The sequence below is a fragment of the Aquirufa salirivi genome, assembly GCF_045310485.1.
GTDB lineage: Bacteria > Bacteroidota > Bacteroidia > Cytophagales > Spirosomataceae > Aquirufa > Aquirufa salirivi.
Map to the genome: position 1 here is coordinate 1 of NZ_JBEWZH010000010.1, position 57,671 is coordinate 57,671.

At 40.0% G+C, this 57,671-nt stretch carries 44 protein-coding genes (1 of these 44 running past the window's edge); 26 read left to right on the forward strand and 18 right to left on the reverse strand.

Features of this window, described 5'->3' with window-relative positions:
- The 6 genes from U0R11_RS12475 to U0R11_RS12500 form a co-directional block, all read right to left on the reverse strand.
- On the reverse strand, window positions 1-3,265 hold a 3,265-nt coding region (locus tag U0R11_RS12475), incomplete at its 3' end, for an Ig-like domain-containing protein (RefSeq protein WP_406752015.1).
- A gap of 651 nt (window positions 3,266-3,916) precedes the next feature.
- Complete coding sequence (locus U0R11_RS12480; protein ID WP_406752017.1) at window positions 3,917-5,383, reverse strand: c-type cytochrome domain-containing protein; 1,467 nt, start codon at window positions 5,381-5,383, stop codon at window positions 3,917-3,919.
- A 10-nt stretch (window positions 5,384-5,393) separates the two neighbouring features.
- A complete protein-coding gene (locus U0R11_RS12485) occupies window positions 5,394-6,467 on the reverse strand; it encodes an NHL repeat-containing protein (protein WP_406752018.1) in 1,074 nt (357 codons plus the stop codon).
- 22 nt (window positions 6,468-6,489) lie between these two features.
- Window positions 6,490-9,279 (reverse strand): PSD1 and planctomycete cytochrome C domain-containing protein, encoded by a 2,790-nt coding sequence (locus U0R11_RS12490; RefSeq protein WP_406752020.1) that lies wholly within the window; start codon window positions 9,277-9,279, stop codon window positions 6,490-6,492.
- Window positions 9,276-10,745 (reverse strand): DUF1501 domain-containing protein, encoded by a 1,470-nt coding sequence (locus U0R11_RS12495; protein WP_406752022.1) that lies wholly within the window; start codon window positions 10,743-10,745, stop codon window positions 9,276-9,278. Before U0R11_RS12495 ends, U0R11_RS12490 begins: the two co-directional genes overlap by 4 nt.
- Before the next feature lie 4 nt (window positions 10,746-10,749).
- Window positions 10,750-12,120 (reverse strand): MFS transporter, encoded by a 1,371-nt coding sequence (locus tag U0R11_RS12500; protein WP_406752023.1) that lies wholly within the window; start codon window positions 12,118-12,120, stop codon window positions 10,750-10,752.
- A gap of 175 nt (window positions 12,121-12,295) precedes the next feature.
- Between U0R11_RS12500 and U0R11_RS12505 the strand changes: the two genes are divergently transcribed.
- The 6 genes from U0R11_RS12505 to U0R11_RS12530 all read left to right on the forward strand — a co-directional run bounded on the left by U0R11_RS12505 (window position 12,296) and on the right by U0R11_RS12530 (window position 22,182).
- Entirely contained in the window at window positions 12,296-13,315 is a 1,020-nt protein-coding gene (locus tag U0R11_RS12505; RefSeq protein ID WP_406752025.1) for a LacI family DNA-binding transcriptional regulator, read from the forward strand.
- Between the two features lie 283 nt (window positions 13,316-13,598).
- Window positions 13,599-16,526: a SusC/RagA family TonB-linked outer membrane protein gene (locus U0R11_RS12510; protein WP_406752196.1), complete on the forward strand. Its 2,928-nt coding sequence runs from the start codon at window positions 13,599-13,601 to the stop codon at window positions 16,524-16,526.
- Window positions 16,527-16,539: 13 nt separating this feature from the next.
- Window positions 16,540-18,207, forward strand: a complete 1,668-nt coding sequence (locus U0R11_RS12515; RefSeq protein WP_406752026.1) for a RagB/SusD family nutrient uptake outer membrane protein — start codon at window positions 16,540-16,542, stop codon at window positions 18,205-18,207.
- A 283-nt stretch (window positions 18,208-18,490) separates the two neighbouring features.
- Complete coding sequence (locus tag U0R11_RS12520) at window positions 18,491-19,093, forward strand: gluconate 2-dehydrogenase subunit 3 family protein (RefSeq protein WP_406752028.1); 603 nt, start codon at window positions 18,491-18,493, stop codon at window positions 19,091-19,093.
- A 23-nt stretch (window positions 19,094-19,116) separates the two neighbouring features.
- Window positions 19,117-20,835 carry a GMC oxidoreductase gene (locus tag U0R11_RS12525; protein ID WP_406752029.1) on the forward strand — a complete coding sequence of 573 codons (1,719 nt, stop codon included), beginning with the start codon at window positions 19,117-19,119 and terminating at the stop codon, window positions 20,833-20,835.
- A 162-nt stretch (window positions 20,836-20,997) separates the two neighbouring features.
- Entirely contained in the window at window positions 20,998-22,182 is a 1,185-nt protein-coding gene (locus U0R11_RS12530) for a glycosyltransferase (protein WP_406752031.1), read from the forward strand.
- Here U0R11_RS12530 and recF read toward each other — a convergent pair.
- Window positions 22,177-23,280, reverse strand: a complete 1,104-nt coding sequence (recF, locus tag U0R11_RS12535) for a DNA replication/repair protein RecF (RefSeq protein WP_406752033.1) — start codon at window positions 23,278-23,280, stop codon at window positions 22,177-22,179. The two genes, U0R11_RS12530 and recF, sit on opposite strands and share 6 nt — an antisense overlap.
- A 180-nt stretch (window positions 23,281-23,460) precedes the next feature.
- On the opposite strand from recF, the gene pdhA reads away from it, so the two are divergent.
- On the forward strand, window positions 23,461-24,471 hold the full coding sequence (pdhA, locus tag U0R11_RS12540; protein WP_406752035.1) for a pyruvate dehydrogenase (acetyl-transferring) E1 component subunit alpha: 1,011 nt from the start codon (window positions 23,461-23,463) through the stop codon (window positions 24,469-24,471).
- Between the two features lie 70 nt (window positions 24,472-24,541).
- On the opposite strand, the gene uvrB is transcribed toward pdhA, so the two are convergent.
- Window positions 24,542-26,566, reverse strand: a complete 2,025-nt coding sequence (uvrB, locus tag U0R11_RS12545; RefSeq protein ID WP_406752037.1) for an excinuclease ABC subunit UvrB — start codon at window positions 26,564-26,566, stop codon at window positions 24,542-24,544.
- A gap of 78 nt (window positions 26,567-26,644) precedes the next feature.
- Between uvrB and U0R11_RS12550 the strand changes: the two genes are divergently transcribed.
- From U0R11_RS12550 to mazG, 3 genes are all read left to right on the forward strand, one after another.
- Window positions 26,645-27,508: a glycoside hydrolase family 16 protein gene (locus U0R11_RS12550; protein ID WP_406752039.1), complete on the forward strand. Its 864-nt coding sequence runs from the start codon at window positions 26,645-26,647 to the stop codon at window positions 27,506-27,508.
- A gap of 295 nt (window positions 27,509-27,803) precedes the next feature.
- The gene (locus U0R11_RS12555) at window positions 27,804-28,550 is read left to right on the forward strand and encodes a glycoside hydrolase family 16 protein (RefSeq protein WP_205753126.1); all 747 of its coding nucleotides are present in this window, start codon (window positions 27,804-27,806) and stop codon (window positions 28,548-28,550) included.
- A gap of 1 nt (window position 28,551) precedes the next feature.
- Complete coding sequence (gene mazG / locus U0R11_RS12560) at window positions 28,552-29,391, forward strand: nucleoside triphosphate pyrophosphohydrolase (protein ID WP_406752041.1); 840 nt, start codon at window positions 28,552-28,554, stop codon at window positions 29,389-29,391.
- A gap of 10 nt (window positions 29,392-29,401) precedes the next feature.
- Here mazG and U0R11_RS12565 read toward each other — a convergent pair whose 3' ends face one another.
- On the reverse strand, window positions 29,402-30,463 hold the full coding sequence (locus tag U0R11_RS12565; protein ID WP_406752043.1) for an aldose epimerase family protein: 1,062 nt from the start codon (window positions 30,461-30,463) through the stop codon (window positions 29,402-29,404).
- Window positions 30,464-30,700: 237 nt separating this feature from the next.
- Between U0R11_RS12565 and rpsA the strand changes: the two genes are divergently transcribed.
- The 10 genes from rpsA to U0R11_RS12615 all read left to right on the forward strand — a co-directional run bounded on the left by rpsA (window position 30,701) and on the right by U0R11_RS12615 (window position 45,653).
- On the forward strand, window positions 30,701-32,533 hold the full coding sequence (rpsA, locus tag U0R11_RS12570) for a 30S ribosomal protein S1 (RefSeq protein WP_406752045.1): 1,833 nt from the start codon (window positions 30,701-30,703) through the stop codon (window positions 32,531-32,533).
- A gap of 235 nt (window positions 32,534-32,768) precedes the next feature.
- A complete protein-coding gene (locus U0R11_RS12575) occupies window positions 32,769-34,202 on the forward strand; it encodes a Gfo/Idh/MocA family protein (RefSeq protein WP_406752046.1) in 1,434 nt (477 codons plus the stop codon).
- 80 nt (window positions 34,203-34,282) lie between these two features.
- Window positions 34,283-34,792, forward strand: coding sequence for a cupin domain-containing protein (locus U0R11_RS12580; protein WP_406752048.1), 510 nt, complete (start codon window positions 34,283-34,285; stop codon window positions 34,790-34,792).
- A 116-nt stretch (window positions 34,793-34,908) separates the two neighbouring features.
- Entirely contained in the window at window positions 34,909-35,508 is a 600-nt protein-coding gene (locus U0R11_RS12585; RefSeq protein WP_275612634.1) for a TetR/AcrR family transcriptional regulator, read from the forward strand.
- Between the two features lies 1 nt (window position 35,509).
- Window positions 35,510-36,850: a TolC family protein gene (locus tag U0R11_RS12590; RefSeq protein ID WP_406752050.1), complete on the forward strand. Its 1,341-nt coding sequence runs from the start codon at window positions 35,510-35,512 to the stop codon at window positions 36,848-36,850.
- A 21-nt stretch (window positions 36,851-36,871) separates the two neighbouring features.
- Window positions 36,872-37,984, forward strand: a complete 1,113-nt coding sequence (locus tag U0R11_RS12595) for an efflux RND transporter periplasmic adaptor subunit (protein ID WP_406752052.1) — start codon at window positions 36,872-36,874, stop codon at window positions 37,982-37,984.
- A 75-nt stretch (window positions 37,985-38,059) separates the two neighbouring features.
- The gene (locus U0R11_RS12600) at window positions 38,060-41,428 is read left to right on the forward strand and encodes an efflux RND transporter permease subunit (protein ID WP_406752198.1); all 3,369 of its coding nucleotides are present in this window, start codon (window positions 38,060-38,062) and stop codon (window positions 41,426-41,428) included.
- Window positions 41,429-41,716: 288 nt separating this feature from the next.
- The gene (ggt, locus tag U0R11_RS12605; protein ID WP_406752054.1) at window positions 41,717-43,405 is read left to right on the forward strand and encodes a gamma-glutamyltransferase; all 1,689 of its coding nucleotides are present in this window, start codon (window positions 41,717-41,719) and stop codon (window positions 43,403-43,405) included.
- Window positions 43,406-43,414: 9 nt separating this feature from the next.
- Window positions 43,415-44,506, forward strand: coding sequence for an N-acetylglucosamine-6-phosphate deacetylase (nagA, locus tag U0R11_RS12610; protein ID WP_406752056.1), 1,092 nt, complete (start codon window positions 43,415-43,417; stop codon window positions 44,504-44,506).
- A 1-nt stretch (window position 44,507) separates the two neighbouring features.
- Window positions 44,508-45,653: a methionine aminotransferase gene (locus tag U0R11_RS12615; protein ID WP_406752058.1), complete on the forward strand. Its 1,146-nt coding sequence runs from the start codon at window positions 44,508-44,510 to the stop codon at window positions 45,651-45,653.
- Here the strand turns inward: U0R11_RS12615 and U0R11_RS12620 are convergent.
- Complete coding sequence (locus U0R11_RS12620; protein WP_406752059.1) at window positions 45,648-46,754, reverse strand: glycerate kinase; 1,107 nt, start codon at window positions 46,752-46,754, stop codon at window positions 45,648-45,650. The two genes, U0R11_RS12615 and U0R11_RS12620, sit on opposite strands and share 6 nt — an antisense overlap.
- A gap of 113 nt (window positions 46,755-46,867) precedes the next feature.
- Between U0R11_RS12620 and U0R11_RS12625 the strand changes: the two genes are divergently transcribed.
- Window positions 46,868-47,257: a hypothetical protein gene (locus tag U0R11_RS12625; RefSeq protein ID WP_406752061.1), complete on the forward strand. Its 390-nt coding sequence runs from the start codon at window positions 46,868-46,870 to the stop codon at window positions 47,255-47,257.
- Here the strand turns inward: U0R11_RS12625 and U0R11_RS12630 are convergent, their stop codons facing one another.
- From U0R11_RS12630 to hisH, 5 genes are read right to left on the reverse strand one after another with little or no spacing between them, the layout of a single operon-like run.
- Window positions 47,258-47,596: a phage holin family protein gene (locus U0R11_RS12630; RefSeq protein ID WP_406752063.1), complete on the reverse strand. Its 339-nt coding sequence runs from the start codon at window positions 47,594-47,596 to the stop codon at window positions 47,258-47,260.
- Between the two features lies 1 nt (window position 47,597).
- Entirely contained in the window at window positions 47,598-48,194 is a 597-nt protein-coding gene (gene hisIE, locus U0R11_RS12635; RefSeq protein ID WP_406752065.1) for a bifunctional phosphoribosyl-AMP cyclohydrolase/phosphoribosyl-ATP diphosphatase HisIE, read from the reverse strand.
- Between the two features lie 25 nt (window positions 48,195-48,219).
- Complete coding sequence (gene hisF, locus U0R11_RS12640) at window positions 48,220-48,975, reverse strand: imidazole glycerol phosphate synthase subunit HisF (RefSeq protein ID WP_406752067.1); 756 nt, start codon at window positions 48,973-48,975, stop codon at window positions 48,220-48,222.
- Window positions 48,969-49,703, reverse strand: coding sequence for a 1-(5-phosphoribosyl)-5-[(5-phosphoribosylamino)methylideneamino]imidazole-4-carboxamide isomerase (hisA, locus tag U0R11_RS12645; protein WP_406752200.1), 735 nt, complete (start codon window positions 49,701-49,703; stop codon window positions 48,969-48,971). The genes hisF and hisA overlap by 7 nt, the downstream gene beginning before the upstream one ends.
- A 3-nt stretch (window positions 49,704-49,706) precedes the next feature.
- Window positions 49,707-50,294 carry an imidazole glycerol phosphate synthase subunit HisH gene (gene hisH, locus U0R11_RS12650; RefSeq protein ID WP_406752068.1) on the reverse strand — a complete coding sequence of 196 codons (588 nt, stop codon included), beginning with the start codon at window positions 50,292-50,294 and terminating at the stop codon, window positions 49,707-49,709.
- 92 nt (window positions 50,295-50,386) lie between these two features.
- Between hisH and U0R11_RS12655 the strand changes: the two genes are divergently transcribed.
- Window positions 50,387-51,058, forward strand: a complete 672-nt coding sequence (locus U0R11_RS12655; RefSeq protein WP_406752070.1) for a TVP38/TMEM64 family protein — start codon at window positions 50,387-50,389, stop codon at window positions 51,056-51,058.
- Window positions 51,059-51,163: 105 nt separating this feature from the next.
- Window positions 51,164-52,399 (forward strand): DEAD/DEAH box helicase, encoded by a 1,236-nt coding sequence (locus U0R11_RS12660; RefSeq protein WP_406752072.1) that lies wholly within the window; start codon window positions 51,164-51,166, stop codon window positions 52,397-52,399.
- Between the two features lie 5 nt (window positions 52,400-52,404).
- On the opposite strand, the gene U0R11_RS12665 is transcribed toward U0R11_RS12660, so the two are convergent.
- The gene (locus U0R11_RS12665; RefSeq protein WP_406752074.1) at window positions 52,405-53,802 is read right to left on the reverse strand and encodes a Gfo/Idh/MocA family protein; all 1,398 of its coding nucleotides are present in this window, start codon (window positions 53,800-53,802) and stop codon (window positions 52,405-52,407) included.
- 23 nt (window positions 53,803-53,825) lie between these two features.
- Complete coding sequence (locus U0R11_RS12670; RefSeq protein ID WP_406752076.1) at window positions 53,826-54,221, reverse strand: Dabb family protein; 396 nt, start codon at window positions 54,219-54,221, stop codon at window positions 53,826-53,828.
- 45 nt (window positions 54,222-54,266) lie between these two features.
- On the opposite strand from U0R11_RS12670, the gene U0R11_RS12675 reads away from it, so the two are divergent.
- The 3 genes from U0R11_RS12675 to U0R11_RS12685 are packed head-to-tail and all read left to right on the forward strand — an operon-like array spanning window position 54,267 to window position 57,236.
- Entirely contained in the window at window positions 54,267-54,950 is a 684-nt protein-coding gene (locus tag U0R11_RS12675) for an NAD-dependent epimerase/dehydratase family protein (protein ID WP_406752078.1), read from the forward strand.
- 51 nt (window positions 54,951-55,001) lie between these two features.
- Complete coding sequence (gene gpmI, locus U0R11_RS12680) at window positions 55,002-56,522, forward strand: 2,3-bisphosphoglycerate-independent phosphoglycerate mutase (RefSeq protein ID WP_406752080.1); 1,521 nt, start codon at window positions 55,002-55,004, stop codon at window positions 56,520-56,522.
- Window positions 56,523-56,576: 54 nt separating this feature from the next.
- Window positions 56,577-57,236, forward strand: coding sequence for an acetyltransferase (locus U0R11_RS12685; protein ID WP_269009706.1), 660 nt, complete (start codon window positions 56,577-56,579; stop codon window positions 57,234-57,236).
- Window positions 57,237-57,396: 160 nt separating this feature from the next.
- Here U0R11_RS12685 and U0R11_RS12690 read toward each other — a convergent pair whose 3' ends face one another.
- A protein-coding gene (locus U0R11_RS12690) for an FtsB family cell division protein (protein WP_109321894.1) crosses the window boundary here: on the reverse strand, window positions 57,397-57,671 show its 3' portion. Its footprint extends 43 nt past the window's final position; only the last 275 of its 318 coding nucleotides appear in the window; its start codon lies off the right edge, out of view; the stop codon is at window positions 57,397-57,399.

Below are 57,671 nucleotides of genomic sequence, written 5' to 3' on the forward strand. Positions count from 1 at the left end.
TACCCACATTGTTGCCATTAGCATCTTTAGCAGTGACAGTTAACACCTGAGTAGAAGCCCCATTCGCTGTAATACTTGCCGATGTAGGAGTTAAGGTAGAAGCTGTAGCATCCGCAGCCCCAGCCACGGTGGTGATGGTAGAAGATGTTCCTGAAATAGCCGAAGTAGTAGCTGTCACGGTAGTGGCAGTACCTGCAACGGTATGCGAAGTGAACACAACGGTAGCAATACCACTTCCATCGGTGGTTGAAGTAGCCGAAGCAAAACTACCGTTGGCATTGGACTTGGTCCAAGTAACGGTTTGTCCTGAAGTAGCAACTGGATTGTCATTGGCATCGGCTAATTGAGCCGAGATGGTTACGGTAGCACCAGCCGCAGGAGAAGAAGATGAAGAAGTGACGATGTATTTGGCTGCAGCGCCAGCTACCACATTAAATGCCGTGCTTATTTTGGTTGTAAGTCCAGTACTAGCAGCTGATAAGGTATAACCTGTACCAGCTTTGTTAATGGATAAATCAGAAAAGGTAGCAATACCATTGACAGCATTAACCGTTGCCGTTCCAGATAAAACACCTGAACCGGGATTAGCGGAAATACTTAAGGTGATACTATTGGTTGCACTAACTACCGTATTTAATAAGGCATCATCTACACTGACAGTAATGGAAGGGCTCATGTTTGACGCTGCTGTCACACTGGCAGGAGGATTTGTTCTAAAGGTCAATTTAGAGGGCGGCCCCACAAATATTTCAAAAACATTGGTTGTTACACTTGTTAAACCAGGACTGGAAGCAACATAGGTATAATCAGTGGAAGCATCTGATATTTTAAGATCATTAAAATCGGCAATACCTGCTACGGCATTTCTAACTTTGGTTCCGGTGTAACCAGTAGTTTTCGGTACTCCATTTTGATGTAATGCAACAGTAATGGTGGCCGTAGATGAATTTATCAAGTTTCCATAAGCATCTGAAACTTGGAACTTGGTCCGAGTATTTTGACTTGCCGTGACATTACTAGTCTGTAGAAATACAGTTAGTTTAGAAGCAGCACCAGCCGTAATAACCGTGCTCGCGCCTGTGTTTGCAGTCAACGATGCTGCTTGGTCAGTGGCTGTAACTGTTTGGTTACCAGCTGTTTTTAATGTAATAGCAAACTGTTTTGTTCCGCCAACTAATGCTGCGCTACTCGGAAGGGTAGCTTGTCCATCGGATGAGGTGATTACAGCTGTCGGAGTGGCGGAGGATACGATGTTCCAATAGGCATCCACAGCGTTTACCGTAACATTTAAGGATGCGCCCGCTGCTTGATCCGTTGGTGTACCTGTTTTACCGGTGGTAGTACCTGGTGCAGCCGTTTCGCCGGGCATTAATACTTGTAATTTGTTAACAGTGCCCGCGGTAACTAGGGTTGTTGCCCCTGTATTAGCAGTTAAAGTGGCTGCTTGGTCTGTTGCAGTGACAGTTTGATTCCCTGCAGTTCTGAATGAAACAGTAAATGTCCCTGTTCCTGCTGTTAATGCGGCATTGGAAGGATGTGTATCATTGGCATCACTCGTGGTGATGACTACCGTCGGAGTCGATGAACTAACGATATTCCAATTGGCATCTACAGCATTGACAGTTACTGTCGTATTAGAGCCTGCTGTTTGGTTTGTTGGAGTACCCGTTTTACCTGTAACTGAACCTGGATCAGCTGTTTCCCCAGGCATTAATACTTGTAATTTGGTCACGGCGCCTACTACATAAGATACAGATGCATAAGCAGTTACGATGACTTCAAATCCCGAGGATGTCACTGTAGCTCGGTAATAGACGGTTTGCGGAGCAACTTTACTACTTACCGTAAATGTTGCAACACCACTAGCATTCGTCGTAGCACTACTTGGGCTGATTGTTGACTTAGTTGTTGGAATGGTTAATAATGCATCAGAAAATTGTTCTAGGACAACCGTTGCCCCTGCTAGAGCAGTATTTGCTCCATTTTTTGCAGTAACGGTTAGGGTTGCTGTAGTAGCTCCATCTGCCAAAATTCCGGTAGTGCTGGCTGGCAAAAGCGTGGAGGTACTTGCAGATGGTCCCGTTGAGCTCTGGTAAGAATTTAAATCAGTACCAACCGGGCTATTATTCATGTTGTATTGCGTACTGGCCGTAATCACCGGAGTTCCGTATATACGCATAAGGTAACCTGATAAATTATTAGCATCTGTAACGAAAAGTACAATGATGCCTGTTGCACCATTTCCTGCAGAAGTATCTATAAATCCTGGAATTACTGTTTGCACCGCTCCAACATAGTAAGAGAATGATCCCACAACTTTTGAGTTACCACCTCCTGTAGTCGTAGTAAATGTAGCGGAGGGAGGATTGGTCTGAAAGCGCATGGATGTTGCACTTAATGCTGTAGCACCGGTAGTAGGCTTTCCCTGGCCACTGATTGTTGACAGCCAAGCTTCAGCGATAGTAACTGCCGCTTCTTCTACCATAAAAGTTTTACCTTGAACAGAAATCTTATTGTAATCTTCTCTGTTTTGCATGGCAGCGAGTTCTATCGGCTCCACCTCAACATTAATTTCCTTGACTACAAAAAGCGCACCTTCATCACCGGGGGTATCTTGGTCCCCATTTAAATAAAAATCGATCGCATGGCCATATTCTTGTAATAACAATCCAATAATCTGGGGATCATGTGCTTTTGGGTATATAAATGAAGCTTTTCCTTCTAAATATTCTTTGTTGATATATATAATGGGACTACCTGCAGGACCGCGACTAGCAAATGCTGCCATAGCACTGTTTATTTCGGCCCAACTAATAATTTGAACGGGAACTTGGAAACCTTTATTTAAAACGGCATTACGTAAGCTTAGAACTTTTGCATCAAAATCGGAATCTATGGATTTGCGTTTACCTGGGAAATAAGAAAATAGCAAATCCCGGTAATTACTTCTTTGAAAGATATTAGTTAATACTTGATTGACGGACTTATGAGCTTTTGCAACTCTTTTTTCTGTAAAGTTTAAATCCTTTCCTGCTCCTCTATCAAAAAATACAACTTCATCTCTGGAGGAAGTTTGAACTTGACCCAAAGCATGTGATGACAAGGCTTGGTTAAAAGCTGGGGAAGAAAATAAACGAGTCCTTGCATTTCCAAGACCAACGGCTACCGAGGTGGAAACCAATAGCATGGTAAGCACTATCAGGGTAGATAGAAAAGTTGGGAATTGCTTCAAAACTTTGGAATAAGTAGTGCGAGTTACTTTCATATAATTTTTAAGAACACAGAATGTCTAATCAATTTTTTAAAAGAAAATTTATCCAGAGGATTAGTCTCTGAATGAATTAACAGAAGTCGAAAATTTTTGAATTAGTACAACATTCCTTACCAGATATGGTCGGTACATCACATAGCCCAAACAGCCATTAGAGTTTTTTTTCATATATAATTTAGGAACAGATTATAATCCCAAACAGATTTTCATGTCTGCCTTTGAGATTATAATTCAAACAAAAATAATAATTTAAATTTTGTTGTAGAAATAATCTGAATCTGCATTTGTTCTCAATTTAAAATTTTGAACAAATGAAATGGTTTAAAGGCTTTTTAGGTAGATTTTACAAAATGCTCAAAAAACGGACAATTGGCAAATCTTAGAAATGTTCAATTTTTGACTTAAACGATAAAATCGAATGAATTTTAAATTGGAAACAGGATTTTGTAGAAAGGTTGAGTAATTGACCGCTGACTCAACGAATTTTTAGTGGATTTTGGACCCTAAAGAGCCTGTTTATGAAGAAATTTTACTAAAATTTTAATTAGATGAATCAAGAATGGAGATATAAATCGACGTCAAATGTGCTAATTGTCGGAAAAAATGGCATATCCATAAGGCGGAAAGATGCAAATCTCAACGACTCTATTCCGGTTTTTTGATGGTAATTTGCAGGGTATCCAAGGGCCATTTACCCTTCCAGCCTTGGTCTACAACTAGTTTGGGCATTTTCTTTTGAAGTAAATGAATACCTTGATCTGATACCTTACTTTGCCAAAGGTAAATTTTTCTCAAAGCTGGCATCTTCGCTATTGCTAATACCGCATCATCACCAATATTTGTAGCAACCAAATTCAAGGTTTCTAAGTGTTTCAAGGAACTGATGTGGGAGAGTCCTTGGCGACTGATTTTGGTATGATCCATTTGTAAATGAATCAATCTTGGGTAGCTACTGATTTGTTCCAAAAGGTCATCACTAATGTTGGTACCTCCTAATTTTAAAGAAACCAATTGTTCCTTGATCCCTTCTAAATCTTGAAGCTCTTTGTCTCCAATTTGTTTGGCATTAATGGCATTAACTTCCAAGAATGATTTCTCCTTACTTACGGCAATAACTAATAGATGGTGCTTTCTTAGCTTGTCAATATCTGCCTCAGCGGCGGCAGGAATATTTTCTTTGAATACGGTTGAAACATAAACTTCCTGCTGATTTCCCCCTTGGGTATATTTAGCCAAAATGGATTTGATACGGTTATCGTAAGGAATATCAGCAATCTTTTTGTTGAAATGTGCCCCTTGCTTTACCCACCATTGCAATAACACAATCTCATCTTCTGTTAAATTGACTTTCCCTTTGGGAGGCATGTGGTCTTCATGTGATGGATCTAATAATATGCGTTTGATCAATTCACTTTCTACGGGATTTCCTGCCAATAGAATAACGCCATTAGCACCACCTTTCAAGACATACTCTGGACTATCCATGCGCAATTTGCCTTTTTGCTTTTCGGCATTATGGCAGGACCAGCATTTTTGTTTTAAAGTGGGTTGAATCAAATCTTGATAAATAAGGGCCTCTTGCAAATTTTTAATACGTATGGGCTGTACACCTTTCTCCACCATTTTTTGTTCTCTTGGCGCAATTCCCAGCCAGTGCCTCCAAGGTTGAGGTAGGTAGCTAGTTAAGTAATCAGAACCATGCGTCAAGTTTCCTCCTAAATGCCCTGTCCACATCACTAAGATAAAAGCTAGGGATAGCAAAGGTTTGAAAAAGCGAGACATCAAAGAATCTTGAGACCAAAATTGGGCCATGTAAGCCAAAGCCAATGAACTCAGGGCTAGGCTTATCCCCAACCATTGATGTAAAAACAAGGTATCCTTATCATATTCCCCTGCCAAGGATAAGCACCAACCCATGGCACATGAAATAAGTGCGGTGATTCCAGTACTCCATAAAATGGGAGCGATGGATTTTTGTCTTTCGGCGTCCTCTTTTTTGGAAAACACATATAAAATCATTCCCATGAGGAGCATCCCGATAGGGAGATGCACCAACATGGGATGAAAATGACCAAAAAATAGTATCCAATCAGGAATTACCTCCGCGTCCAAAAGAATCATATTAACCGATACGCTCTAATTTTATAGGGTAGGTTTTTTGAGAAGCCCACTGTGCTATATATATGTTATCATCTGAGTCAGCATACACATCATGCGGATGTATGAATACCTTATTCTCATCATCTTTATGCTGTCTTTGTAATACGCCATTTTTATAAATAGGTTCAGAGCCTCCTGGGGTAGAAACCACCTTCATGTCTTTATCTAAGATTTGAACATAACCAGACCCTGGCCAATTGCCATCTCCACTACGGAAACAGGCAGCTACGATATGGTCTCCATGTAGATTAGGCCGACAAACAAATGAGCCAGGCAAATGATACCGTGTGATGAATTTACCATCTAAGGTGAATCGTTTAAAACTATTATTTACACGGTCTGTCACTAGGAGCGTCCAATTTTTTGGATCGCGCGTGTCAACTAATACACCGTGACAACAATTGAATAAGTTATCATCATAATCATTCGTCTTACCTCCAAAATGACGGATGTATTTACCTTTCGCATCATATTGAATGATATAATTGGCTCCATATCCATCGGCGACATATATATCTCCATTTTTAGGATTCACGGCAGTCTCCGTAGGAACGAATTGATGCGGATGATCATACACTCCTGTTTCTTTCGGATATTCAATTTTGAAAATTTCTTTTCCTTTTAAATCCGTTTTGATGACTTGATGGCGGGTATTATCACAAATCAATAAAAACTGCTCTCCACCTTCATTTAGGATAGTCAAGCCATGAGCGCCCGGATAGGTATGTCCCCAGGAATCTAATAATTTGCCCGATTTATCATAAATCAAGACATTGTTTTTGGTTTCGTTGGTTAATAAAAACAAACGACCTTTGGCATCTTCTACCATTTCATGGCAGTCGTTAACTGGGTTTTTACCAGCATCCAAGATGCCCCAGTTTGGGATTACCTTAAATTTGTAATTGTTGTGACCTACAACAATCTCGCCTGGTTTTGGGGCAATTTTTTTCATAGTGTTTGAGGTTGATAAGAGGCTTCCGCCAACTAAAACGGAGCTAGTTTTTAAAAAATCTCTTCGTTGAATGGGCTTGTTCATATGGATTTTAAGAGGTTGAGCATTATGGTTTATTGATACTTTCATCTAGGTTAAATATAACATTACTAACGAGGGTTTTAGCTATTAAGGCGGGAGCCTCTTTGGGCATGGAATTATCTGGACAAAGATGTAAAAATTCTCGGCACTTCATCATGTCCTTTTGATACATAGGAAGGACTTGCTGGTAAAAACGCATGAGATGTTTCTTTTTTGCCGAGCTAATCTCTTTGCCAAAAAGCTGATAAAATGCCTTTTCTATAAACCTTTCTTCCTTTTCTTGCGGAAACTTTCGGGCAAAAAATAAGGCACATTCCATAAAAACAGGATCATTTAAGGTGTTGAGTGCTTGCATGGGAGTGTTTGTTCGGATTCGTCTCGACAAACAAATATCACGAGTTCCGGCATCAAAAGTAACCTGTGTGGGATAAGGACTGCTACGTCGCCAATAGGTATACAGAGAACGTCGCCATTGATCTTCCCCATCACTTTTTGTCCATTTCATGCCACTATAAGGAGCATTCCAAATTCCTTCTGGTTGCTCAGGCATCACACTTGGACCTCCTATTTTTGTAGATAATAATCCAGACCAAAGCAATGCTTGATCACGCATTTGTTCAGGACTTAAGCGAATTCTTGGGCCATGACTTAAATACCGATTGCTTGGATCTTTTTCCTTGGATTCTTGTGTGAATTCGGAACGTTGTTGATAGGTAGCCGACATCACGATGTATTTCAAAAACTCCTTAGGCTTATATTGATAAGTAAACTGGAATTGGTAAGCCAAAAAATCCAATAATTCCTGATGGCTAGGTGTAAGTCCCTGACTTCCTAAATCTTCTAAGGTTTCTACCAAACCTGTCCCAAAAAGTTGTTCCCAAAATCGATTAACTGCCACCCGAGCAGTCAGTGGATTTTGAGGACTGCTCATCCACTGGGCTAATTCCAACCTGTTTCTTACCGGTTTTGAGTATTTTTTGGCAAATAATTGAGGAATGGATCGCTCTACATATTTACCTGGTACAAGCCAACTTCCCCTTTCGAATACGGGTGTATTTCTTTTATAATCAGCAGAATTTTCCAACAATACAGGGGTTGTTCCTTCTGGCTGAGTGCTGATTAATTGTTTAGCCAAATTCAGAAAGGACGTGTTTTTTAATGCTTCTGGAGTTTTCGGTAAAAGCATCCAATAGCCGATAACAGCCGTATTTTGGTCGGGCTTACATGTTTTATTGCTAAATGTCCAATAGAGATCTTGTTTCCCTGCCAAAGCAGGAATGGAATAAAAGGCATAGGTCCAGCCATGTGCCCAATTCCCTTTTTTGAGGCCTTCTTTTTCTGATAAAGTAGTATCTAGTTTTATCTGAGTAATGATCTTTCCTTGTAAAGAGCCTTGTCGAATCACCAATTGGGTAGGCGCATCATTGTTATTTTTATAAGCAATCAGCATCTCCGTTTTTTCCTGCATGGGAACTGCCTTAAATCGGACTGATCCCCCTGGACGGACGGCCAAGTACTTATTGTCTTGCAATGCCCCATGGATGAATTCATCTGCCCAATGCGGATGTATTTTAGGTTCCACAAATTGGATGGTTTGCTTCCAAGTTTGATGCTCTTTGGGATATTTACTTTTGATAAAATGAAGGAGGGAGTCGACGCGCTTTTGATCCGACGATTTAAAATGTCGGTAATAAGGTGATTCATCTGGTACATCTTCATCACGAGTATTATTGAAATAAGCCATGTATTGGTAATATTCTTCATGGCGAATGGGGTCATAAGGATGAGAATGACATTGGACACAGGAAAAACTAGTTCCTTGTAATGTTTCCCATGTTGTATTAACCCGATCTAAAATAGCCGCTACCCTAAATTCTTCATCCTCTGTTCCTCCTTCATCATTATTGGCAGTATTCCGATGAAAGGCTGTGGCGATGTATTGACTTTCCTTAGGATTGGGCAATAAATCACCAGCTAATTGTTCGGTGATAAATTGATCAAAAGTTTTATTTTGGTTAAAGGATTCAATGACATAATCGCGGTATCGCCAAATACTCCGTTTATCATCTTTTTCATATCCTTTTGTATCTGCGTATCTAGCCAAGTCCATCCACATGCTGGCCCATTTTTCTCCAAATCGGGGAGACTTTAACAACTCATCTACTTTTTTCTCGTAGGCATCTTTTGAATCATCCGTTTCAAATGCCCGAAATTCTGCTTCCGTTGGACTAAGGCCCGTTAAATCAAGACTTAATCGCCTTAATAAGTCGGCCTTCTCCGCTTTAGTTTGATGGCCAAGGCCCATCTCAGCTTGTTTAGTAGCCACAAAATGGTCGATCTCGTTCTCTTCCCAACCAGCTTGTATCCCTACCCAAGAAAGAGCCTGTTTCCACCAAGAGCTATAAGGAACTTGAGGTTTCTTCAAAGGTTGATAGGCCCAATGTTCGCCCCATTCGGCTCCTTCTTTGACCCATTGACTTAAAATGTCGATTTCGTTTTGGGACAATGGAGGTCTCTTATAGGGCATTTTTCCTTCAGGATCCTCCAGGCTTAGCCGTTGAATGAAGCTCGATTTTTCTGGATGCCCTGGGACTATAGCTGCGGCATTAAATTTGGTTTTTCCTAAAGCCTCTTCCCGGAATAAAAGACTAAATCCGCCTTGTTTTTTAACGCCCCCATGACAACTGATACAGTTTTTATTTAGAATGGGTTTTACCTGAGTATTGTAGTCGATGCGCGGATTATTCGACCATATCTGCTTCCCTACAAAAAAGCCAGCCAAACCTAAAATAGCGATGGTGATTAGGTTTTTCATGCCAAAATAGGGTCAATTACCTTGCCAAATACGTCCGTCAGTCGGAAGTTTCTACCTTGAAAAGGATAGGTGAATTCTTCATGATTGAATCCCAAACATTGAAGAATAGTAGCCTGCAGGTCATACACGGATGTTTTACCCGATATGGTGGAATAACCTAAATCATCTGTTTCTCCATAAGATACCCCAGGTTTGATTCCGCCACCGGCTAACCACATAGTAAATGCTTCTGTATGGTGGTCTCTACCAAAATAGGCCAGTTTTTTACCTTCTCTATTTTCTTGCATCGGTGTTCTGCCAAACTCTCCTCCCCAAACCACCAAGGTCTCATCCAATAAGCCACGTTGTTCCAAATCCAGTAAAAGTGCCGTTGAGGCTTTATCGACTTGCCTACATTTTTGATGTAAACCATAATCCACCGAACCATCTAATCCTGTACCATGGGTATCCCAACCCCAGTCGAACAGTTGTACAAAACGCACACCTTGCTCCACTAGTTTTCTGGCCAACAGGCAATTATTGGCGAAAGACTCTTTTCCTGGTTCTGTTCCATACATCTCATGGATGTAGGCAGGTTCTTTCTTGATATCCATGACCTCGGGAACTGAACTTTGCATTTTATAGGCCATTTCGTATTGGGCTATTCGGGCTACTGTTTCTGGGTCACCAAATTCCTGGTAAGTTTCTTGATTGATCTGGTTGATGGTTTCAATACTAGCTTTTCGAATATCGGAATTGACACCCGCAGGGTTTTGTATAAATAAAATGGGTTCTCCTTCAGAACGACATTGCACACCTTGATAGATGGAAGGTAGAAATCCGCTACCCCAGGCCGACTTTCCTGCATCTGGATTTTTTCCACCTGAAGCAAGTACCACGAAACCCGGTAAATTTTGATTTTCAGAGCCTAGACCATAGCTCACCCAAGAACCCATGCTGGGTCTACCTAAGCGGGCAGAGCCGGTATGCATCAAAAGCTGAGCAGGAGCATGGTTAAACTGATCGGTATGCATGCCTTTCAAAAAGCTCACTCGGTCAGCTTGGCTGGCTAAATGAGGTAGGTAATCAGATATCCAATGGCCAGCTTGTCCTCTTTGTTCAAAATGGGCTTTGGGACCTAATAAATTGGGGACACCTCGTATGAAGGCGAATTTCTTACCTGCCAATAATTCTGGGGGACATTCTTTTCCATCGAATTTGGCTAAACTTGGTTTATAATCGAATAGTTCGAGTTGGGATGGTGCACCCGCCATGTGTAAAAATATGACGGACTTTGCCTTACCTAGTTTAGGGGAGCTTTTGGCTGCCAAGGGAGAGGCAAAAGATGTGCCAGCATCAGAACTGCAATTACTCAAAAAACTACCTAAAGCCAATGAGCCCAGTCCTGTACCCAGACTACTTAAAAAGTGTCTTCTGGTAGCTAATTGGGCTTCTCGTTGGATGGTTTCTTGAATGATTTTATTCATAACTTTAATCCATTATAGCTCTACCTTTTGTTTCTGGTAAATAGATGATTCCAATAATCACGGTCAATGCTGCCAAGGTGATGGGATAAAAAATACCAGCGAAATTGGAATGAGTAACCGCTCCCAACCAAGTGGCCACAAAGGGAGCACATCCACCAAATACCCCGTTCGCAAAATGATATGGAATAGATAAGGAGGTGTAGCGAATTTTAGTTGGGAATAACTCTACTAAAAATGCTGCGATTGGACCATAGGCCATGGCCGCAAAAGTGACCAAGAGAATACAAATAAATGCCAATTTGACCGTACCCGTAGTGCTTAGATGATAAGCCCCATCAATCAAAGTGCCCTCTTGTCCAACGATATCCGACATCCAAGCAAATAAGGGATAATATAAAATAGCGGCTAGTGCCATACCGCCTAACATGATTTTTTTTCTACCAATGCGATCAGACAAACTGCCAAAAACGACGAATAGAGGTGTTCCTACCACCAATGAGGCCGCAATGATCAAATTGGTTGTTGTGAAATCCACCATCAAGATTTTGTTGATGAAGATTTGTGCATAGAATTGACCCGTATGCCAAACCACACCTTGTCCTACGATCGCTCCAAACATGGCAATAAGCATCAAACGACGATTAGATTTACTGGCAAAAGCCTCGCGCAAGGGGTTTTCTGACAATCTGCCTTCTTTTTTTAATCGAGCAAAAAGAGGGGATTCTTGCATATTTCTACGAATGAAATAAGAGACAATCACCAAAAAACCCGAAAGGGCAAAAGGTATACGCCAGCCCCAATCTTTGAATTCAGCCTCACCCATGATTTTTTGACAAATCAAAATAACGATGATGGACACGAAAAAACCCAATGTGGCTGTAGTTTGAATGTAGGCAGTGTATTTTCCGCGGTGAGCATCGGGAGCATATTCAGCCACATAAGTGGCGGCACCTCCATATTCACCACCAAGGGCTAAACCTTGTATAATGCGCAGTAAAAGTAGGATGGCTGGGGCTACTAAACCGATGTCAGAATAACTCGGGATAAACGCAATAGCGAAAGTGGAGCCCCCCATCAAAATGAGGGTTAATAAAAAGGTATATTTTCTTCCGATTCGGTCACCTAGTCGCCCGAAAATGATTCCACCAAATGGACGAGCTACAAAACCAGCTCCAAAGGCAGCTAATGTAGAAATAAAGGCTGCGGTAGGGTCATCTTTGGGAAAAAATGAAAGAGAAATAATGGCTGAAAGGCTGCCAAAAATATAGAAATCATACCATTCTATGACGGTTCCAACGGAGGAGGCGATGATTACTTGCCAAAGTTTCTGAACAGGAATCTTATTATTATCGAATTCGGGATTCGAAGCATTCATATAACTAAAGGTTTAGAAAATATGAAATTAACCATATTGCCTTGAAAATCCTAATTCAAAATGCGCTCATCACCTAAGGCTGGCAAGGTTTCAAACCTTGACAGCCTTTAGGCTTGAAAACGATTTTTCACGTAAAAAAATTATATATTTGACATAATACCAATATACTGATATATTGAATAACTCCGTTTCTATAAAGGATATAGCCAAGAAGTTTAAATGCGCGCCATCTACTATCTCGCGGGCATTAAATGACCATCCTGCTATTAATATTGAAACCCGCAAAACCATTCAGGAATATGCCTTGAAGGTCGGTTATCAAAAAAACACGCTTTCCCTCAGTTTATTAAATAATTGTTCCATGACATTGGGGCTTATTTTGCCCTCCATCACGCATTATCATGAGTCGTCTATTTTGGAAGGAATGGAGGAAATTCTCTTGAAATCGGGGTATTTGCTGAATATCTGTGTGAGCAATGAATCCCATACCATTGAAAAGGAATACATAGATCGTTTGTTGGCTAATAGGGTTGATGGTTTATTTATTTCCATGGCTCAGGAAAGTTATGACCAACAATTAGGCGAGCATATTGATCGGGTCATCCAGCGTGCTTTACCAGTTATATTTATTGACCGCCCTAATCACGGCGTTGCTTCCGATCGAGTGGTGACGGATGATTATCAAGGAGCATTCATGGCCACGCAACATTTAGTGGACATGGGATGCCAGCGAATTGCTCATTTGCATGGACCCTCTGGTATTAGTGTTTCTCAGCAGCGCTTTCTGGGTTTTCAGGATTGCCTAGAAGCAAATGGTCGAAAGGTAGAAGAGGATTTGATTCAGTATGTGCATTTTTCAGCGGAAAGTGCTATTCAAGCCACTAGAAACTTAATGAATTTGGAACATAAGCCCGATGCTATTTTTGGAGTAAATGACGAGGTTTGTATTGCCGCCATGTTTGTTTTGAGGGAAATGGGAATATCAGTACCACAAGAAGTTGCTATTGTAGGGTTCGATGATATCCCCTTAGCCTCCTTTGGACATCCCCCGTTAAGTTCAGTTTCTCGACAAAGCAGAAGAATCGGAGAAGAAGCGGCCAAATTGTTTTTGTCCAAAAAAGATCAAAAATTGGATCCTATTACTATTTCATTGGAACCTAAGTTAATCATCAGGGAATCCTCCCTTCGTTCTTAGTGAGGAATTAACAATACCTTAATATCGGATTTCTTGAGTATTAAGGCGTACGTTCTACTTTTACGGGATTGTAATAGCCAGATGGCCTCAATTGCAAACGTTTGCGTAAAATATTGTGAAGATATTACAATTATTAATAGGTAAATTTCAAAAATTTTTAAACCCAAAAATTACCATTTCAAAAAATCAATTCATGAAAAAACAATTACACGATCCATTATGGTGTGCGTTGTTACGAAATGCAAGTACTCGTATAGTACTATTTTTCGTGGCTAGCATATTCATGCTTGGGGCATTCGATGTGAACGCACAAGCGGGTAAACAAATTAAAGGTCGATTGATTGATGCCACGACAAAAGAGGCACTCATCGGCGGAAACGTAATGCTTAAGGGAACAACGAAAGGTGTAAGTACCGATGTTAATGGTGCATTCACTATTTCTGTACCAAATGACAATTCAGTCTTAGTGGTTCGCTATTTAGGCTATGCTTCTCAAGAAGTTACAGTAGGTTCTAAATCATCAGTAGAAATTGCCATGGTGGCAAATTCAGCAGACTTAGCACAAGTGGTTGTGGTGGGTTATGGTACTCAAAACAAACGTGATGTCACAGGTTCCGTTAAGTCGGTACAAAGTGCGGCCTTCAACAAAGGTATTATCAACTCACCAGAGCAATTATTGCAAGGTAAGGTAGCCGGTGTGAACGTAACATCAGCTACTGGAGAGCCAGGTGGTAATCAAGGAATCACCATCCGTGGACCTGGAGGTATTCGTACAGGTAGTACTCCTTTATTTGTCATTGATGGTTTAGCATTAGATAATTCAAGTACAGGTGGTGGTAATCCATTGAACTTCTTGAATCCTCAAGATATTGAAACAATCGACGTATTAAAAGATGCTTCCGCTACAGCTATTTATGGTGCTCGTGGTGCCAATGGTGTCGTGTTAATTACGACTAAAAAAGGTAAGGCAGGCGTTTCTACCTTGAGTTTCAGCTCTAGTTTAGCTGTTTCTAGTATTGCTCGCGCATTACCTGTATTATCTGCATCTGAATTCCGTAAGCAAGTAGTGGCTAATGGAGGTAATTTGGAAGATTTTGGTGGAAATACGGATTGGCAAAAAGAAATTACTCGTCAGGCTTTAACTCAAAACTATAATTTGAGTTTAGGTGGTGGAGCTAATAAACTTTCCTACTATGCCTCTTTTGGAGCTCAAGCTCAACAAGGTATTTTGAAAAACAATCAATTAGATCGTTATACAGGTCGTATCAATGTGACTCAGAAGTTCTGGGAGGATCGTTTGGTCGTAGATGCTAACTTGAACGTTACAAATACAAACAATGAGCGCCCATCTGTGGAGGGTTTATTAGGAACGGCTATTTCCAATAACCCAACGCTACCTGCTTATGCCGCTGATGGTTCTTTAGCTCGTTATAATACCGCTTCTAATCCATTATTGGGATTAACCTTGTTTAAAGATATCACAACCATCAACCGTACAATCGCTAGCATTTCTCCTTCATTGAAGATTGTGAAAGGATTGGTTTATCGTTTGAACTTTGGTGTGGATAATTCTACATCAACTCGTGATGTGGAATCTTTGGGAAGTAATATTCCTAAACAAGATGGTCGTTTAGATTCGTATTTAGCTAGTAATACGAACCGTTTGATTGAAAACTATTTGACATATACGTATGACAAAGGAGATCATAATTTCTCTGCTTTGGTAGGTCATTCATATCAAAAAATTAAAGTGCAATACCGTAACTGGAGCATTAATAAATTCCCAGCTGATTTACCGATTGACCCTATCTACAATCCTGGCGTAGGTCAAGAATTGACGATGGCAACCAACAAACCAGGTGGTTCGGCATTCATTAATGAGTTGCAATCGTATTTTGGCCGTTTTAACTACCAGTATAAGGATAAGTATTTAGCAACGGCTACCGTTCGTGCTGATGGTTCATCTAAATTTGGTGCCAACAATAAATACGGGGTATTCCCTTCATTCTCTTTGGGATGGAGAATTTCTGAAGAAGCATTCTTAAAGAATACCAATATCAGCAATTTGAAACTTCGTGCTGGTTGGGGACAAACAGGTAACCAAGAGATTCCTTCGAAAATTACTCAACCATTGTTTACTTCGACAATCTCAGGTTCTACTTCTTATCCCTTGGATGCGACTTCAACTTTCCCATCAGGGATTACGTATTCTCGTTTAGCTAACCCAGATATTCAATGGGAGGTTTCAACACAAAGTAACGTAGGTTTGGATTTTGCTTTTGGAAACGGAGCATTCTCTGGATCGATTGATTATTTCAACAAGGTTTCTAACAACATGTTATTGGAAGTTATTCCTTCAGATCCAGTTCAACCAGCTTCATCTGTTTGGGCTAACGTGAAAGATATGAAAATCAATAACAGTGGTTTGGAATTAGATTTGGAATACAAAGGTACAACGGAAACTGGCTGGAAATATAGCTTGGGAGGTAACTTAACTTTGATTAAAAACGAAGTGGTAGGTTCTCCTTACACAGTAATTCCTTCAGGTTCTGCCTCTGGTTCTGGTTTAACTTCAGCGACCATCAATGGTTATATCAATGGTCAGCCGATCGGTACATTCTTCTTAAAAGAATTTACTGGATTTGATGACAAGGGTATGAGTGTTTATCGTGATGTAGATGGTGATGGTATTGTTACCGACAAAGATCGTATTGCTGCTGGTACGGCTTTGCCAACGACACAATACAATTTCTTTGGCAACGTAGCTTACAAAGGATTTGATTTGTCATTGCAATTCAACGGAGTTGCTGGAAATAAAATTTATGACAATACAGCGAACTCTTCTTTCTATAAGTTGAAAATCGCTAAAAACTCCAACACGACTCCTGCGGCATTTGCTGATTCAAGAGAATCCAATAGTAATGCAGCTCCAGTTTCTACTCGTTTCTTGAAAGACGGTGGTTTCTTACGTTTGAACAATGCGACATTGGGATATACATTTGATACACAGAAGTTAGGTATTAATAAGTGGGTGTCTGCTTTACGTTTATCTGTAACTGGACAAAACTTGTGGATTGCTACCAATTACGACGGATTTGATCCCGAAGTGAATAAGGATAGTTCGATGAACGGAGTATTATCTTATGGAATTGACTATTTGAGCTATCCAAAAGCTAAATCTGTCATCTTCGGCTTAAATCTTACATTTTAATCGTTAAACAAAAATGAAAAAGATAGGAAAAATAACCATAATTCTGTTTGGCATGATGGCTTTTTATAGCTGTACCAATTTGAATGAGATCATTTTAGATGAGTACAATGCCACTACCGTAACTGATAAGCAGGCGGCAGATGGAATTTTAGCTCCTGCATATGCTTTATTGCCTAGTATTTACCAACATACCAACTTGTTCGCTTTAACTGAAATTTCTACAGATGAGGCTATTCTTCCATATCGTGGAGGTACTGACTGGGGTGATAATGGTATCTATTTGTCTCTACACCGTCACCAGACGACTAGTACTGACCCGAACGTAAGAAATACTTGGAACCTGATTTTACAAGGAATTTCTCGCTCAGTAACAGCCATAAATTCCTTAAAGGTAAATAAAGATCCATCGGCGAATTTATACATTGCTGAAGCACGTGGAATGCGCGCATTCTATAACTTATTGATGTTGGATTTATTCGGTATTGCTTTCCAAAAAGAAGATTTAGGTGATGTTTCTACCATTTTGAGAACGGATAAAGCAGTAGATTATATTCGTACAGAATTGTTAGCGATTGAGCCTATTGTAGAAACAACGACTGGGCCAGGACGTATTACTAAAGGGGCAGTTTGGGGTTTATTAGCCAAATTGCACTTGAATGCAGCAGCTTATCGTGATCCTTATGGAGCTACGTTGAATCATACAGCTGCGGATATGGATAAAGTAATCGAATACACTGGAAAGATTATCAGTTCAGGTCAATATGCCTTATCAGCTGATTATTTTGCGATTTTTGGAAATGATAACCATACCAACAAAGAATTGATTTTTGCCATTGATCAGCGTGCAGAATTGAATGGTCATAACCGTATGGCTTATTTCTCTTTAGCCAATGACCAGCGTCCAATACCTGCTTATCCAGCGGCTAACGGTACAGACGGTCCAGCTATTACGCCAGACTTCTATCGTTCATGGGTAAGTGCTTATGGAAATGTAGATCCAGCTGATGCGGATCCTCGTTTTTACAAGAGAAACGTAGACCCTAAAGTGGAATGTGTGGATGGTAATTCATACAACATTGACCGGGGTATTTTAAGAGGTCAACAATATGGATTAGTTTATCAAAGTGGTGCATTTGTGAAATGTCCAGATGGTAAATTTAAGGTTGGTCCTTTGTATAATACACGTGGAAAAGCACCTTATCCTTTAGTTGTTCATACAGAGACGGTGAATTTCACGACTGCTGGTAGTGATTATAGCACGGGTTATCGTGTGGAGAAATATGAGTTCTCTAAGAAGTCATCTTCAGGACGTAACTTCGGTGAGGCTGATATCGTCATTATTCGTTTAGCGGATGCTTATTTAATGCGTGCTGAAGCTAAATTACGTAAGTCAGATGCTACTGGTGCATTAGTTGATGTGAATGCTGTTCGTGCAGCACGTACTAAATCTGCTCCTGCTCTAACTAGCATTGATTTGAATACATTACTTCGTGAGCGTGGATTCGAATTCTATTGGGAGAACCAACGTAGAACAGACTTAATCCGTTTTGGAAAATACGAGGATTCATGGACGGAGAAAAGTAGCACGGACAAAAACATGCGTTTATTCCCTATCCCTCAAACTGCGATCGACGGAGCATCTAACTTAACCGGTTATTTGAAACAGAATCCAGGATATTAAAAATTGGTTTTTCGCTTAACGCTGTCAAGGTTTTAAACCTTGACAGCGTTGGTGAAATTCTTCAAAATTTACCTCTAAACCTATTCAATTATTTGATAAAATGAATAGAGATTTAATTTCTTGAGTGTATTCGTTGATTTAATTATTTATAAAGGGCCTGATTTTAATCAGGCCCTTTTTTTTGTATTTATTCTTGAAAAATCAATATTCTGATTAAATTTGTTTTCTTATCAAATTGATTGAGTAAACGGAATCTATCAAGAACTTATTAACCCATAAAATTATGCTTACAAGAAGAGATGCCATCTCCCAAATAGCTTTGATGTTAGGGGGAGCTATTACAGCTCCAACATTGATGGCTATGGAAGCGAAGCACAGTGGCAAGACAGCCTTGGCTGAAACATTTAGCCTGTCTGATGCGCAAAGGAAAATTGTGGCTGCAGTAGCAGAACACATTATTCCCAAAACGTCTACTCCCGGCGCTATTGATGCTGGTGTTCCCGCATTTATTGAATTAATGTTAAATGATTGCTACAAATTGCCAGAACAAAGAAGCTTCTTAAAAGGAGTTAGCGATTTAGATAAAGCTGGTTTTTTAAGTCAAAATGCAAGCGGTCAAGTTGCCATGTTGAAATTGCTAGAAAGCAATACCAAAGAATTGATGAGTTCTTATCGTTTGAAACAACAAAAAGTAGGGGATAATGTCGATAAAGAAACCTTAGAAGGAAATAATGGAGTACCATTCTGGAGACTAATCAAGGAGTTAACGCTTTTTGGTTATTTCACTTCTGAAAAAGGAATAACATCTTCTTTCGAGTACGTTACCGTTCCTGGCAAATTTGAACCAACCAAATTGAAGCCAGGCCAAAAGGCATATCAATACTAATTTGACCATTTATCATTACTCACATGAATCTTAACATAGATGCAATAAAAAGCCAGACCTTTGACGCTATTGTCGTGGGATCCGGTATATCTGGTGGCTGGGCTGCCAAAGAATTAACAGAAAAAGGTTTAAAAGTAGCCGTTTTAGAGCGTGGTCGTGAAATTAAACACGTAGAAGGTTATGAGACGGCTTTGAAAGACCCTTGGGATTTTCCTCACCGTGGTCGCCCAACCAATATGGCTGCTGAAGAATATTGGGCTGGAATGCGTACCGGTTATACACCGAATGAGGAACACCGTTACTTGTTTGAAAACGATAAACAAAATCCATACATCGAGAAAAAAGGTGGATTTGATTGGATTCGTGCCTACCACACAGGGGGTAAATCCTTACTTTGGGGACGTCAATCCTACCGTTGGAATAAAGAAGATTTTGAAGCCAATGCCAAAGATGGTATTGGAACAGATTGGCCAATCCGTTACGGTGATTTAGCTCCTTGGTATTCTTATGTAGAGAAATTTGCTGGTATTTCAGGTCAAAGAGAAGGATTGGATGTTTTACCCGATTCAGAATTTTTACCTGCCATGGCCATGACTGCTCCAGAAGAGCATTTTAAAAATCAGGTTAATAAGAAATTAGGGCGCCCCATAACCATTGGTCGTGTCGCTCACTTAACTCAGCCGGGTGCTCATCATACGGCATTAGGTAGAGGTGCTTGCCAATACCGTAATAAATGTATGCGTGGATGTCCATATGGTGGATATTTTAGCTCATTGTCAGCGACATTGCCTGCTGCAATGCGTACCAAACGTTTGACCATGATTCATAATGCTATTGTTTCAGAAATCATTTATGATGAGGCAGGTCAAAAAGCAAAAGGCGTTCGTGTGATTGATCAAAACACCATGGCTGTCACGGAATATTTTGCTAAAATCATTTTCGTTAATGCAGGCGCTATTGGCTCTACTTCCATCTTAATGAACTCTAAGTCAAACCGTTTTACCAATGGACTTGGAAATGATAGCGATCAATTAGGTCGTAATATCATGGACCACCATTTGGGCGTAGGTGCTTCTGCCCAGATCGAAGGCTACAATGATGATTATATGTTTGGTAATCGCCCTAACGGTTTATACATTCCTCGTTTCCGTAACTGGGGTAATGATAAGCGTAGCTACATTCGTGGTTTCGGTTATCAAGGAGGTGCTAGTCGTGCTGGTTGGGGACGTGGCACCAGCATGGATGGTTTTGGAGCGGAATTCAAAGAGAGCTTAACTCATCCAGGTACTTGGTCTATTGGTTTTGGAGGTTTTGGAGAAATTCTACCAAATCCAAATAACCGTTTTGTTTTGAGTCAATCACATAAAGATAAGTGGGGATTACCCGTACTAGAATTTGAAGCGGAATTTGGCGAAAATGAAATTAGAATGCGCCAAGATATGATGAATGATGCCGCTGAAATGCTTGAAGCCGCAGGGTTCAAAAACGTCAATGCTTACAATAATTCGAATACACATATCGGTTTAGGTATTCACGAAATGGGTACAGCCCGCATGGGTCGTGATCCTAAATCTTCAGTATTAAATAAGCACAATCAAGTTCATAACGTGAAAAACGTATTTGTGACTGATGGTGCGGCTATGGCTTCTGCTTCCTGCGTGAATCCATCCTTAACTTACATGGCTTTAACGGCACGTGCGGCTGATTTTGCTGTAAGTGAATTGAAGAAACGTAATTTGTAATTCTTTTATTAAAATGAGAAAGGGGCTCATTAGGCCCCTTTTTTTGTACACCAATATTTATTTCAAGGGATATGAATGACGGGTCATTCTGCTGGGATGGGATTGGTTAAGTCTTGAAAAATACATGCAGAATCCCCAATTTATTGTTAATTTTGATACCTTATGGCGGTCTCCCCAACTTATCGATTAAGTATTTTTGATTCCATTGATGACGGCCATCACACGGATTATTTGGCCTATCTAATTCATCAGTTTAGCCAAAAGCCTGAGGTAGAATTATTACTGATTGTGCCCGAAAACTTTATTCAAAGTTTTAAAAATAACCGTCAAGTTTGGGGCTTTGATTTAGGGAATAATATACATTTTCATCCATTAGATTCTTCCACCATTCAGCGACTTCATGGGCAGTCTATTTATAAACGCTCCATGGCCGAGTGGAATTTGTACGTCGACATTAGTGAAGCCTGGGAAGCTAGCCACGGCCTATTGATGTACTTTGATTATTTCCAATTGGGTATGTTGTTAGGCAAAAAAGCCCATTTCCAATTAGGAGGTATCTATTTTAGACCCAATTTCTATTACCGAAAAGCTTCTTGGAAAAGTGCTTTCATTAAGAAATGGATACTACGATTGTCGACTTTTCGCTCTTCCATGAAAGTACTTTTCAGTTTGGATCATAAGGCGGTCAAACATATCCGTCCTTTGCTAGGAAAAACCCAAGTTATGCGCATTTCTGATCCAGTGAGAGCGTATGAAGTAAGTGCTGAGGAGCTGATCGCATTTAAGAATCAATGGCATATTCCTACCAACAAAAAAGTCTGTTTAATTTTTGGCTACTTGGACCCGAGAAAAGGAATTGAAGCATTTTTACAATCGACCCAGCATTTAACTTCGGAGGAACTGAGCCAAATTTGTTTGCTGGTAGCAGGAGCTATTAGTCCAGCCTATCAAGTTCATTTGGAAAAACTATTTCAACAATACCCGAATCTAGAAATTATTTCCATCTTCCAAGAAATAAAAGGCAAGGACATTCAATTATGTTTTGAAGCTGCTGATTTGGTCTTGATGTTATACCAAAATCACGTAGGGATGAGTTCTGTCCTAGTTCGAGCAAGTATTTCAAAAAAAGTAGTGTTGGGGACCCATTATGGCCTACTAGGGAAATTGATTCAAAGTATGCATTTAGGTTTGGTTGTAGATACTCAATCCCCTGTTCAAATAGCCGAACAACTAGAGCAATACCTAAATCTAGGGATTGGATATTCGAAGGAGCAAATGGAAAAAATGGAGCATGAAAACTCCGAGAAGGCATTTGCGGATACCTTATACCAAGGTTTGTTTTTATAAGGCCAAATACTTGATTTCTCCTTTTAGGTTTTTTAATAAGGACTTCGTTCTTTCCGGACGGGCATCTGTGATGAATACCTGCCCAAAATGATCTTCTGCCATCATTTGTACCAATTTTTGAATCCGTCGATCGTCTAGTTTATCAAAAATATCATCCAATAATAAGAGGGGTTTTCTAGGGCGGGCTTGAGCTAATGTGTCAAATTGGGCAAGTTTTAGGGCCACTACAAAACTTTTTTGCTGACCTTGTGAACCAAATTTTTTCAATGGAAATCCATTGATTTCAAAACTAAAATCATCTCGATGAATACCCAAGGTGCTCCTTTGGGCCGCTAAATCTTGAGCTTCTGCTTTTCTTAAAGAGACATCCAATTCCCCTATTGGGAAGGTGCTTTCCATGTTGATATTGACTTGTTCTCGATCATCGGATAATTTGGCATAATGAGCTTGAAAATTGGGCAAATATTTTTTTAGAAAATCCATACGAGCCTGAGCAATGGCTTCACCCAATTGAACCATGGGTTCATGGTAGCTATCTAGCTGTATTCGATCCACCATGCCTCGCTCTGCAAAATGCTTTAACAAGGTATTTCTTTGTTGAACGATGCGATTATAGCGCAATAAATTATCTAAAAAAGCGCGGTCCATTTGAGCCATCATTCCATCAAAAAACCGCCTACGCTCTTCACTCCCCTCTCGAATTAAATCCGTGTCGTAAGGATCCATGAGTACAACTGGGAAATTTCCAATGTGATCTGCCAGTCTTGGATAGGCTTTTTGATCTCGTAGAAAGCTTTTTTTCTGTCCACGCTGGTAAGCACAGGTAATTTGAGTTTCACTGGCCGGAAGCGTGGAAGACTCTTGTTTTTGGTAGACAAAATTACCTTGAATCATAAAAAAATCTTGCCCATGTTGGATACATAAAGGATCCCCAATGCCTCGAGCGCTTTTGGTCATGGAAAGAAAATGGATGGAATCTAAGAGATTTGTTTTTCCAATTCCATTTTCTCCGACAATGCAATTGATGTTTGAGATAAAATCAAATTGAGCTTCCGCATAGGACTTAAATTGTTTGACCTGTAATGATTTAAGGTACATGCGGGCTTAGAAAAGAGGCTTGAATCGTAAAAATAACGAATAATCGTGGATTTTACGGATTGATTTTGGCTAAATCCTCTCATTTTTTGGCAGCTTAATGCTTTTGTTTTAATTTCGTAGCTGATTCGGTCAATGGGTATTTCCCCGTTCGACTAAGCAAATGAATTTTTGAATAATATCATGGCAAAGAAAGAAACAAAAGCTCCTAAGTATTCGAAAGAGACCTATCGTTATTGGTATGAGTCGATGCAATTGCAACGTAAGTTTGAGGAAAAGTGCGGTCAATTGTATGGAATGCAAAAAATCAAAGGCTTTTGCCACTTATATATTGGACAGGAAGCGTGTTCTTCTGGTTCAAAATCGGCTTTAAAAGAAGGAGATAAATACATTACTGCTTACCGAGATCACGGTATCCCTTTGGCTTTAGGTACTTCACCTAATGCGATTATGGCCGAGTTGTATGGTAAAATTACGGGTGCCTCTAAAGGAAAAGGTGGATCCATGCACATCTTTGACAAGCGTGTAGGATTTGTTGGTGGTCATGGAATTGTGGGAGCTCAGATTCCATTGGGTGCTGGATTAGGATTTGCTGAGAAATACAATAAAACAGGAAATTTAGCTGTTTGTTATTTTGGTGATGGTGCGGTTCGTCAAGGATCGTTGCATGAGACCTTTAACATTGCGATGACCTGGAAAATACCAGTGATTTTTGTCGTAGAAAACAATGGCTATGCCATGGGTACTTCGGTCGCTAGAACTTCTAATGTGACTGATTTATATACCATTGGTGAGGCTTACGATATGCCATCGGAGCCAGTTGATGCCATGGATGTGGAGGCAGTTCATGAGGCAGTTTCTCGTGCCGCAGCTAGAGCTCGTGCTGGAGAAGGACCTACTTTCTTAGAATTTAGAACCTACCGTTACCGAGGGCACTCCATGTCGGATCCACAAAAATATCGTTCTAAAGAAGAAGTAGAAGCCTATAAGGATCGTGACCCAATTGAGCAAGTTAAAATGACTATTTTGGAAAATAACATCTTGACTCAAGCTGAATTAGATGAGATTGACGCGAAGATTAAAATTCAAGTACAAGAATCAGTAGAGTTTGCTGAAAATTCACCATTCCCTTCGAAAGAGGAAGCATACAAGGATGTGTATGTTCAGGAAGATTATCCATTCATTGAAGAATAACCATCATTGAGAAATAATGAAAATGCCCGAAAAGATTCGGGCATTTTTTATGAATAATAGGTATTGATTACTATTTATCTGAAATGAGTTTTTCTACGGCCAAAAGTTCATCTCTAAATTTAGCGGCCAATGGGAAGTCCATTTCTTTGGCTGCCTTTTCCATTTCTTTTCGGATACTGTCTCGCTGCTTGACCAAATCGCCTTTCGACATATAAGCCAATAGCGGATCTGCGGCAGCCAGTTTTTCCTCTGGTAGAATCAGGTAATTTTTATTCGGCTTGGCCAGGCGATCAGCAATGGATGTTTGTTCCAAAATCTCATCATGACTGCGCCAAATGGTTTTAGGAGTAATGCCATGTGCTATATTGTACTCCATTTGAATGGCCCTTCTGCGATTGGTTTCTGAAATTGCTTTTTCCATGGAACCAGTCATCCGATCGGCATACATCAATACCTTTCCATTTTCGTTTCTAGCAGCTCTACCAATGGTTTGAATTAAGGAACGAATATCCCGCAAGAATCCTTCTTTATCCGCATCCATGATGGCTACCAAGGATACTTCGGGTAAGTCAAGCCCTTCCCGAAGTAGGTTGACTCCCACCAAAACATCAAATACCCCAAGTCTTAGTTCTCGTAGTATTTCTACACGTTCCAAAGACTTAATTTCTGAGTGAATATATCGACCTTTTACACCTACACGGTCTAGGTATTTGGAAAGTTCCTCGGCCATTCTTTTGGTCAAGGTCGTGATAAGTACCCTTTCCTTTTTCTTGACACGATCATAGATTTCTTCCAATAAATCATCAATTTGATTTTTGGTGGGCCGCACTTCAATCATTGGATCCAAGAGACCAGTTGGTCGGATAATTTGTTCTACGACTACCCCCTCAGACCGACGTAATTCATAATCAGACGGAGTAGCTGAAACAAAAATCGTTTGACCGATAATGTCTTCGAATTCTTGAAAGGTCAGCGGGCGATTATCCATAGCAGAAGGTAATCTAAAACCATATTCCACCAAGGATTCTTTACGGGAGCGGTCGCCACCCCACATGGCTCTTATTTGCGGCATAGTAGCATGGCTTTCATCTACTACCATCATGAAATCATCAGGGAAAAAGTCTAATAAGCAGAATGGCCTTTGACCTGCTTTTCTTTGGTCAAAATACCTAGAATAATTCTCGATACCAGAACAGTAGCCTAGCTCACGCATCATTTCCAGATCAAATTCTGTCCTTTGTTTGATGCGATCAGCCTCTAGAAGTCTACCTTCTGATTCAAAATGTTTGATTTGAGCGACTAAATCGGCTTGTATGAAGGAAATCGCTTGATTTAAAGTCTCTCTGCCCGTAACAAATAAGTTTGCAGGAAATACTGCGACCATTTTTTCCGAAGATATTTTCTTCCCTGTCCAAGGATCTATTCGATGGATTTCTTCGATTTCATCTCCAAAAAAGATGAAGCGATAGCCAAAGTCGGCATATGCCAAAAAGATATCTACCGTATCTCCTTTTACTCGGAAAGTACCTCTTAAAAATTCCCCTTCTGTACGGGCATATAATATTTCTACCAAGCGAAATAGAAACTGATTTCTAGAAATAGTTTCACCCACACCGATTCTCAAAATAGAATTTCGGTATTCATCTGGATTCCCCATACCATAAATACAGGAAACTGAAGCGATGACAATGATATCTCTTCTTCCTGACATAAGGGACGAAGTGGTAGCTAGTCGCAGTTTTTCAATTTCTTGATTAATGGAAAGGTCTTTTTCAATGTAAGTACCTGTAGTGGGAATAAAAGCCTCAGGTTGGTAGTAGTCGTAATAGGAGATAAAATACTCCACCGCATTTTCTGGAAAGAAAGACTTAAACTCTCCGTATAATTGAGCGGCTAATGTTTTATTATGGCTAAGGATAAGCGTCGGCCTATTTATTTGCTGAATGACATTGGCAATCGTAAATGTTTTCCCTGAACCCGTTACACCCAAAAGCGTTTGTGCGGCTTCATTTTTATTTACTCCTTCAACTAATTGTTTTATAGCGGTGGGCTGGTCACCTGTGGGTTGATATGAAGATACTAATTTAAAGTCCATGGGCAGGCAGATAAAATCGAGGCTCAAATTAGGTATTTTGAGCTGATTCTCCTTAATTTAAATTTAAAATAGTCGATGATGCAAAAACGATTTTTTCTAATCTCGGGGCTAGTATTGCTACTCTTTTTGGCATGCAAGCAGGGTTCTGCGGTACCTGAGCCTTTAAATATTCAAAATATAAAGCCAATTCCAGCCAAGGAATATAGTTTTACAGAAAATCCAATTTGGGCAGATGAGTTTAATCAATCCGGCTTGCCAGATGACAAATTTTGGTCTTATGATGTAGGAGGATCCGGTTGGGGAAATAATGAACTTCAATATTATACCAAAGCAGATTTGGATAATGCTCATATAGAGAATGGAGTCTTGACTATTGAGGCTAAAAAGGAAAACTATGAAGGAAAGAATTATACTTCAGCTAGATTAGTCACGAAGGGCAAAAATGACTTTTTATACGGTCGGATTGAGGTTAGGGCAAAATTACCTGCGGGTCGAGGAAATTGGCCAGCCATTTGGACTTTAGCGAGCCAATCGGATTATGGTCAAACCTATTGGCCAGATAATGGAGAGATAGATATCATGGAACATGTAGGTTATGATCCGGGGGTAGTTCATGCCACGGTTCATACTAAAGCATTTAATCACGTGATTAATACACAAAAAGCAGCAACACAGTTGGTTTCGGATTTTGATCAGGCATTCCATGTTTATCGCATCGATTGGACACCGGAGTACATAAAAGCATTTATTGATGGGAAGGAATATTTTTCCTTTCAAAATACTAGAGCAGGATGGGAAGAATGGCCATTTGATAAAAAGCAACATTTGTTGTTAAACATTGCCGTAGGTGGAAATTGGGGAGGCCAAAAAGGAGTGGATGATTCGATTTTTCCTTCCAAGATGTTGATAGATTATGTGCGGGTATATGGATTGAAACCATGATTTTTCCCCAACGCTGGCAAGGTTCCAAACCTTGACAGCGTTAGGGCTAGAACGTTTTTTTTGGCAAAATAATTGCACATTTTTCATCAACTAACTGATAATAAGACATTGTCATTCTTTTAAAGCGTACTAGCTTTGATTGAAATTAATTGTCGAGCAATTTAATTACATATGAGAAAGGTAAATCATAAATTTCTCCTTGGGTTTTGATATGAAAATTTGCGTAAAATTCTGGCTATTGGGTATCTTATTTAGTATTTTTTCATGTCAAATCACCGAAACAGAACCTGAAAACATGAATGAATTTACAGAGAATCCTATCTGGGAGGATAATTTTGATATCGATGGTTTGCCAGATGCAAGTCGTTGGGATTATCAAGTGGGAGGAACTGGTTGGGGAAATAATGAATTACAATATTATACTAATGCAGATATAGATAATGTACGTGTCAATGGAGGCGTGCTGACTATCGAAGCCAGAAAGGAACGGCTTTTTGGGAAAAATTATACATCTACAAGACTTGTGACGCATGATAAGTTAAATTTTCTTTATGGCCGTGTCGTTGTTCGTGCCAAATTACCTGCTGGTAGAGGAACATGGCCAGCCATCTGGATGCTATCATCAGAGAACAAATATGACCCCACTAATATCCCCAATAATGGAGAAATTGATATTATGGAACATGTTGGGTATGATCCTGGTCAAGTTCATTCGGTGATTCATCGATATAATTCTAATAAAGGATTAGTTCCTTATCCTGAATCCATTATTCAAGTACCTGATTTTAATACCGCATTTCATGAATACCGCATGGATTGGACGCCCGAATACATTAAAACATTTTTGGATGGAAAGGAGACTTTGAGTTTTGAAAATTCGGGAAAAGGTTGGCAAGATTGGCCATTTGACCAAAAGATGTATTTACTGCTGAATATTGCTGTTGGTGGGAGTTGGGGAGGTTTGAAGGGAGTAGATGATACGATTTTCCCTGCCAAAATGGAAGTGGATTATGTGCGAATATATGAATACAAACAACGATAATATGAGATACCCAGAAGCTGCAGAGGCGTTTGATAGATTATTATGCATCATGGATGATTTAAGGGAGAAATGTCCTTGGGATCGGAAGCAGACCATGGACACTTTACGTCATTTGACCATTGAGGAAACTTATGAATTGTCGGATGCGATTTTAGATGGAGATCAAACGGAGGTTAAGAAGGAGATTGGGGATCTATTTCTGCATTTGGTTTTTTACAGTAAAATAGGATCTGAAAGCCAAGCTTTTGATGTCAAAGATGTGTTAGACAGCATTGCTGAAAAGTTAATTTCCAGGCATCCGCATATTTATGGAGATGCCAAAGCTGATACCGAGGAGGAAGTGAAAGCTAATTGGGAGACTTTAAAGTTAAAAGAAGGAAATGAGTCTGTTTTGTCGGGTGTGCCAAGTTCATTGCCCGCTTTAGTTAAAGCGATGAGAATTCAGGAAAAAGCAAGAGGAGCTGGTTTTGATTGGGAGGAAAAGGAACAAGTTTGGGCCAAAGTGGAAGAAGAATTAGGGGAGTTTAAAGAAGTATTTGTCGGGAAAGAATTGTCTTTGGGACAAAAAGAGGAGGCAGAAGGTGAGCTGGGTGATTTGATATTTAGTTTGGTCAATTTTGCTAGGTTTATTGACATCAATCCAGAAACAGCCGTTGAGCGAACCAATCGCAAGTTTATTTATCGGTTTCAATATTTGGAAAGGAAAGCAAAAGAAGCGGGGAAAAGCCTATCTGAAATGACACTGGCCGAGATGGATGTGTATTGGGAAGAGGCAAAAAAAAGCAACGCTGTCAAGGTTCTAAACCTTGACAGCGTTAAGCTAACGAATGAGATTCGTTAAATAGTATATCTTATTTATGAGTAAACAGATAAACTGTTTTACTCGCATAAGTTTGCCCTGGATGTAAAACAGTGCTAGGGAAACTTGGGTGATTAGGAGAATCTGGGAAATGCTCAGTTTCTAAACAAAAGCCCATTCTTTTGGTATAACTGACACCATATTTACCACTGTAAGTACCATTTAAAAAGTTACCTGTATAAAATTGCGTGGCTGGTTCTGAAGTGGATAATTCTACACTTCTGCCTGAAACAGGGTCGGAGACTTTACCTACTTTGGCAAAAACACCTGGAGCTTTATCAAATACCACGCAGTGGTCATAACCTCCTCCGCGTTTAATTTGAATATCATCGGCATCTACACGTTCCGAAATAAGGTGTGGCTGTAAAAAATCAAATGCTCCACCTTTTACGTCCAATAGTTCGCCCGTTGGGATTAGGGTTTCATCCACAGCTACCAATTTGTTGGCATTTAATTGAACTTGATGGCCAGTAATATCTCTTTTGGCATTACCTGATAAGTTAAAATAGGTATGATTACTTAAATTAAGTACCGTGGCTTTGTCGGTGGTGGCTTTGTATTCAATCCCCAATTCATTGGCAGGGCTTAAGGTATAAGTAACTTGAACTTGTAAATTACCAGGATAACCTTCCTCTCCGTCTTTTGAAAGGTATGACAAAACCAATTTGGAACCTTTGTCATCGCCTTCGGCTGCTAGGACTTTCCAGACTACTTTATCAAAGCCTACTTTACCGCCATGTAGGTGATTTCCCATGTTTTGGGTGTAGAGTTCATAGTTTTTACCATCTAAGCTGAATTTTCCTTTGGCAATTCGATTTCCATATCTTCCAATGATGGCTCCAAAATAGGGTGAACCTTTTTCATATTCTTGAAGAGTTTCGTAGCCTAGGACAACATCTTCAATTTGATTGTTTTTATCAGGGCATAAAATTTTGGTTATGATTCCACCGTAATTCATGATTTGAACTTCCATGCCGGATGTGTTTTTCAAGGTATAAAGGGTAACAGGTTCTCCGGCTTGTGTTTTACCGAATGGTTTGGATGTAAGGGACATAGGGCCTTTAATAGGTTTTGCGATTAATGAAATGGATAAAATTTGAATACAAAGGAAGGCAATTGATAGCCTAATAGTGTTTTTTTTCATGTTATCATGGTCTTGAGGCTTCTAATTTAAGGAATTCAGTTGAATTTGAAATTATTTTATTTATCTTTGCACCCCGTTAAAAAATTAATTATTAATCTAAATTTCAACGTGTTAGCCCAGCATGTTGATGTACCTAGGGCAAAAATTATGTCTAATAAACAAAAAGATTTCGACTGGGATCAGGTCGATGGTAAAGGTTTCGGTGGTAATTACACTGCTGAGCAAAAGAAACAAATGGAAGCAGCCATTGAGGCTACTTTGAATTCGGTGACTGAAAAGGAAGTGGTGAAAGGTATTGTCGTGAGCAAAACAGACCGTGAAGTTATTGTAAACATTGGATTCAAATCGGACGGTTTGGTATCTGCATCTGAGTTTCGTGATATGCCTGATTTGAAGGCTGGTGACGAAGTAGAAGTATATATTGAAAACCAAGAAGATTCAAATGGCCAATTGATTCTTTCTCGTAAGCTTGCGAAAGTGATGGGAGCTTGGATCAACATTGAGCGTGCTTTAGAAGAAGATACCATTATCAATGGTTTTGTAAAGCGTCGTACCAAAGGTGGTTTGATCGTAGATATTTTTGGAATCGAGGCTTTCTTGCCAGGTTCTCAAATTGATGTTAAGCCTATCCGTGATTTCGACATTTTTGTTGGAAAGAACATGGAGGTTAAAGTGGTTAAGATTAACCATACAAATGACAACGTAGTTGTTTCTCATAAAGTATTGATCGAAAAAGATCTTGAGGAGCAGCGTCAATTAATCTTGAACAACTTAGATAAGGGTCAAGTATTAGAAGGTGTGATCAAAAACATGACTAATTTCGGTGTGTTCATCGACTTAGGTGGTGTAGATGGTTTATTGCACATTACAGATATCTCATGGGGTCGTATCAACCACCCACAAGAGGTGTTGAAATTAGATCAGAAGATCCAAGTTGTTGTATTAGATTTCGACGAAAACAAGAAGCGTATTTCATTAGGTATGAAGCAGTTACAAGCTCATCCTTGGGAAGCATTAGCTACTGATGTTGAAGTTGGTTCTAAAGTAAAAGGTAAAATTGTAAACGTAGCAGATTACGGTGCATTCTTAGAAGTGTTACCAGGTGTTGAAGGTTTAATCCACGTGTCAGAAATGTCATGGTCTCAGCACTTACGTAATCCACAAGATTTCTTGAAAGTAGGCGATGAAATGGAAGCAGTTGTGTTGACATTAGATCGTTCTGAACGCAAGATGTCATTAGGTATCAAACAATTAACGGAAGATCCTTGGACTAAAACTGATTTATTGTCTAAATATGCAGTAGGGACTAAGCACAAAGGAACTGTTCGTAACTTGACTAACTTTGGTTTATTCCTTGAGTTAGAAGAAGGTATCGATGGTCTTGTTCACGTGTCTGACTTATCTTGGACTAAGAAAATCAAACACCCTTCTGAGTTTGTGAAAGTGGGAGATTCATTGGATGTTATCGTAATCGAATTAGATGCTGATAACCGTCGTTTGGCTCTTGGTCACAAACAATTAGAAGAAAACCCTTGGGATACATTTGAAAGTGTATTCACAGTAGGTTCTTCTCACAAAGCTACTATCATCTCTAAAAATGATAAAATGGCTGTGTTAGAATTGCCATACGGTATCGAAGGTTTATCTCCTTTGAAGCAATTGACTAAAGCAGATGAGTCAGTAGCGGAAGTTGGTGAGGCTTTGGATTTCATCGTTACAGAATTCCAAAAAGATGATCGTAAGATCATTCTTTCTCACACGCGTACTTTCACTGCGCCAACTGCAGAGGAAACAGCTGCAGCTGCTAAGCCTGAAAAGAAAAAGGCAGCCGCTAAGTCTTCAGAAAAGACAACAGTGACGGCTGAAAAATCTACGATGGGTGATATCGGAGCTTTATCTGCCTTGAAAGAGCAGATGGAAGGTGCTGAGCGTGCTCAAGCGATCAAAAAATTGGAGAAAAAATCCAAGAAAGCTGAATAAGTAAATTAAGGTTTGCTTGAAGGGGTTTGCGAAAGCAAGCCCCTTTTTTTATGCCGAAGAATTTGATAGTCTAAATCAGTTGATTGATAAATGCATGGAATTAGTAAAATATCAAGAAATAGATTTGTCATTTGAAGTTTTTTTGACAATTTTGCTGGGCTAAATGCAGATTTGTCAACGTTTCAAACGTTGACAAATCTTTGATAATTAATAACCTTTAAAACTAGCAAATACTATGAGTAATCATTCTAGGCGAGATTTTATAAAAAATGCGTCTGTCGCAGCTACCTCGTTTTACATTGTCCCACGCCATGTACTTGGAAAAGGATATCAAGCACCATCCGACAAATTGAACATCATGGGTATTGGTGGAGGAGGAAAAGGATATAGTGATATCATGAACTCCTACAACAAAGGTGCTGAAAACATCGTTGCAGTCGTGGACGTAGATGATCGTCAGGTGGCTAGAATTAAGAAGGACTTACCTAAAGCGAATTTTTATAAAGACTTCCGTACGGCCTTAGATAAAGAAGGTAATAATATAGATGCAGTCATCGTATCTACTCCTGACCATACGCACGCAACGATAGCCATGGAAGCCATGCGCCGTAAGAAGCACGTATATGTTCAGAAGCCTTTGGCACATGATATTTATGAGGCACGTATTATCGCTGAAAAAGCTCGTGAAATGCAAGTGGTTACCCAAATGGGAAATCAAGGTTCCTCAGGTGATGGAGTTAGAACCATGATTGAATGGTTCGACGGAGGTGTTATCGGTAAAGTTCACTCCGTACAAGTTTGGACTAACCGTCCCGTTTGGCCACAAGGAATTAAATACCCATCTGCTGGTTTTGAAGTGCCTAAAGAATTAGATTGGGACCTATGGTTAGGGCCAGCTAAATACCGTGAATATAATCCAGCTTTATTGCCATTTAAATGGAGAGGTTGGTGGGATTATGGTACTGGTGCTTTGGGAGATATGGGCTGCCACTTATTAGATCCTCCTTTTAAAGTATTAGGTATCCGTGATGCCATTGATGTGGAATGTTCCGTAGGATCAGTATTCTTGAATGATTGGGTTCCTGAGTGGATTCCAGAAGGATGTCCACCTTCGTCTATGGTGACTTTACATTATGGTGCTACCAAACGTAATCCTTCTCCTGTAACCTTAACTTGGTATGATGGTGGTTTACGTGCTCCTCATCCAGACGGTATTCCATCAACAGAAACCATCGGTGATCCAGATGGAAGTAATGGTGTCATCTTAATTGGATCTAAAGGTATCATGACTTGTGGAACCTATGGTATGTATCCCAAAGTTTACAAAAACGGCAAGCAAGTGCCAGCGGAAGAACTTCCAAAAGCCAAATTACCTCGCGTAGTAGGTGGCGATGGTGGACATAATACCCAGTGGGTAGAAGCTTGTAAAGCAGGTTTTGGTAAAATGGAAGTTAGCTCTCCATTCGACTATGCTGGCCCATTTACTGAATCTGTTTTGATGGGTAACTTAGCTATTCGCTCTTATATGTTACGCGAAGGCGAAGGCCGTACAGCCAAATACATTGGTCGTCAAAAATTAAATTGGGATGCAACCAACATGCGCATTACCAATTTTGACCCAGCCAATCAATTCGTAAGAAGAGAGTATCGCGCTGGTTGGACGTTATAATAAGTTTTTAATAGGATAATGATGAAAGGACGGGTAAATCCCCGTCCTTTTTTTATTTTTGCCTAGCAAAATTCCACTCTATGAAATTCGATTCCAATTTACCCAAATTAGCTATTTTACAAGAAGTTCAAGCTTACGTAGAGGAGGCGGGATATCGAATCGTAGATCAAGATTTTACCAGACCCTGGGGAGGGTTCTTCGTACTGGATGAAAGCCAAGTGGCAAAATTCGTATCTCAATATTTTCCTCAATTGAGTCTTGATGACATTCAAATTACCCAGAAACTAAGCCCTAAATTTCTAGTAGTTGCCCCACATCAACGCCTCTCTTGGCAATACCACTTTCGCCGGGCAGAAATTTGGACAGTAGTTCATGGACCCATAGGCGTAGCCATATCAAATACGGATGAGCAAGGGGATTATGGGGTGTATGAAGAATCAGATGTTATTGTATTACCCACTGGTCAAAGACACCGACTGATTGGTTTGGATCAATGGGGATTAGTGGCAGAAATTTGGCAACATACCGACTTGGCGAATCCATCCGATGAATCCGATATCGTTCGTTTGCAAGATGATTTTGGTCGGTAAACAGTATGCCGTTCATCATTTATCCAAACCGATAATCTAAAAATAGTACAAAAAACTTTGTAGCATTCAAAAGTTTCCTTAGTTTTGTGCTCTCGATTTTAATTAAAATTACGAGCATGAAATGTAGAATACTTGAAAAGGGGACAGAATTATACTTCAGATACGGGGTTAGATCCGTAACGATGGATACGATTGCTTCAGAATTGGGCATTTCTAAAAAAACGATTTATCAACATTTTCCTGATAAAGACGCCATGGTGTACCAGGTATTGGAGTCATTCATTCAAAATGACTTTTGTAAATGGGAAGAGTTGAATAAAAGCTCCAAGGATGTCATTCATAAAACCTTGCAATCCTTGGAAATCATGAAGACCACTTTATCTGAAATGAACCCTCGCTTATTGTTTGAAGTGAAGAAGTATTTTCCCAAAGCTTATGAATTGTTTACGAAGTACAAGGAAGATTGCATCATGAATAGCCTCAAGGTTGATTTGAAAACGGGGATCGAACAAGGCTATTTTCGTCCTGAAATTGAAGTGGATTTAATTGCTCGTCTTCGTATGGGAGAAGTGGATTTGTCTTTTGACCCAAACTTTTACACGCATAGTAAACTTTCTTTTTTTGATACACAACAAATTTTATTGGATCATTTTATGCGAGGTATTCTCACAGAAAAGGGTCTCTCTCTCTATTTATCTTACCAAAATAACAACTAACATGATTCGCCAAAAACTCTATTTTATCGGGCTATTTTGTTTCTTGTCATTGACGGGGATGGCTCAAAATTTCAGTCTTAAAGAGGCTGTTGACTATGCTATCATCCACCATGTACAAGTGAAAAATAGCCAATTGGATTTGCAAAATGCGAGTGCAAAAATTAATGAAATTAAAGCTATCGGTTTGCCTCAAGTGAATGCAGGGGTTACATATACCAATAACTTAATCATTCAAAGGATGTTCATTCCTGCCAAAACCTTTAATCCAAACGCTGCTGAAGGTGAAATCATTGCAGCAGAATTTGGAGTGAAGAATTCAGGTATGGCGAATATCGGATTAAGCCAATTGGTTTTTGATGGGACCTATCTTCTAGGCTTAAAAGCATCGGAAGTATATAAAGAATTGTCGACCAAGAGCCTAGTACAATCCAAACAACAAGTAGCGGAAGGTGTGATGAAAGCCTATTACGGTATTTTGGTAAATCAAAAGCGTTTGCAGATTTTACAAGCCAATGTGGGCCGTTTGGATTCTTTATTAAAAGAGACCAGAGCGCTAAATAAACAAGGCTTTGTTGAGAGAATTGATGTTCAACGTTTGGAAGTACAATCCAATAACTTAAAAACGGAATTGGACAATGTAATCCGTATTCAAGATTTGGGATATTCTCTGTTGAAATTCCAAATGGGCTATCCCATGGAAGAGCCGATTCGTTTGTCGCTAACCTTAGAACAAGTAGATTTGAAGTTTAACTCAATCGATGAAAACTTGCCATTTAATTATGGTAACCGCATTGAATATTCCATTTTAAAAACACAAGAAGGATTAGCTGAATTAGATGTGCGTAGTCAAAAAGCTGGTTATTTACCAAGATTGTTGTTCAATTTGAACTATGGCTTTACAAACGGTCGCAAAACATTTGGTGATTTAATTAGCCAATCTTGGTTTGATAATTCTACCTTAGGTTTTACGCTTCAGATCCCCATTTTTGATGGTTTCTCCAAGAAATACAAAACCATTCAATCGCAAAATAATCTTCAAAAGGTTCGCCAAAGCTATGATTTAGTGAAGTCTTCCATTGATTTACAGCGGAGCCAGTCCTTGATTACCTTGAAAAATTCTTTGGAATCTCTGAAGGAACAAAAAGCAAATTTGGATTTGGCAAATGAAATTTCTCGCGTGACTCGCGTGAAATACCAACAAGGAGTGGGTTCCAATCTCGAAGTATTGAATGCTGAAACTTCAATCAAAGAATCTCAAGCCAACTACTTTACCTCCCTTTACAATGCCTTGATTGCTAAGGTAGAATTAGAAAAGGCCAACGGTACATTATATTCAGAATAACACGATTTTAACAAATATCATATGAAAAATCTAAGCATTTTAGTAGCCGCCGTATTACTTGTAGCATCTTGCTCCAAGTCAGTAGATAAAAAACAAGAGTTAGCTGATTTGAAAAAGCAAGCTCAAGAAATTAATGCTCAAATCGTTGCCATAGAAAAGGAGATTGGCAAGGAGAATCCAAAAACCGCAGAAAAAGTAGTGGCCGTAGGAGTAAGCCCCATTCAAGCTCAAACCTTCAATCACTTTGTAGAAGCACAGGGCTCTGTATTGGCAGAAAATACCGTTTTAGTAAGCCCTCAAACAGCTGGAGCTATCCTTACTTTGCCTGTAGTGGCTGGTCAAACCATCAAAAAAGGACAATTGATTGCCACATTGGACAACAATATTTTGAAAGAATCGATGGAAGAAGTAAGACATCAATTGACTTTAGCCAAAATTCTTTTTGACAAACAAAAGTCACTGTGGGATCAACAAATTGGAACAGAAGTACAGTATTTGAGTGCTAAGTCGAATAAGGAATCTTTGGAAAAACGCTTAGTTACTTTACAGGCTCAATTGGCCATGTCGAAAGTAATTGCACCTATTTCTGGAACCATTGAAATCGTGCGTCAAAAGGCAGGTGAAATGGCATCTCCAGGTTTACCCATCGTTCAGATTGTAAATTTAGGCAACTTGAAAGTAGCAGCTAAAATTTCTGATACCTATGTGGGATCGGTAAAAGTGGGTGACCCTATCGTGATTAAATTTCCGGATATTAATAAAGAAGTTAAAGCTCGTATAACCTTGGTTTCACAATTGGTAAATCCCTTGTCTCGTACTTTTGATATCGAAGCTCGTATTCCCAATGTAGGAAATGAGTTGAAGCCAAATCAATTAGCCGTGATCAACATTAATGATGTTTCTAAAGCGAACGCCATTGTATTGGATGAAAATTTAATCCAAAAAACAGAAAAAGGAAACTTGATTTACGTGGCTGTTGATGAAGCTGGTAAGAAAGTAGCCCGTGCTCGTCAAGTGTCGATTGGCTTATCTTATAATGGTCAAGCTGAAATCACTTCTGGTATCAAGGCAGGTGATCAAATCATCACCCAAGGGTACCAAGATTTAGTTGACGGTCAAGCCATTTCATTCTAATCTGAAAGAATCCACATCATGGAAAAAAATATAAAAAACGAGCAACTGCCCGAAGGAAAAGGACTAATCTATAATATGATAGAATGGTTAGGGCATAATCGTACGACCATTTACATCTTTACCTTCATCATTTTTGTGGCAGGTATAGGTATCTACAAACAATTGCCTAAAGAGCAATTCCCAGATATTGTAGTTCCGCAAATGGTGGTACAAACGGTATATGCAGGGACCACTCCTACAGACATTGAAAACGTGATCAATAAGCCCATTGAAAAGCAATTAAAAGCAGTCACTGGGGTTAAAAGTGTTAAATCAAATGCTTTGCAGGATGTATCTGTAATCATCATTGAGTTCAATACCGATGTATCTGTACCTGTGGCTAAACAACGTGTGCAAGATGCTGTGGATAAGTCCATAGCAGATTTGCCTAAAGATTTGACTAGACAACCCTCTGTGGCTGAGGTGAATTTTTCGGAATTTCCTATCATGAACATCAACATTGCGGGAGATTATCCTTTGGATAAACTGAAAAAATATGCCGAAGATTTGCAAGATGAAATTGAAGGAATGCCTGAAATTAATCGTGTGGATATCATTGGTGCCTTAAAGCGTGAGATTCAAATCAATTTGGATTTGGCCAAAATGCAGAGCTACGGTTTGACTTTCTACGATATACAATCCGTTGTACAAGGAGAAAATGTGAATATTTCGGGAGGAGAGCTTCCTGTCAATGGAGTAAGACGTTCTTTGCGAGTAACTGGAGAGTTCAAAAGCATGGAGCAGTTGTCCAACATCATCATTCGTTCAAGTACTGGTGCTGTCGTTCGTTTAAAAGATGTAGCTGATGTACAAGATAGTTTTGAAGAGAAGCAAGATTTTGCACGTTTAAATAATAAGTCAGTAATTACCTTAAACGTGATCAAACGGGCTGGAGCTAACTTAATTGATGCTGCTGATCGTATTGAAACAACCATTGAAGAGTATAAAGAAACACGTTTTCCTAGTGGTTTAACCGTCTCTATTACGGCAGATCAGTCTGAAAGAACTCGTGGAGATATTGCGGATTTGATCAATACGGTAATCTTGGGTTTCGTTTTCGTCGTAATCGTATTGATGTTCTTTATGGGTGTGCGTGATGCTGCTTTTGTGGGATTATCAGTACCATTATCTGCCTTATTGACATTCTTGTTCATGCCGGGCTTTGATTTCACCCTGAATACCATTGTGCTTTTTGCTTTCTTATTGAGCTTAGGTATTGTAGTGGATGATGCCATTGTGGTGATTGAGAATGCTCACCGTTTGTTCAATAATTTCAAAAAATTGAGCATTGTGGAGGCGGTAAAATTGGCAGCTTCTGAAGTTTTTGTACCAGTATTATCGGGAACATTAACCACGATTTCACCTTTCTTGCCATTATTATTCTGGCCGGGTATTGTGGGTGAATTCATGAAATTCTTGCCGATTACGTTGATCATTACCTTGTTTGCTTCCTTATTTGTGGCCTATGTGATGAATCCTGTATTTGCCATGTCATTCATGAAGCGTCATGATGAAGAGATGAATGATGTGAAGAATCCTAAATTTTCGGACATCCGCAAGACAGTATTTATCCTACTGAGTCTTACACTAGGGGGCTATGTTTTAGGCTTCCAATTGGGCCATTTTGGATTTGGGAATTTCTTCTTATTTGCAGTAATTATTTATGTATTCAATCACTTTGTAGTAACACCGAAATGGATTGTGCCATTTCAGGAAAAAACACTTCCTGCCTTCAAAAATGCGTACCGTCGAATAATTTCTTGGGTCTTGGAAGGGTCTAGGCCAATTTATGCTGTATTAGCCTCTTTCGGTCTGTTGGTATTCTCCTTCATGTTATTTAGTATCGTGAAACCAAAGGTGATTTTCTTCCCTTCTGGTGACCCAGATTATGTCTATATCTATGCAAAAATGCCGATTGGGACGGATGCTGTAGTGACAGATTCCATGACCAAAGTCATCGAAGGACGTGTATTTACTTTTTTGAAGAAAGAGCAAGCGATGAAAATCGTCAATTCCGTGATTTCCAATGTGGGTAAAAATGCGGGAGACCCAATGAATCCAGATCGTAGTGCTACTCCTCATAAAAGTAAAGTGACGATCGCGTTTGAGAAAGTTCAAATGCGCGGGGGCTTGTCGACACAAGATTTATTGACCAAACTTCAAAACTCGTTCAAGACAAATCCAATTCCTGGAGTGGAAATGGCGATTGAGCGTGAAAGAAATGGTCCTCCTACTGGTAAGCCTATTTCCATTGAGATTTCCGGTGATGACTTTGGGGTATTGTTGGATTTAGAGAAAAAAGTGCTGAATACGATTCAAAAAGCAGGTATCCAAGGTATCCAGGAATTGAAGTCGGATTTGGTAACCAATAAGCCTGAAATTATTGTGGATGTGAACCGCGAGAAAGCTAGTAGGGAGGGGATTTCATCTGCTCAAGTGGCTTTGGCTATCCGTGGAGCTTTGTTCGGTGTTGAAATTTCTAAATACCGTGATGTGAAAGATGAGTACCCTATTCAATTGCGATTGAAAGGGAACTCGAGAAATCAAATTGAAAAATTACTTTCCATGAACATCACTTACCGTGATATGAATTCTGGAGGATTGTTGCGCCAAGTACCTTTGAGCTCGGTAGCGGATATTCGTTATGCTTCTTCGTTTAGTCAGATCAATCGTAAAAACCAAGAGCGAGTAGTAACCTTGGGTTCAGATGTGATTGAAGGTTACAATGCCAATGAGATTGTGGCTGAATTAAACGGTTTATTTGAAACCATGGAATTACCTCAAGGCTATAAGATTACAATGGGAGGGGAGCAAGAGCAACAGCAAGAAACAGGTGCATTCTTAGGAATTGCCTTTATCTCTGCCTTGATTTTGATTTACTTAATCTTGGTGACTCAATTTAACTCAGCAGTGAAACCACTTATTATTTTCGCTACTATTTTACTTTCCTTAGTAGGGGTTATTTTAGGGTTCTTAGCTTTTGGTATGACTTTCTCTGTATTGATGTCGGGAGTTGGTGTGATAGCCTTAGCAGGTATCGTTGTGAAAAACGGTATTCTTTTGATTGAGTTTATCGAGGAATTACGATTTAAACGAGGATATGATTTGAAAGAAGCCATCATTGAAGGAGGAGGAATTCGTTTAACTCCGGTATTATTGACAGCATCAGCTGCGGTTTTAGGTTTGATACCTTTGGCCTTAGGTTTAAGTATCGACTTTGCTGCGATGTTTACGGAATTGAATCCTCATATATTCTTTGGATCGGATTCAGCTGTATTCTGGGGAATTTTAGCTTGGACTATTATTTTCGGTTTGACTTTCTCCACGGCATTAACATTGATTATCGTACCATGTATGTATTTCTTGTCGGAACGTATCAAACAAAAATTCCGTAAAACAGCGTAAAACTATTTATTGTAAACAACTATTTTGGGGATTAATAGAAAGACCTCGGACATTGTTCGAGGTCTTTTTGTTTCTTTTATAGGTGAATTTTAGACGCATTCCTCCTCGTGTAAATGGGCCAATGATACCTATTTTATTATCAATTTCTTGGACAATATATTTGAATTTTCAATCGTTAAAACGCAACGCTGTCAAGGTTTTGAACCTTGACAGCGTTAAGGCTAGATACACCCACATAAATAATCAAATTAATCTCATTAAATTGAAAGACTTAAAAACGCTTTCATCATGAAAAAACTACTATTATTCCTTTTATTTCCCTTAAGTATGCTGGCCCAAGATCGGCCATATGGTAAATTATGGGCGACTCGTTCTGAAGTAATCGCTCAAAACGGTATGGCAGCTACTTCACATCCCTTATCCACACAAGCGGCTTTAGATGTATTAAAAGCCGGAGGAAACGCCATTGATGCCGCCATTGCAGCCAATGCCATGGAAGGTGTCGTAGAACCTCACGTTAACGGAATTGGAGGTGACTTATTTGCCATTGTTTGGGATGCCAAAACAAAAAAACTATATGGATTGAATGGTTCTGGCAGATCGCCAAAATCCTTGACCTTAGCCGAATTGAAAAAGCGTGGCTTGAAACATATTCCAAGTGTGGGTCCTCTTCCAGTGAGTGTACCGGGCTGCGTGGATGCCTGGTTTGAACTTCATAAAAAATTTGGCTCAATGCCCATGTCCAAGGTATTGGAAAAAGCAGTATCATACGCTAGAAATGGCTTCCCCGTTCATGGGGAGTTGGCTTCAGCCTTGCAGCGCGTAGATGCAAACTATGGACGCTTTCCTAATGTCGCACAGCATTACTATCCCAATGGCAAAGCGCCTGTCCTAGGTGATGTATTCAAAAACCCTAACTTAGCCAATACCTTAGAGCGAATTGGAAAGGAAGGTCGAGATGCCTTTTACAAAGGTGATATGGCAAGAACCATGGATGCTTTCATGAAGAAAAATGGAGGATTTCTTAGCTATGAAGATTTAGCTACCCATACTTCTACTTGGATTGACCCTGTGTCGATCAATTATCGAGGATATGATGTTTGGGAATTACCTCCTAACGGACAAGGTATAGCTGCTTTACAAATGTTGAATATTTTGGAAGGCTATGATTTCTCAAAAATCAAGCATGGTAGCGCAGAACATATTCACTTGTTTACCGAAGCCAAGAAATTGGTTTTTGAAGATCGGGCGAAATATTATGCAGACCCTGAATTTGCCAAAATACCCGTGGCTAATTTAATCTCAAAATCTTATGCGGCAGAGCGTAGAAAATTGATTCAAGCAAACCGTGCCGCTAAGCATTATGATGCAGGAAATCCAGCCTTGAAAGATGGGGACACGATTTATTTGACCATCGCCGACAAGGATGGAAATATGGTTTCTCTGATTCAAAGTAATTACCGAGGATTTGGTTCAGGCATGATGCCCGATGGTTTAGGTTTTATGTTTCAAGACCGTGGGGAAATGTACAGCTTAAATGAGGGAGAAAACAATACTTTTGCCCCAGGGAAACGTCCTTTTCATACCATCATTCCTGCCTTTGTCACTAAAGATGGACAGCCTTTCTTAAGCTTTGGTGTCATGGGTGGAGCTTTTCAGCCTATGGGTCACGTACAAATTGTGATGAATGTGGTCGACTTTGGTATGAATATCCAAGAAGCAGGAGATGCTCCCAGATTAAACCACGAAGGTTCTTCTGAACCTACTGGAGAAGCGATGGAATTGACAGGAGGAACCATTACTTTGGAAAGCGGATATCCTTATGAGGTTATTCGGGAATTGTTACAAAAAGGACATCAAGTTGGTTTTATGAATGGAATCTATGGGGGTTACCAAGCCATTCGTTGGGATCCGATAAGAAAAGTGTATTTTGGCGCGTCAGAATCTAGAAAAGATGGACAAGCTGCAGGTTATTAAATTAAATCAATGGTTATTTTAGCAAAACGAGTTTTTACAGGCTATGAGTGGTTGGTAGATCAACAAATCCATATTCAACAAGGCCGGATTCAGGAAATAAAATCAGTAGAAGGAGACCTTCAAGGAAGCGGTTTTATTTGTGCTGGATTTATTGATTTACAGGTGTATGGGGGTGGAGAACTTTTGTTTTCTAACCATCCAACGGAAGCATCCATAGCCAAGACCTTTGAAGAACATCATAAAACGGGGACAACTCATTTTCAGATTACCTTAAACTGTTCTCCTAAGGAAACCATGTGGAAGGCTATTTCCTCGTGTCAATCGTATTTAGCACATGGAGGGAATGGATTGATTGGCTTGCATTTGGAAGGGCCATTTTTTAATCCTATTCGTAAGGGTGCTCATAAAGAGGAGTATGTCCAAAAGCCTAGTGTGGAGTACATTCAAGAAATTGTACAACGGGCAGGTGATTTGCCCATTTATATGACCATAGCTCCTGAAATGTTCTCTGAGGAGGAATTAGATTGTATTATCAAAAGCCCCATTATGGTGTCTTTAGGGCATTCTGATGCGACTATTGACCAAGCTAATCAGGCTTTAGCCAAAGGCGCAAATCGGATTACGCATCTATTTAATGCCATGTCTCAATGGCAAAGTAGGGCACTTGGTTTAGTGGGAGCAAGCTTTTCGAGTGAAGCCTGGACTAGTATCATTGTGGATGGACTTCATTGTGATTTTCGATCCGTGAAATTGGCCAAAGAATTGAAGAAACAACACTTATTTCTGATTACGGATGCTGTAACCCACGATGTTTCTGGACCGTATTTATTTGAGAAAAAAGACGGCAAATTTACGAATGAGTCGGGGACCCTTTCAGGCTCTGCCTTGACCATGGAACAGGCTATTCAAAATTGTGTTCATCAGGTAGGAATGGATGTGGAAGAAGCGATTCGTATGGCCACACTTTATCCAGCTCAAGTAGTTAATTTAGAACAAGATTTAGGAACCGTTGAAGTGGGAAAAAAGGCCTGCCTGATTCATATGAGTGATGATTTAAAAGTCCAACAAGTGTGGTTGGATGGTGAACCTTTGATGGATTAATATGATTCGTTTTCCTTCCAAACAAGCGCAAGTTCAAACCACTATTTTTACAAGAATGTCGGCTTTAGCGGCTGAACATGGGGCTTTGAACTTGTCTCAAGGTTTTCCTGGGTTTGATTGTTCTGAGGAACTTCAGGCTCTATTGGCTTTTTATTCCAAAGGCCATAATCAATACGCTCCTATGGCTGGCGTACCCGTTTTTAAGCAAAGTATTGCCGATAAAACCTGTCTTTTTTATGGAATTGATATCGATGCTAACAAAGAAGTAACAGTTGTTTCGGGTGCTACCGAGGCTTTGTTCTGCGCCATTCATTGTTGTGTGTTCCCGGGAGATGAAGTCATCATGTTTGACCCAAGTTATGATGCCTATGACCCAGCAGTTCGATTGGCGGGTGGAATCCCCATTCATTTATCCATGGATGCCCAAAATGGCTTTCAGATAGATTGGGAAGGGTTAGCTCGTTCCATTACTCCTAAAACCCGGGCTATCATGGTGAATAGTCCACATAATCCTACAGGCTCAATTTGGACGGAGAATGATCTAGATGCTTTGGCCGAAATAGTGAAGGGAACTAATATCCTGATTATATCAGATGAGGTGTATGAACACATCGTTTTTGATGGAAAAAAGCATTATTCGGTACTACTCCATCCAGAGTTACGTCAACGGAGTTTTGTTTGTGGCTCTTTTGGAAAAACCTATCACATTACGGGTTGGAAGATTGGCTATTGTTTAGCTCCTGAATATTTAACTAAAGAGTTTCAAAAATTGCATCAATGGGTGACTTTTTCCAGTGCCACCCCTTTGCAGCATGCTTTGTCGGACTATTTAAAAGAACCAGATCATTATTTAGGTCTTTCGAATTTTTACCAAAGAAAGCGGGATTTATTTGCCTCAGCTTTTGAGGGTAGTAAATGGAAATTATTACCCAGTCATGGGAGTTTTTTCCAATGCATGGATTATCGAGAAATTAGTGATGAAAAGGATGTGGATTTGGCAGAAAGGCTGACCAAAGAAATCAAAGTAGCCTCCATTCCCATTTCGGTATTTTATGAAAAAGCACCCGGAGATACCATCTTACGCTTTTGCTTTGCCAAATCAGATGAGGTTTTATTGGAAGCGGCACACCGACTGGTTCAATTATAGCATTATATTTTCCCCAATCCTTCTCAAATGTGATGCCGCTTGGCTAATTGCCTCCTCTAAACTCATCGGTGGAACCAAAATGGGATAAACCGGAATATGCTGCATGGATGTAGGTATTTTGTTTACATCTTGTAGTCCCCCACAAACCAGTAAAATGGGTTTTTGAAGTGCTTGGCTGTGTTGAATGACTGTTGAGATTAATTTACCTTCCCAAGATTGTACATCGATTTTTCCCTCACCACTGATGATGACGTCGGCTTGTGTAGCATGCTGATCGAATGAAACTAAATCCAATATCCATTCTGAAGCCAAATGTATGCTAGCTTGGAGGAAGAACATCGCTCCGGCCCCTAATCCACCTGCTGCTCCTGCTCCGGGGCTTTGGGAAATTTCTATATTGGGGAAGAATGTCGATATATTAATTAAGCCATTATCTAATTGTCTAATCATTTCGTCATCTGCTCCTTTTTGTTTGGCAAAAACATGGGCAGCACCCTGTGGCCCATGCAGCACATTGCGTACATCGGTGGCAACTTGAAACTGGATTTCCCTTAGTTTCGCTTCTATTGGACTAGGAATGATTTGACGGATATGTGCCAAATTTTCACCTTTGGCCGCTAATTCATAGCCTTGTTCATCTAAGAAACGAAAGCCCAAAGCTGCTGCCATTCCCATTCCAGCATCATTGGTAGCAGATCCACCAACCGTTAATGTGATTCGTTTTGCTCCTTGATTTAAGGCATCTAGAATGAGTTCACCCGTACCAAAAGTGCTCGTTAATGCCGGATTTCGCTCCTCATTTGTAAGTAATTCGATTCCAGATGCTCGCGACATTTCGATGAAGGCATGTCGATCTTCCTTTATCCATAAATAGGGGGCTTCTTTCGGCCTAAAAAGGGGGTCTTTTACCAATACCTTCACCCAATCTCCCCCGAATATTCCTCGAATAACATCCAAGGTACCTTCCCCTCCATCAGCCAAGGGCAATGATTGTATGACAGCCTCCGGATGGGACTTTTTAATCCCTTGGGCTAAAGCATCACAGACTTCGGCAGCGGTAAGGGAATCTTTAAATTTATCGGGACAAAGTAGTACGCGCATCACTAGAATTTGATTTGAATTTACCAACAATTTGCCTAAATCCATGAAATTATTCCCTATAGCTTTCTCCTCGGGATTCCTTTCTGTATTTTTGGTTTTTCAAATCGAGCCCTATGTCTTCATCATTTCGTTATTTCAGCTTTTTAGTACTTTTGGGGTTATCGACATCCTGTACCAAACAGCCCGATTTAAGGGGTTTTGACGTAGAAAAATTTGTACAAGATGAAGCTGGCTGTCAAGGAATTAGAATGTCACAAGTCGCCTGGCTAAAGTCACATAAAGAAAATTTAAAAGGAGTGAGCTCCAACGACATTGAGGATATATTAGGCAAACCCGATATCCAACAGTTGGCAGATCGAAATCAAGAATACTACGTGTATTTCTTAGAAAAAGGGCCACATTGTGATAAAATCATCAATCCTTCACAAGCTTATTGCATGGCTTTCCGATTCAGTGCCATAGGATTGGCTACAGAAATCACCTTTCAAAACGGTTTGCCTTGATTATTTGGTGAACCAACCCACCACGGTACTCGCGAAACTTACCAGAAGGCTGAAGATCAAAGGAGCCACAAAACCGCTCACCTGAAATCCAGGAACATAAAGTTCCGTTAAGTAGACTATTGCCACATTAATCACCAAGGAAAATAAACCCAATGTCATGAAGGTGATAGGGAAACTGATGATGTGTAGGAAGGGCTTAACAAAGGAGTTTAGGAATCCCATGACCAATGCCACGAGCAGTGCCGTAGTGAATCCCTCCACCACTATCCCTTTTAAATACCGAGGAATGATTAATATCACTCCTGCTATGATGATGTAACGAATGATGAATCCAATCATGTTATTTGGCGTGTCTTTGTTGCAATAATTTGACAATTTCTTCTAATCCAATTCCCCGGTCTTCAAGCAATACCAATAAGTGAAAAACTAAATCGGCGGCTTCTCCTTTGAATAGTTCATCATTATCAGACATGGCTTCAATCACCAATTCCACCGCTTCTTCACCTACTTTTTGCGCGACTTTATTTGTGCCTTTTTGGAATAGAGATGCAGTATAGGACGTGTCTGCAGAAGCACCTTTTCTTGAACGAATGATGTGTTTTAAATAATCCAACCAAGCGGCATTGTCTTGATTGGAGGTATTGAAGCAGGTATCTGCACCAGTATGGCAAGCCGGTCCAACGGGATCTACTTGGATTAACAAGGTATCTTGGTCGCAATCCAATAAGATGTTTTTGACATGAAAGAAATTGCCAGAAGTTTCACCTTTTGTCCATAAACGCTCCTTTGAGCGGGAATAAAAAGTAACAATATTCTCGGCCTGTGTTTTTAAATAGGCTTCCTCGTTCATATATCCAAGCATTAATACTTGCAATGTCGAGGCATCCTGAATAACAGCAGGTAGTAATCCTTTAGAAAAATCGGGGCTTGAGTTCATTTTATCAAAAATTCTTGTGAATTTATTAAATACGCATCGGAATTCCTTTGCTGGCTAGGTAATTCTTTAAATCTAAAATGGCTATTTCTTTGAAGTGAAAAATACTAGCCGCTAAGCCAGCATCGGCTTTTCCTTCGGTAAATACTTCATAAAAATGCTCCATGCTACCCGCTCCGCCTGAGGCAATGATGGGTATGGAAGAATTTGATGAAATAGTGGATGTTAAGGCATTGGCAAAACCAGCTTTGGTGCCATCTGCATCCATGCTGGTCAATAGGATTTCCCCTGCTCCTCTATTTTCTACTTCTTTGGCCCAAGGAATGGTTTGAATTTCCGTAATTTTTCTTCCTCCATGGGTATGTACCCAATCTGTTCCGTCTATCCAACGGGTATCAATGGCCGCAATAATGCATTGTGATCCAAATTGTAAGGCTAATTCATCTATTAAATCCGGATTTCTAACCGCTGAAGAATTGATGGATACTTTATCAGCTCCTGCATTTAACAAGGCTGAAACATCTTGAATAGAAGATATTCCTCCTCCTACGGTGAATGGGATATTGACATGTCTAGCAACTTCTCGAACCAAATTAACTAAGGTTTTTCGGTCGTCTACCGTAGCCGTGATATCCAAAAACACCAATTCATCAGCCCCTTCTTGTGCATATAAGGCTCCCAATTCTACGGGATCTCCCGCATCACGTAAATCCACAAAGTTGGTCCCCTTAACGGTTCTCCCATCTTTGATGTCCAAGCAAGGAATGATTCTTTTGGTTAACATGCAGATTCTTTGGCAAAGGTGGCTAATTCAGCTAAACTAATTCGTCCTTCATAAAAGGCTTTTCCAACAATCACGCCAAAAATGTTCATGTCGCGCAGTCGGTATAAATCATCTAAACAAGCCACGCCACCACTCGCAATAAGTTGCAATTCTGGTTCTTGTGCTTGAATTTTTTCGTATAAATCAAAACTCGGTCCTTGTAAAAGTCCATCTTTGGCCACATCGGTCGAAATCACATATTTGACTCCAGAGGCACAATAATCTTTCAAGAAATCATAAATGGAGATGTTGGAATTTTCCTGCCAGCCCGACACAGCAATTTGCTCGTTATGGGCATCAGCTCCTAAAATGATTTTATCTGCACCATATTTTTTTAACCAAGCTCTGACTAATTCGGGTTGTCGAACGGCAATACTTCCTGCGGTAATTTGTTTGGCTCCGGCAGAAAATGCGATATCAATCATTTCGTCGGACTGTACTCCTCCTCCAAAATCTATGTGTAGATTGGTTCCATGCGCAATTCTTTCCAATACATGCGCATTGACGATTTTTTTGGCTTTTGCTCCGTCTAAATCCACCAAATGCAATCGCTGGATTCCGGCTCCCTCAAATTCTTTCGCAATCTCCAAAGGGTCGGAATGGTATACTTTTTTCTGGGCATAATCACCCTGTGTCAAGCGTACACATTGGCCTCCTATTAAATCAATGGCTGGAATAAGTTGGAACATCATTTATAAAGCGAGAAAATTTTCAATAATTCGTTGGCCAGCCATTCCACTGATTTCTGCGTGGAATTGGGCAGCATAAAAATTGTCTTGATGAAGCATGGCAGAAAACGGCTGTACATAGTCACAAACGGCCGTTGTCAAAGGATTTACCGGCACATAAAAGGAGTGTACAAAGTAGACAAACTCTTCTTTTTTTAGGCCTTCCATCAAAGGATTATCTTGATTTGCTTGGATGGAATTCCATCCAACATGCGGGATTTTTAACTCATTGGATTGAAAGCGTTTAACTTCCACATCAAATACACCCATGCAGGTAGTATCATTTTCTTCTGAATGCTTACATAGCAATTGCATACCAATGCAGGTGGCCAAAACAGGTTGCTTTAATTGAGGGATAAGCAGGTCAAGTCCTTTTTCTTTCAAATGAGCCATCGCTGTACTGGCCTCACCCACTCCAGGAAAGATTATTTTATCTGCCTGACGTAGCACGGACTCATCGTCTGTCCAAGTATATGGCACTCCAATTCGATCGAGTGCGTACATCACGGAGGCAACATTCCCTGCATTGTATTTAACGATGGCAATTTCCATGGGCTTTCTTTCTGGGTAAATAGCCTTGCAAAGGTAGGCAAATAGGCTGGATTATGAAATTCCCCTATCTTTGATGTTCTATCACTCTCCACATGCGCTTCCGGAAAAAACTCTTTTTTGAAATTGCTTACTTGCTGTGGATGGGTTTACTACCCTTTATTTCAAGTCTTGCTTTGGGTTATTTGGCCGTTTCCAATCCGAGCTTTTTTCTACATTTGAGTTTTAGCCAGCAAGTGTTTTTTTGGGTTGCCACGGTATTTGTGATGGGTTTAGCGCTATGTCCCACGACCTTTCTGGCTTTGTTTGTGGGTTATATTTGGGGCTTTCAAGGTATTTGGCCATTGATTGTTGCCTATAGCTTAGCTTCCATCTTGGGTTTTGGCATGGCTAAACTCTGGAAAGGTCAAGCGATGATTCGTTGGATTAAACGCACGAAAAAAGGAGCTCAGTTTTTGTCCAATGTTCAGGCACAATCATTTTCTTGGGTTTTTCTGGCCCGACTGTCGCCCATATTTCCTTTTGCCATCACGAATGCCATGATGTCCTTTTTAGGCGTTAGTTTCTTGGATTTTTGTTTGGCAGGCATGATTGGCATGTTACCCCGTACAGCGCTGGCTGTTTGGACAGGGACTCAAGCTAAGAGTTGGGAATACCTGTTGCATCATCCGGAATCTTTTTCTTGGCAAGATGGAGCTAGTGTCATATTATTGATTTTTTCCGGGCTTGGGATGTATTTCTTAGCCAAAAGGCAGGTCAAAGCCTAGTCTGTAGGGTCTGCTTTCTTAAAAAGAAAGAAATGTGAGATTTAAGGCGTAAATTTGCCTTTCCAATTCCATCTTAGGAAGCGGCATCATTTTAATTATTCTATTTTGACATTTAAAGAATTAGGTCTGGCCGACAGCCTTTTAGCAGGAATTGATTCCATGGGCTACAAGACCGCTACCCCCGTTCAATCGCAAGTTATTAAACCGATTTTGGAAGGGCGAGATATTATTGCTTCAGCACAAACTGGTACAGGTAAAACGGCCGCATTTTTGCTGCCTATTGTGAATAAAATTATCACAGAACCACATGTTGAAAACAAAATCAATGCTTTAATTATCGTTCCTACCCGTGAATTGGCAATACAAATTGCGGATAACATGGAAGGTCTAGGGTATTTTACCAATGTATCTTGCATTGCCGTATATGGTGGTGGAGATGGTCAATCTTTTACAACAGAAAAGACTGCATTAACCAGTGGTTGTGATATTGTTGTTTGTACTCCTGGCAGAATGATTGCCCACTTAAATATGGGTTATGTCAATCTCAAAGAGGTAAAATACCTCGTGCTGGATGAAGCAGACCGAATGCTGGATATGGGATTCCAAGATGATTTAATCAAAATCACGTCTTTTTTAAGTCCAGAGCGTCAAAATCTCTTATTTTCAGCTACTATGCCGCATAAAATGCGAGAATTGGCTAGAAAACTATTGAAGAATCCTGTTGAAATTAATATTGCAGTTTCGAAACCCCCTGAGCAAATTGTTCAAGAGGCTTTTGTCGTATTTGAAGAACAAAAATCCCCTTTAATCAAGCATTTACTTCGTTTGAAGGACTATAGTCGGGTGATTATATTTTGTTCTCGAAAGCAAAATGTGAAAACGTTGACTACGGATTTAAAAAGAGCCAAATTTAAAGTAGAAGAAATTCACTCAGACTTGGAACAGGATGTTCGTGAGCAGGTATTACAAGATTTTAGAAATAAAAAGACGACTATTTTGGTGGCTACTGATATTTTAAGTCGGGGTATTGATATCGACGAAATCGAATTAGTCATCAATTACGATGTGCCCAACGATGGAGAAGATTACATCCACCGCATTGGTCGTACCGCTAGAGCAGAAAGTCAAGGTACAGCTTATACACTTATCAGCCCTGCTGAACAGCGGAAATTTGCTACTATTGAAAAACTACTAGAAAAAGAAGTCACTAAATCACCCATTCCGGAAGAATTTGGAGCTGGCCCCGCTTATGAGCCAGCCTTACAAAAGGCCGGCGATAAGGGGCGAAATTTTTCTGGTCCCAAAAAGGGAGGCAAGAAGTTCTGGGGAAAAAAGAAATAGAAACCCTATTTCTGTGCTTTTACTCCAGTCGTTCCTCCTTGAGCTAAGGTGATGTCAACGGGTGTATTGGACTTCCAACTGCCTCGTGTAAAATCAGGGACATTCATGGAGCGAGATCGGTTTTTAACGGACATTTCACTCAATGGTCCTATTGCACTCCAAGAAGCTGCATCGTAGACATTTTGATCCAAAGGTAATCCATTGCGCAAGCAATCAATCAAGCGCCAATCCATCATAAAGTCCATTCCACCATGTCCTCCAATTTGCTTGGCTAATTCACCAATCTTGGCTACAATGGGGGGAGCATATTTTTTCTCCAATTCAGCCATATCTGCTGCCGAAATCCAGTTGTGGTGATGATCCGAAATTTTAGCATCTGGATATTTTACTGCCATGCCTTTGGTCCCACTCAATAAGTGAATGCGGGAATATGGGCGTGGAGTAGAAACGTCATGTTGTACCATCATCGTTTTACCTTTTAAGGTGCGGATGGTGGTGGTATTCATGTTTCCACGGAAACTCTTATTGGTAAACTGTTGGTAGAAAGGATCTTTCGCTGCCAATTCCACCGCACGTGCGTGCATGGAAAAATCATGGGTCGAAGTAGATACCAAATAATCCATTTGATCCCCTCTATTGATATCTAATAATTGACAAATTGGTCCTAAACCATGTGTCGGATATAAATTACCATCGCGTAGGTTTTCTTTCAAACGCCAGCTTTGGTAATAGGTACTTTGGGTAAAATTATGATCTAATAAATCATGTAAATAGGCTCCTTCTGCATGAATAATTTCTCCGAAATAACCTTGACGAGCCATGTTGAGCGTCAATAATTCAAAGAAGTCATAGCAACAGTTTTCCAGCATCATACAATGCTTTTTGGTCTTCTCTGAAGTCTCCACTAATTGCCAGCATTCTTCTAAGGTAGTGGCTGCCGGCACTTCTACGGCCACATGTTTTCCTTGTTTCATGGCATAAACGGCCATAGGAGTATGTAAATGCCAAGGAGTAGCAATGTAGATTAAATCGATATCAGGACGGTCGCACATGGCTTTCCATGCTTCCTCTTTTTCGGTATACACGATGGGTTGAATACCCATTTTACCTAGGGCATTGAGGGCGGCGTCTGTTCTTTCTTTGCGAATATCACAAACAGCGACAGTCTTCACTCCATCTATGCGATTAACGCGTGTGATAGCTCCTGAACCGCGGTTTCCTAGACCAATAAATCCGATGCGGACTGTTTCAATTTTAGGGGCAGCGTAGCCCGACATGTTAAAAGCTTGTTTGCCTTGCTCTACTCGCATGCTGGTAGCTAAGTCTTTGATTTCCCATTTGGCAGACCCGCCTAATGCGGCTAATCCACTCAATTTGAGGAAATCTCTTCGATTATTATTCATAGTTTGATAGGTTATAGGTCAAATTAAATAGCTTGAGAGTCAATTACTTGAACTTTCCCCCAAAGGTGTTTGTTGTCATCAATGAACTTCTTGTGCAAAGGATGGTATAAATATTCTTTTTCTTTTTCAGCATCAGCAAAAGTCAATACCACCGAAAAAGTATAACTTCCCTCGGTGACAGATTTATCGAAATCCGTAATGATGGGTTTGCCAACATGGGCAGTTTGAATCATAGGAAGGCCTCCAAGAGATTTGAGGGCATTAAACAGTTGGGTTTTTTCGACCTCGTTGTTTGGGTTTTTAGCCCAAAACAATACGTGATGGATGAAGTTCATAGAAGGAGTAGCTGCAGAACCTGTTAGTGCCGAACCAGCAGCTAAAAGTCCAGATTGTTGTAAAAATTCGCGACGATTGTTCATGTGTTCATTTAAATTTAAACTCGATTATCATAATTCAATTCTACCATGAAAAATTCAAAAATCAAAGTAATCGTAACGGGGGTTACCGGTATGGTGGGAGAGGGTGTCATGCACGAATGTCTACTTTCACCTCATGTGGAAGAAGTATTGGTCATTAGTCGCCGCCCTTCAGGTAAATCTCATCCCAAATTAAAAGAGATTATTTTGAATGATTTTTTTCAAACGGGTGATCTAGTAGAGCAAGTCAAGGGCTATGATGCCTGTTATTTCTGCTTAGGAGTAACGTCTATTGGTAAAAATGAAGCAGCATATACTAAGTTGACATACGACTTGACATTAGGCTTTGCCAAATCTTTAGAAAAAAATAATCCGCAACTAACCTTTGTATATGTTTCGGGCAAAAGTACGGATGAAACGGAAAAGGGGACTTTGATGTGGGCGAGGGTCAAAGGAAAGACAGAAAATGACCTTAGAAAATTGAATTTTAAGGCTGCTTTTGCCTTTCGACCAGGGATGATACATCCTACGCCAGGTTTGCAACATGCTTTACCGTTTTATAAATACATCAATTGGATGTACCCATTTTTGCGTTGGGCAGCACCGAACATGGTATGTACCTTGAAGGAGCTAGGACAAGCTATGATTGCTGTTACAATTCAAGGTTATGACAAAAGCGCCATAGAAGTGGCAGATATTGTTCATTTATCAAAAGTTCTCGAAGAAGAATAGCCAATATTTTCCCTGAATTTGGCTAATTTTATAGGAAATAAATGTAATACCGTGAATAAGAAAGTTGTACTGATGATATTAGATGGTTGGGGCATTGCTACCAACCCAAAGGTTTCGGCTATTGATGCAGCCAATACCCCCTTTGTTAATTCCTTATATACCCAATACCCTCATTCCAAATTAGAGGCATCTGGTTTAGCTGTTGGTCTTCCAGAGGGTCAAATGGGAAACTCAGAAGTAGGCCACATGAATTTAGGGGCTGGTCGTATTGTCTACCAAAATCTGGTAAGGATTAATAAGGCAGTGACGGAAAATACGCTAGGGCAAGAGCCTGAATTAGCGAAAGCTTTTGACTATGCCAAAAAAGAAGGCAAGGCAGTACATTTCATGGGTCTTGTATCTGATGGCGGTGTTCATGCCCATATTGAGCATTTAAAATCATTGTTGAGCACGGCACAAGAGGCGCAATTGCCAAAGGTTTTTGTTCATGCATTTACTGATGGACGCGATACAGACCCCAAATCTGGCTTGAAGTTCATGACGGATTTAGTTCAACATTGCGATAAAACGGGTGCTCATGTTGCTTCGGTGACTGGCCGTTATTTTGCTATGGATCGCGATAACCGTTGGGAGCGTGTGGCATTGGCTTACCATGCCATGGTGGATGCAGAAGGTCATTTGACACATGATGTGATTCAGTCCATTAAGGATAGTTATGCGGCTGATGTAACGGATGAATTTATTAAGCCCATTATTGCAACAGATGCCAATGGAACGCCATTAGCTAAAATAGCGGAAGGAGATGTGGTTATTTGTTTCAATTTCCGCACTGACCGTGGACGAGAAATAACTCAAGCTTTGACGCAGAAGGATTTCCATGAGGAAAACATGCACCGCTTGAATTTGTATTATTTGACGATGACAGAGTACGACAAAGAGTTTAATAACGTACATGTTATATTCAATGATTCTAACCTACCAATGACTTTGGGTGAGGTGTTAGAAGGAGCTGGTAAAAAGCAGATTCGTATCGCAGAAACCGAAAAGTATCCGCACGTAACCTTCTTCTTTTCAGGAGGTCGCGAGACACCTTTTGTGGGTCAAACAAATATCTTAAGAAGTTCTCCCAAGGTGGCGACTTATGACTTACAGCCCGAAATGTCTGCTGCGGATTTACGTGATGCTTTGATACCAGAATTGGAGAAAGAAGAAGTGGATTTTGTGTGTTTGAATTTTGCTAATCCTGATATGGTCGGTCATACAGGAGTTTTCCCAGCTGTAGTAAAAGCGGTAGAAACTGTAGACCAATGTGCGGAGGCAGTAGTGAAAGCTGGTTTAGCTCATGGATATAGCTTCATTATTATTGCTGACCATGGTAATGCAGATGTTATGATTAATGAAGATGGATCACCTAATACGGCTCACTCCACCAATTTAGTACCATGTATTTTAGTAGATGCCCATGATCATCCAACCTTGTCGAACGGTAAATTAGGAGATATTGCACCCACCATCTTAAAGTTAATGGGGGTAGAACAACCTAAAGAAATGACAGGAGGAGCTTTATTTTAAATATTTTCTGTCACATTTACGTTTTGTGTTTGTATCATTGGATCGATTGAATATATGGGAAAGGTTATCATTTTTGGAAATACACAGTCAGCGGAATTAGCTTTATATTATTTGCAGAACGATAGTGAACATGAAGTAGCTGGTTTCACTGTGGAGGAACAGTATATCAAAGAGCCTGAGTTTCATGGATTGCCTTTGGTTCCATTTGAAACGGTGGAACAACAATTCCCTCCTTCGGACTATTTGTTTTTTGCACCAATGACGGCGACTGGGATGAACCAAGTTCGGGCTAGGGTTTATGAGCAAGGTTTAGAGAAAGGCTATAAGTACATTTCATATATCAGTTCTCATGCCACCGTTTTGACGGATAAAATTGGAGAAAACTGCTTTATTTTAGAGGATAATACCATACAGCCTTATGTGCAGATTGGTAACAACTGTGTCTTATGGTCTGGGAATCACATTGGTCATCATAGTCGGATTGGTAACCACGTTTTTTTTACATCACAAGTAGTGCTTTCTGGTAATTGCCAAGTGAACGACTATTGTTTCTTTGGGGTTAATGCGACTATCCGCGACAGCTCCGTGATTGGAGAAGGAACCTTTGTTAGCATGGGAGCAACTGTCATGAAACAAAGAACAGAACCATGGAGTGTGTGGAAAGGAAATGCGGCAGAGAAATCAACCATTTCCAGCAAGGATTTGAAGTTTTAATTTCCTAACGCTGGCAAGGTTCCAAACCTTGACAGCGTTGTGGAAAACGATTCAAATTTCACCTTATTGTCCAAGAAATTGATAATCAAATTCAACGAAATTTAGGTTGAGATAAATTAAAAGACATAAAAAAAGCTCCCTTCAAATGGGAGCTTTTTTGTTAGGGTTCCAAGGGTTTATTTTCCTCATCGACGATGACAAAAATATCTTCATTGGGTCGTTTCATTAAATATTTTTCACGCGCATATTTTTCCAACAAGGCTGGATTTCCAACCACCATACGGCGCTCTTTTTCCAGTTCTTTTAATTTTTGTTGGTAAAAAGCTTTCTCATTCTTCATCACTCTAAGTTCGTTCCAAAGTCGATATTGTACCCGAAGGTCATTGGTATCTAAAAAGAACATCCAAACGAGCATAATGCTAGTCGAGATTACGT

What these genes read in the sequence shown, in the direction of transcription:
- U0R11_RS12485 (WP_406752018.1), bottom strand. Translation starts at nt 6,467, where the DNA reads ATGAACAAGCCCATTCAACGAAGAGATTTTTTAAAAACTAGCTCCGTT.
- U0R11_RS12490 (WP_406752020.1), bottom strand. Translation starts at nt 9,279, where the DNA reads ATGAAAAACCTAATCACCATCGCTATTTTAGGTTTGGCTGGCTTTTTT.
- U0R11_RS12495 (WP_406752022.1), bottom strand. Translation starts at nt 10,745, where the DNA reads ATGAATAAAATCATTCAAGAAACCATCCAACGAGAAGCCCAATTAGCT.
- U0R11_RS12500 (WP_406752023.1), bottom strand. Translation starts at nt 12,120, where the DNA reads ATGAATGCTTCGAATCCCGAATTCGATAATAATAAGATTCCTGTTCAG.
- U0R11_RS12510 (WP_406752196.1), top strand. Translation starts at nt 13,599, where the DNA reads ATGCTTGGGGCATTCGATGTGAACGCACAAGCGGGTAAACAAATTAAA.
- U0R11_RS12515 (WP_406752026.1), top strand. Translation starts at nt 16,540, where the DNA reads ATGAAAAAGATAGGAAAAATAACCATAATTCTGTTTGGCATGATGGCT.
- U0R11_RS12520 (WP_406752028.1), top strand. Translation starts at nt 18,491, where the DNA reads ATGCTTACAAGAAGAGATGCCATCTCCCAAATAGCTTTGATGTTAGGG.
- U0R11_RS12525 (WP_406752029.1), top strand. Translation starts at nt 19,117, where the DNA reads ATGAATCTTAACATAGATGCAATAAAAAGCCAGACCTTTGACGCTATT.
- U0R11_RS12530 (WP_406752031.1), top strand. Translation starts at nt 20,998, where the DNA reads ATGGCGGTCTCCCCAACTTATCGATTAAGTATTTTTGATTCCATTGAT.
- recF (WP_406752033.1), bottom strand. Translation starts at nt 23,280, where the DNA reads ATGTACCTTAAATCATTACAGGTCAAACAATTTAAGTCCTATGCGGAA.
- pdhA (WP_406752035.1), top strand. Translation starts at nt 23,461, where the DNA reads ATGGCAAAGAAAGAAACAAAAGCTCCTAAGTATTCGAAAGAGACCTAT.
- uvrB (WP_406752037.1), bottom strand. Translation starts at nt 26,566, where the DNA reads ATGGACTTTAAATTAGTATCTTCATATCAACCCACAGGTGACCAGCCC.
- U0R11_RS12550 (WP_406752039.1), top strand. Translation starts at nt 26,645, where the DNA reads ATGCAAAAACGATTTTTTCTAATCTCGGGGCTAGTATTGCTACTCTTT.
- U0R11_RS12555 (WP_205753126.1), top strand. Translation starts at nt 27,804, where the DNA reads ATGAATGAATTTACAGAGAATCCTATCTGGGAGGATAATTTTGATATC.
- mazG (WP_406752041.1), top strand. Translation starts at nt 28,552, where the DNA reads ATGAGATACCCAGAAGCTGCAGAGGCGTTTGATAGATTATTATGCATC.
- U0R11_RS12565 (WP_406752043.1), bottom strand. Translation starts at nt 30,463, where the DNA reads ATGTCCCTTACATCCAAACCATTCGGTAAAACACAAGCCGGAGAACCT.
- rpsA (WP_406752045.1), top strand. Translation starts at nt 30,701, where the DNA reads ATGTCTAATAAACAAAAAGATTTCGACTGGGATCAGGTCGATGGTAAA.
- U0R11_RS12575 (WP_406752046.1), top strand. Translation starts at nt 32,769, where the DNA reads ATGAGTAATCATTCTAGGCGAGATTTTATAAAAAATGCGTCTGTCGCA.
- U0R11_RS12580 (WP_406752048.1), top strand. Translation starts at nt 34,283, where the DNA reads ATGAAATTCGATTCCAATTTACCCAAATTAGCTATTTTACAAGAAGTT.
- U0R11_RS12585 (WP_275612634.1), top strand. Translation starts at nt 34,909, where the DNA reads ATGAAATGTAGAATACTTGAAAAGGGGACAGAATTATACTTCAGATAC.
- U0R11_RS12590 (WP_406752050.1), top strand. Translation starts at nt 35,510, where the DNA reads ATGATTCGCCAAAAACTCTATTTTATCGGGCTATTTTGTTTCTTGTCA.
- U0R11_RS12595 (WP_406752052.1), top strand. Translation starts at nt 36,872, where the DNA reads ATGAAAAATCTAAGCATTTTAGTAGCCGCCGTATTACTTGTAGCATCT.
- U0R11_RS12600 (WP_406752198.1), top strand. Translation starts at nt 38,060, where the DNA reads ATGATAGAATGGTTAGGGCATAATCGTACGACCATTTACATCTTTACC.
- ggt (WP_406752054.1), top strand. Translation starts at nt 41,717, where the DNA reads ATGAAAAAACTACTATTATTCCTTTTATTTCCCTTAAGTATGCTGGCC.
- nagA (WP_406752056.1), top strand. Translation starts at nt 43,415, where the DNA reads ATGGTTATTTTAGCAAAACGAGTTTTTACAGGCTATGAGTGGTTGGTA.
- U0R11_RS12615 (WP_406752058.1), top strand. Translation starts at nt 44,508, where the DNA reads ATGATTCGTTTTCCTTCCAAACAAGCGCAAGTTCAAACCACTATTTTT.
- U0R11_RS12620 (WP_406752059.1), bottom strand. Translation starts at nt 46,754, where the DNA reads ATGCGCGTACTACTTTGTCCCGATAAATTTAAAGATTCCCTTACCGCT.
- U0R11_RS12625 (WP_406752061.1), top strand. Translation starts at nt 46,868, where the DNA reads ATGTCTTCATCATTTCGTTATTTCAGCTTTTTAGTACTTTTGGGGTTA.
- U0R11_RS12630 (WP_406752063.1), bottom strand. Translation starts at nt 47,596, where the DNA reads ATGATTGGATTCATCATTCGTTACATCATCATAGCAGGAGTGATATTA.
- hisIE (WP_406752065.1), bottom strand. Translation starts at nt 48,194, where the DNA reads ATGAACTCAAGCCCCGATTTTTCTAAAGGATTACTACCTGCTGTTATT.
- hisF (WP_406752067.1), bottom strand. Translation starts at nt 48,975, where the DNA reads ATGTTAACCAAAAGAATCATTCCTTGCTTGGACATCAAAGATGGGAGA.
- hisA (WP_406752200.1), bottom strand. Translation starts at nt 49,703, where the DNA reads ATGTTCCAACTTATTCCAGCCATTGATTTAATAGGAGGCCAATGTGTA.
- hisH (WP_406752068.1), bottom strand. Translation starts at nt 50,294, where the DNA reads ATGGAAATTGCCATCGTTAAATACAATGCAGGGAATGTTGCCTCCGTG.
- U0R11_RS12655 (WP_406752070.1), top strand. Translation starts at nt 50,387, where the DNA reads ATGCGCTTCCGGAAAAAACTCTTTTTTGAAATTGCTTACTTGCTGTGG.
- U0R11_RS12665 (WP_406752074.1), bottom strand. Translation starts at nt 53,802, where the DNA reads ATGAATAATAATCGAAGAGATTTCCTCAAATTGAGTGGATTAGCCGCA.
- U0R11_RS12670 (WP_406752076.1), bottom strand. Translation starts at nt 54,221, where the DNA reads ATGAACAATCGTCGCGAATTTTTACAACAATCTGGACTTTTAGCTGCT.
- U0R11_RS12675 (WP_406752078.1), top strand. Translation starts at nt 54,267, where the DNA reads ATGAAAAATTCAAAAATCAAAGTAATCGTAACGGGGGTTACCGGTATG.
- U0R11_RS12685 (WP_269009706.1), top strand. Translation starts at nt 56,577, where the DNA reads ATGGGAAAGGTTATCATTTTTGGAAATACACAGTCAGCGGAATTAGCT.